This is a genomic window from Streptomyces sp. NPDC014006 (assembly GCF_043088925.1).
Lineage (GTDB): Bacteria > Actinomycetota > Actinomycetes > Streptomycetales > Streptomycetaceae > Streptomyces.
In genome coordinates this window covers 42570-98113 of the sequence record NZ_JBICAJ010000015.1, presented here as the reverse complement: position 1 = coordinate 98113, position 55544 = coordinate 42570, and the positions used below count along the sequence as shown (strand labels likewise).

Genomic DNA, 55544 nt, shown 5'->3' with positions numbered 1-55544 from the left:
CAGATCGGCGACCCGGCGGCCGTCCACGGACAGGCGGGCCGTGCCGCGCCCGGCCACCGCCTCGGCCTTCGTACCGGCCGGCGAGAGGCGGAAGCGGCGGAGTATCAGCCGTACGTCCCACGTGCCACCGGTGCGGGGCTGCACCTCGACGCCCACCTCGGGCGCGTGTTTTGCGCCGATCTCGCGATAGTGCCGCCCCTCCTCGTCCGTGTCGTCGAGGACCTTGCCCACCGGCCGGGTGGTGTCCCCCGTGCCCTGTTTCTCCCGGCTCCGAGCCTCACCCGAGCCGCAGCCCGCCGATGCGAGAAACAGCAGGACAGTGACCACGAGCGCGGCGAGAAGCCCACGCCTCCATGCCATGTCCGGGAGCGTAGAACAGCCGTCCGGCCCGCCGGATCCCCCTGAGGTCGGGTTCCGGCCGTAGTCCTCCGGTAGGGCCGGTATCCCTCTTGCGCCCGCGAAACCGCAATCCTACGGTGATACATAGGATTCCGGCCGCCGGAATCCGACGATGCAAGAGCAGCGCACACAAGAACAGCGCAAGGGAGCGATATGAGCGGGGACGCGCGCAAGATTGCCGAGGGGCTGACCTACCTGTCGGGATTCGGCAACGAGCACAGCTCGGAGGCCGTTCCGGGCGCCCTGCCCGTCGGCCGCAACTCGCCCCAGCGCGCCCCCCTCGGGCTGTACGCGGAGCAGCTGAGCGGGACGGCGTTCACCGAGCCGAGGGCGCACAACCGCCGCTCGTGGCTGTACCGCATCCACCCCTCGGCCGCCCACCCGGCGTTCACCCGTACCGGAAACGGCGCGCTGCGCACGGCCCCGTTCACCCAGACCGCGCCCGACCCGAACCGGCTGCGCTGGAACCCGCTGCCCGAGCCGGGGCCCGAGACGGACTTCCTGGCCGGCCTGTGGACGCTCGGCGGCAACGGTGACGCCACCGAGCGCACCGGCATGGCCGTGCACCTGTACCACGCCAACGCCTCCATGGACCGCGTCTTCAGCAACGCGGACGGTGAGCTGCTGATCGTGCCGGAGCGCGGCGGGCTGCTGCTGCACACGGAGTTCGGCATGCTGCACGCCGAGCCCGGCCATGTGGCGCTGATCCCGCGCGGGGTGCGCTTCCGTGTCGAGCTCCTCGACACTGTGTCCGATGGCGGACCGGCCGCCCGCGGTTACGTCTGCGAGAACTACGGCGCACCCTTCCGCCTGCCCGACCTCGGCCCGATCGGCGCCAACGGCCTGGCCAACGCCCGGGACTTCCAGGCGCCGGTCGCCGCGTACGAGGACGTCGAGGGGCCGGTGGAGGTGGTGAACAAGTTCTGCGGCAACCTGTGGCACGCGACGTACGACCACTCGCCGCTGGACGTCGTCGCCTGGCACGGCAATCTCGTCCCGTACGTCTACGACCTGCGCCGTTTCAACGTCATCGGGACGATCTCCTACGACCACCCGGACCCGTCGATCTTCACGGTGCTGACCTCGCCCAGCGACACCCCGGGGCTGGCCGGTGTCGACTTCGTCGTCTTCGCGCCGCGCTGGCTGGTCGGCGAGGACACGTTCCGGCCGCCGTACTTCCACCGGAACGTGATGAGCGAGTACATGGGCCTGATCGAGGGCGCCTACGACGCGAAGGCGGAAGGCTTCGTACCGGGCGGTGGCTCGCTGCACAACATGATGTCGGCGCACGGGCCGGACCGGGACACGTTCGAAAAGGCGAGTGCGGCCGAGCTGAAGCCGCAGAAGCTCGACGACGGCCTCGCGTTCATGTTCGAGACCCGCTGGCCGGTGACGCTCACCCCGCACGCGGCGCGCGCGGACCACCTCCAGCAGCGCTACGACGACGTCTGGCAGGGCCTGGAGCGTCACTTCCGGACACCTTCGTGATCCGGTTGCAGTGACCCCGCCCCGACCGGTACGGATGGCCCGTGACCTCCTTCGCCCCGGATTCCATCGTCCTGAACCGCAAGCTGCCGCTGTGGTACCAGGTGTCGCAGTCGCTGCGTGCCTCGATACTCGGCCGCTCGCCCCAGGACCCGCTGCGCCTGCCCACCGAGGAACAGCTGGCCGGGCACTACGGCGTCAGCGTGCTGACCATGCGGCAGGCGCTGAAGGAGCTGGAGGAGGAGGGGCTGATCACCCGGCACCGGCGGCGCGGCACGTTCATCGAGCCCGCCGCCCAGCGGGGCGCCCCGGTGCGGCTGCTGGGCTCGGTGGACGCGATCGTGGCCCAGCAGTCCGGCATGGTGACCGAGCTGCTGGAGCACGGCCGCGGTCCCGTGCCGGCCGAACTCGCCGGTTTCTTCCCGGGGCTGACCGAGGCGGCGACGTACCACCGGCTGCGCAGCGACGAGAAGACAGGTGAGCCGACCAACCACGCCCGCAACTGGGTGCGGCCCGAACTGGCCACCCGTATCGACCCCGAGGACCTGACCCGCTGGCCGATGACGAAGGTGCTGCGGGACGTCGTGGGCGCGGACATCAGCCGGATCACGGACACCGTGGAGGCCCGGCTGGCCGACCCGGAGACGTCCCGCCTGCTCCAGGTGCCGCTGCTGAGCCCGATCCTGCACTACACCGGCATCACCTACGACCAGCAGGGGCGGGTGCTGGACGTGGTGGTCATCCACTACCGCGGCGACCGGTTCTCCTTCACGGTCACCCTCGAGGCCCACTGAGCGCGTCGTACGATGCCCGGCGTGACGTACGACGACGTTCCGTTGCTGGCGGACCTCATGCCGTGGTCCGTCGCACCGCCGCGACTGGGGCGCAGCTGGCCGGCGGGCCCCGACGCCGCGTCCCTGAAGGCCCGCTGGGACGCCCTGCTGAAGGCCGCCGTCCCCGACCGCGAGGCGCTGTTCGGGCCGACGCGGGCGCGCACCCTGCACTCGGCGGTCGGGCAGCTGCCCGGGCAGCGGGCCGGTACGCAGAGACTCGCGCGGGCGTCGGGGCCGTGCCCGGAGCCGGTGCGGGCGCTTGCCGCACCGTTCGACGAGCAGTGGCTGATCCCCGACCACCGGCTGATCGACGCGGCCCGGCCGGAGCTGTGGCGGGTGGCGGACGAGCGGCAGGTGTTCGCAGTCGAGCTGCCGGACGCGCTGCTGGCCACGTCGCGCTTCCCGCTGCTGCGGGGCGCCCGGGTGCGCCCGCTGTACCGCCGCCCGGGCGGCACGGAACCCAATCTCGCGCCCGGTCTGGCGGCCCATCTCGCCGCGCGCCTGGGCCACCCGGTCACCGCGCCGGACGTCCTGGCCTGGACGCTCACGGCCGTCCGGCCCGACCGGAGCGTCCCCCTCACCGACGACCCCGAGCTGTGGGCGCGCGGCGTGGAGCTGGGCCGGCGGGCGCTGTGGCTGATGCGGCGCGACGGTGAGCGGCCCAGGCTGCCCGGCGGCCGCCGGCCGTACGTCCGCGCCCCGCTGCCGTCCCGTCCGCTCACGCTGGACTACGACCGCGACGAGGAGGCCCTGCACCTGGGGGACGGCCGTATCGCGCCGGTGCCGACGGCGGCCTGGGACTACTCGGTGGACGGCGTCCGGGTCCTGGAGCAGTGGTTCGCGGCGCGGGTCGCGGAGGGCGAGCCCGGCACCCTGGCCGCGATCCGCCCGGCGACATGGCCGCAGGCGTGGACGTCGGAGCTGCTGGAGCTGATCACCGTCCTCGCGCTCCTGGCGGACGTCCGCTCCCAGCAGGAGGAGTGGGAGATCTCCTCGCCCGTGACAGCCTCAGAGCTGCGCGCCGCGGGCGTCCTGCCGGTGCCGGCGTCGGCGCGCCGCCCGGCCTCCGTCCTGGACCACCAGGAGGAGGGCCCGGAGGGCCAGTTCGCGCTGCTCTGACTAGTCGGGGGGCTCGAACGCGTCCAGCACCCGCCCCAGCGCCCGCTCGAACACCGCCTCCAGGTCGATCGGCCCGGCGTCCTCCATGAACGCGGCCGCCATCCGCGGGTACGCGCCGCTCGCGACCTGGGCGCCCAGGTAGGCGATCCGTACGGCGGTCTCCTCCTCCGGGGACCAGGGCAGGGCCCGGGTGCGCTCGGCGGTGGCCAGTTCGTTCGCCGTGTAGGTCGTCACCACGCCGTTCAGCATGGCGATGAGCTCCATCTTGGTGCCGTACGGCGCCGGCAGCGGGTCCAGGCAAACCAGGCAGTGCTCCAGGTAGCGCAGGGCGTTCGGGCTGAAGCCGTAGACCGGCGACATCAGGCGCGGCACCCAGGGGTGGCGGTGCATCAGCGCGCGGGTCTGGTGGGCGACCCGGAGCATGTCGGCGCGCCAGTCGCCGCTCGGCTCCCACAGCTCGTGCTCGGCGCTGACCGCGTCCACCATCAGCTCGTACAGGTCCTCCTTACGGGGGACGTAGTTGTAGAGCGACATGGTGCCGCAGCCCAATTCGGCGGCGACCCGCCGCATCGACACCGCGTCCAGCCCCTCGGCGTCGGCGACGCGCACCGCGGCCTCGGCGATGCCGGCCCGGGTGTACGCCGGTCTGGGACCGCGTCCGGTGCGCTCGGGGCGCGCCCAGATCACTTCGGGTACGGCCGCTCGGCCCGCCATCGATCATCACCTCGCCCCCCATCGTAGTTACGTACACCGTACGTAGTGCGCTATGGTCGTGCCATGACTTCTACGTACGCTGTACTCAGTGAAGGTCTGGAGAAGCGCTTCGGGGAGGTGCGGGCGCTGCGCGGGCTCGATCTCGCGGTGCCCGCGGGCACGGTGTGCGGCCTGCTGGGGCCGAACGGGGCGGGCAAGACGACGGCGGTGCGGCTGCTGACCACGCTGCTGCGCCCCGACGCCGGCTCCGCCCGGATCGCCGGGCACGACCTGGTCCGCGAGGCGGAGGCGGTGCGCCGCCGGATCGGCGTCACCGGGCAGTACGCGTCGGTCGACGGGGACCTGACCGGGCGCGAGAACCTGCGGCTGTTCGCCCGGCTGCACCGGGTGCGCGGGCCGGCCGCGCGGGCCGGCGAGCTGCTGGAGCGCTTCGGGCTCGCCGAGGCCGCCGACCGCCCGGCGTCCACCTACTCGGGCGGCATGCGACGCCGCCTGGACCTCGCGGCGAGCCTGGTGTGCCGCCCCGACGTGCTGTTCCTGGACGAACCCACGACGGGCCTGGACCCGGCCAGCCGCAGCCGGATCTGGGACGCCGTGCGGGAGCTGAAGACGCAGGGCACGAGCGTGCTGCTGACGACGCAGTACCTGGAAGAGGCCGACCAGCTCGCCGACGACATCGCCCTGGTCGACCGCGGCCGGGTCGCGCACACCGGCAGCCCGGCCGAGCTGAAGGCGCTCATCGGCGCCCAGGCCGAGGTCGTCGTCGCAGACCCGGACGCGCTGATGCGGGCGGCGGCCGTGCTCGACGGGCTGACCGGCGCCGAGCCGACCTTCGACCACGACCGGCAGGCCGTGGCGGCGGTCACCCGGGACGCCACCCTCACCCTGCCGCGCCTGGTGCGCGCACTCGACGCGGCCGGCGTGCCGCTGCTCGACGCGAGCATCCGGCCCCCCACCCTCGACGACGTGTTCCTCAGGCTCACCGACCGGACGGAGGTCGCGGCATGACCGCACTGGTGTACGACGGAAGCGCGATGGTGGGCCGGCAGTTGCGCCGGCTGCGCAACAACCCGGGCCTGCTGGTCCTCACCCAGACCATGCCGGTCACGATGCTGCTGTTCTTCGGGTACGTCTTCGGCAGCGCGCTGGCGATGCCCGGAGCGCAGTACCGCTCCTTCCTGGTGCCGGGGCTGCTGGTGGCAACGGCCGCGAACGGGCTGATGACCGGCATGTTCCAGGCCGCGCAGGACGTCCACCGGGGTGTGACGGACCGCCTGCGCACCCTGCCGGTGAGCCGGGCCGCCGTACCGCTCGGCCAGGCGGCCGCCGACCTCGCCGTCACGGCCGCCGGGACGGTGCCCTTCCTGCTCGTCGGGCTGCTGGTGGGGTGGCGGATCGAGGGATCGCCGCTGCAGGCGGCGGGCGCGCTCGGACTGCTGCTGCTCTTCCGGTTCGCCTGTTCCTGGGCGGGCATCTTCCTCGGGCTGCTGAGCCGCAGCGAGGAGGCTGCCGGGCAGCTGGGCAGCGCGACCTTCATGCTGCCGCTGCTGTCCAACGCCTACATTCCCGTCGACGGCATGCCCGGCTGGCTGCGCACGCTCGCCGAGTGGAACCCGATCAGCGCGGTGACGACGGCCCTGCGGGACCTGTTCGGCAACGCGCCCGTGCCCGAGGGCGCCGCCTGGCCGGTGGCGCACCCGGTGGCCGGCTCGCTGGCCTGGTGCGCGGTGCTGCTCGCGCTGTTCGCCCCGCTCGCGGTGCGCCGGTACGCGCGCGGGGAGAGCTGAATCACTGCTGACAAAGCAGGGGCGGCGGGTCATGATCCGGTCCATGGACCACTTCCCGCCGCCCCTCGAGGGCATCACCGTCGTCGCCGTCGAGCAGGCCGTCGCGGCCCCGTTCGCCACCCGTCAGCTCGCCGATCTCGGCGCCCGGGTGATCAAGGTCGAGCGGATCGACGGCGGTGACTTCGCGCGCGGCTACGACACCGCCGCGCGCGGTATGGCCTCGCACTTCGTGTGGTGCAACCGCGGCAAGGAGTCCATCGCGCTGGACCTGAAGGACCCGCGCGGCCTCGCCGTCGTGAGGCGACTGGTGGCCCAGGCGGACGTGTTCGTGCAGAACCTCGCGCAGGGCGCCGCGGCCCGGCTCGGCCTGGACGCCGCCACGCTGTGCGCGCTCCACCCGCGGCTGATCGCCGTGGACATCTCGGGATACGGCGCGAGCGGCCCGTACGCCGACAAGCGGGCGTACGACATGCTCGTGCAGTGCGAGGCGGGGCTGGTGTCGGTGACCGGTACGCCGGAGCAGCCGGTGAAGGCGGGCATCCCGGCGGCGGACATCGCGGCCGGGATGTACGCGTTCTCGGGCGTGCTGGCGGCGCTGGTGCGGCGCGGGACGACCGGGCGGGGCGGCCCGGTGGAGGTGTCGATGCTGGAGGCGCTCGCCGAGTGGATGGGCCACCCGCTGCACCACGTCCTGCACGGTGGTACTCCCCCGGCCCGCACCGGTCTGGCGCACGCCGTCATCGCCCCGTACGACGCCTACCAGACGGGTGACGGGGGGCGGGTGCTTCTGTCGGTGCAGAACGACCGGGAGTGGCGGCGACTGGCCGAACAGGTTCTGCAGCGGCCCGAGTTGGGGTCGGATCCGCAGTTCGCGACGAACGCCGCGCGGGTCGCCCGCCGGGAGCGGACGGACGAACTGGTCGGCGCGGCACTGGCGAAGCTGGACACCGACGAGGCGCTGGCGCGGCTCGAGGCCGCGGGCATCGCCTGCGCGCGGTTGCGGGACCTCGCGGAACTGGCGGAGCATCCACAGCTGGCGGCCCGTCAGCGGTGGCGTGAGGTGGGTTCGCCGGTCGGGCCGCTGCGGGCGCTGCTGCCCCCGATCACGCTGCCGGGCGGGGCGGAGCCGCGGATGGGGGACGTGCCCGCGCTCGGCGAGCACACCGGGGCGGTGCTGCGCGCCGTGGGGATGACGGACGACGAGATCGCAGCGCTGCGCCGGGACGGTGTGGCCGCCTGAGCGCGAACCTCAGTGCCGGTTGCCGCCGAACAGTGAACGGCGCAGCCGGCGCAGCGGGGCGAACAGCGAGACGCCGCTCACCCGCGACCGCCTGCCGGTACCGCTGCGGGCGGTGTCACGTGTCGTCAGTTCGCGCATGAGCAAGGTCGCCTCAGCCGTCTCGCGTTGCGGTACGGCGGGGCCGCCGAGCACCGAGAGGTGGCGGTCCAGGCGCGAACTGGTCGCGCTGCTCCCGCAGGTGATCGCAGGGACCCTGGCCCTGCTGCGCACTGTTATCTGATCCATGTCACTCCCCACCCGTACGAGTCCACCCGGCCCGGGCAGGCTAACCCTATCGCCCCGATGAGGCACTCGTGTATCGCGGCCACAGGATTCACCTTCCCCGTAAGGGGGTTGACGATGCCATCGCGATTACTCTCCGAATCCGAGCGAATCCAGGGCGAGTTGGACAACCGGCTGACTGGTGGGCTGCGCCGAACCGCCGTCCGGTTCGACGGTCACAGCGAGTGATGTCGACGGCCGGGTGAGGCCGGACGCGACCAAGGGCGTGTCGCCGTCGATCAGCCCGAGGGAGCGGGGCTGTGCGCCGGGGCGCATGAGCCACAGCTGCCGGACGCGTCCGGCGGGCGGGGTTCCGTATCCGCGGAGCGTGATCACCGCCCGCCGCTCGGATACGGAAGCGATCACTCCGATCGTGCGGCCGTGCGCGTCCCGCCCGGTCGCCGACCGCGCGTCCGGCGCGGCCAGAACGTGGGCGATCTCACGCGAGCGGTCCCGCTCGGCGGCCAGCCGGTCCCCGGTCCGCTCGGCCTGGACGGCGAACAGCGAGGCGACGACGAGCGCCGCGGCGGCGGTCGCGGTGGCCAGGGGCACCAGCAGGGGGCGCGGCCGGGGCGCACGGGAGCGCGCCGGAGGCGGCTGCGTCCCCCACACGTGCGGGGGCAGCCGGGGCGCGTGGGCAGGGGCCGGTGCCGGTTCCTGCGGGGTGGCGCGTACGGCGGCCAGCACCCGTTCGCGCAGCGCGGGCGGCGCCGGGGCGGCCGCGGACCAGGCGAGCCGGACGGCGTCCTCGGCGAGGTCGCGCACCTCGGCGGCGCAGCGGGGACAGCGTGCCAGGTGCTTCTCGAAGCGGACGCGCTCGGCCGGTTCGAGGGCGTCGAGCGCATAGGGAGCGGCGAGCGAGTGGGGAGCGTCCCGCCCCGCGAGGCGTCCGAACAGACTCACAGGGCACCCTCCGGGAGGGAGACGATCCGTACGCGGTGGGTCATGCCGTCCCCCCGAGGCACTCGCGCAGCCGGGTCAGGCCGTCGCGCATGCGGGTCTTGACCGTGCCGAGCGGCAGCGACAGCCGGTCGGCGACCTCGCGGTAGGTGTAGCCGTCGTAATAGGCGAGGGTGACCGACTGACGCTGAAGGGCCGTCAGGCGGTCCAGGCAGCGGCGCACCCACTCGCGTTCGAGACCGGCCTCGACCTCCTCGGTGACCTGGTCGAAGTCCGCCCGGGCGGCCCGCAGGGCCTCGCGCCGCTCGCGTTCCCCGGATGCGCGGGCGCTGCGCACCCGGTCCACGGCCCGGCGGTGGGCGACGGTGAGCACCCAGGCCAGGGCGCTGCCCCGCCGGGGGTCGAACCGGGCGGCGGACCGCCACAGTTCGATCAGCACCTCCTGCGCCACCTCCTCCGCCTGCGCCGCGTCGCGTACCACTCGCTGCACCAGCCCGAACACCGGCCCGGAGACCAGGACGTACAGCTCCTCGAAGGCCCGTTCGTCACCCCCGGCCACGCGCAGCAGCAGCTCGTCCGCCGCCACCCGGTCCCCCTCTCGCCGGCCGCACCGGCCCCGTCCCCGCACACCAGGCATTCGCACCGAACGCACCTCCGGACGGAAGGTACGGATCACGGGGACGAAAACGCGGGTCGGGCGGGTGCCGAAAGAAATCCGCCGCCGGACCAATCCGGTGGCGCCGGCGCTGCGAATGGAGAACGTCAGGCAAGTCGGCACACAGGACGGACGGTATGGCACCCATCTCCAGCAGTGGCCGGACGCGCGGCCCTCTCGCGGCGCTGATGTGCGCGGCGCTCGCGGCCGCCGGGCTCGCGGCAGCAGGCACCAGCGCGCTGGCGCCGCACGCGGCGTACGCCTCGAGCCACCGCGAGGCCCCGCTGATCTCGGGCACCCCGCAGTACGACAACACGGACCTGTACGCGTTCGTCAGCCCGGACCGGCCGGACACGACGACGATCGTCGCCAACTGGATCCCCTTCGAGGAACCGGCGGGCGGCCCGAACTTCTACCCCTTCGCGGAGGACGCCCAGTACGACCTGCACATCGACAACGACGGTGACGCGCAGGACGAGTTGCTCTTCCGCTACACGTTCACCACGCACACCAAGAACAAGGACACGTTCCTGTACAACACCGGTCCGGTCGACAGCCTCGACGACCCGGACCTGAACGTGACGCAGACGTACGACGTCGACCTGATCCGGCTCAAGCACCAGCACATGGCGTCGAAGACGAAGATCGCCGACGATGTGCCGGTGGCTCCGTCCGACGTCGGCAAGGCGTCCATGCCCCACTACGGCACACTGCGCGACCAGGCCGTGCACAAGCTGCCCAATGGAGCCGTGACGTTCGCCGGGCAGGCGGACGACCCGTTCTTCCTGGATCTGCGCGTCTTCGACCTGCTGTACGGCGGGAACCTGTCCGAGGTCGGCAACGACACGCTCAAGGGCTACAACGTCAACTCCATCGCCCTGCAGGTCCCCACCGCCATGATCACCGAGTCGGCCCATCAGCCGGTCGTCGGCATCTGGTCCACCACGCAGCGCAAGAACGCGCGCGGCCACTGGGCGCAGGTCTCACGGCTGGGCAACCCGCTGGTCAACGAGGTGGTCAACCCGCAGAAGGACAAGGACACGTTCAACGCTTCCTCGCCGTGGGAGGACGCGCAGTTCCTGAAGAACGTCACCCACCCCGAGCTGCCCAGGCTCATCGAGGGGATCTACAAGATCAAGGCACCGGCCGAGCCGCGCAACGACCTGGTCGACGTGTTCCTCAAGGGCGTCCAGGGCCTCAACCAGCCGCCGCACGTCACGCCCGCCGAGGAGCTGCGCCTGAACACCTCCGTGAAGCCCTCCATGCACCCCAAGCGGCTCGGCGTCCTCGACGGGGACAACGCGGGCTTCCCCAACGGCCGCCGGCTGACCGACGACGTGATCGACGCCGCGCTCCAGGTCGTCGAGGGCGAGCTGGTGGGCTCCAAGAACGACCTGGGCGACGCGGTCGACGCCAACGACAAGGAGTTCGGCCACTCCTTCCCGTACCTGGCCGAGCCGACCGAGGGGTCACGCGGACCGGTCGCCCAGGGCACGAGCGGCGGTGCGGACGTGCGCAGCCAGCTGGGCGACGCGCTCCAGCCCGCCGGGAGCGGACGGAACACCACCCTGATCGCCGCGTCCGCCGCTTCGGGCGCCGCCGGGGTCCTGCTGATCGGCACCGCTGCGGCTTGGTGGCGCCGGCGCGTGCGGCGGCCGTACTGATGTGCGGACTTGGACGGAGAGGACCTCGCCGCTGATGGACGACAAGAGGACCGGCAGGCCGAGGCTGCGCTGGATCGCCGGGTGCGCGGCGCTGCTGGCCGTGGCACTGACCGGGGGGAGCGTCGCGCTGGGCGGCGCACGGGACGGCACGGGGGTGAGCGCCGCCGCCGCGCCCGGCGCCGCGACCTCGCCGGCCCTGCTGCGCGGCGGCGACCTGGACGGAAGCGTCAAGGCGCTGCAGGCCGGGCTGCGCGCCCAGCCCCGGGACTTCACCGGCTGGGCGACCCTGGGGCTGGCGTACGTCGAGCAGGCGCGGACCACGGCCGACCCCTCCCGCTACCCGGAGGCGGCACAGGCGCTGCGCCGCTCACTGGCCCTGCGCCCGGGCAACGACGCCGCCCTCGCGGGCCGTGCCGCCCTGGCCGCGGCCCGGCACGACTTCGCCGGCGCCCTCGCCGACGCCGACCGCGCCCTCACCGGGAACCCGTACAGCGAGCGCGCCCTGTGCAGCCGCATCGACGCACTCGTCGAACTCGGCCGGTACGACGAGGCGGCGCGGGCCGCCGACACGGCGGACGCGCGGCGGCCGGGAGTGCCGGTGTTCACCCGGTACGCGTACGTGCGGGAGCTGCGGGGCGACGTGGCCACGGCCCGGCGGGTCCTGGAGCAGGCCCTCGCCGCCGCGACCGCGCCCGGCGACGTCGCCTACGTCGCCACCCAGCTCGGCCAGCTGGCCTGGAACCAGGGCGACCACGCCGGCGCGCTGCGGCACTACGCCCGCGCACTGACCGCCGACGACGGCTACCTTCCGGCCCTGGAGGGCCGTGCCCGTGCCCAGGCCGCCCTCGGCGACGGCGCCGCCGCGATCCGTGGTCTGGAGCAGGTCGTCGCCCGGGCCCCGTTGCCGGGTCCGCTCGTCGCGCTCGGCGAGCTGTACGAGGACCGCGGCGACCGGGCGCGGGCGCGCGCGCAGTACGCCCTGGTCGACGCCTGGACCAAGCTGGCCCGCGCCAACGGGGTCGACGCCGACCTCGACACCGCGCTCGCGGCCGCCGACCACGGTGACCGGGCGGCGGCCCTGCGCGCCGCACGCGCGGAGTGGGCCCGTCGCCGCACGGTGCACACCGAGGACGCGCTCGCCTGGGCGCTGCATGTCAACGGGCGGGACGCCGAGGCCCTGCCGCACGCGCGGCGGGCCCTCACCACGGGCTACCGCAACGCCGTGTTCCTGTACCACCTCGGGATGATCGAGCGCGCCGCCGGGCACCGGGCCGAGGGGGACGCCCACCTGCGGGCAGCCCTGAGGCTGAACTCCGGTTTCTCGCCGCTGGGTGCGCGTGCGGCGCGTGCGGAGGTGACCCGGTGAGGCGCCTGATGTACGGCGTGGTGAAGCGCCCGGTGTCCGGCACGGTACGGCGCCTGCTCCTGCCCGGCGCGGCCGTGCTGCTCACCGCCGGCGCCCTCACCCTGCTGACCGCCCCGGACGCCGGCGCCCATCCCCTGGGCAACTTCACCGTCAACCGCTACGACGGCCTGGTCGCCGCCCCGGGCGAGCTGCGCGTCGACCACGTCGAGGACCTGGCCGAGATCCCGGCGACCCAGGCCGGACCGGAGATCGAACGGCTGGGCCTGAGCGGCTGGGCCCGGGCCCGGTGCGCCGCGGCGGCACACGGCAGCGGCGTCACCGTGGACGGCCGCCGTCTCGCCCTCGCCGTCGGACGCGGCGTGGCCCGGGAGCGGCCGGGGCAGGCGGGCCTGCGGACGCTGCGGGTGGAGTGCCGGTTCACTGCTCCCCTGCCCCATGACCGGGCCGTGGCCGTCGCGTTCCGCAGCGCCGGTCCCTCCTCCGGGCCGGGCTGGCGGGAGATCACCGCGCGAGGGGACGGGATGACGCTCACCGCGTCCGACGTACCGCAGGAGTCCTCCTCGCACGGGCTGACGCGCTACCCGCGGGAGTTGCTCTCCTCGCCGGCCGACACGACGACCGCGGCCCTGCGGGTGCGGCCCGGCGGTCCCGCCCTCGCCGCGACCGGGCAGACGGGGGACGCACCCGCCGCCTCCGTACTGCCGCGGGGCGCCGACCGCTTCACGCGCGCGCTGGACGGCCTGGTCGCCCGCCATGACCTGACCGTGGGCTTCGCCGCCCTCGCCCTGCTCGTCGCGGTCGGTCTGGGCGCGCTGCACGCGCTCGCGCCGGGCCACGGCAAGACGGTGATGGCGGCGACGGCGACCGCCCGCGGCGGCCGGGCCCGGCTGCGGGACGTCCTGCCGCTCGCCGCGTCCGTCACCGTGACCCACACACTCGGCGTGGTCGTCCTGGGCCTCCTCGTCGCCGCGGGCTCCGCGGCGGCGCCCTCGGTGATCGCCTGGCTGGGCGTCGCAAGCGGCGCCCTGGTGACCGCCGCGGGCGTCACCCTCGTACGACGGGCCTGGCACGACCGCGGGCACGGCCACGATCACGCTCACCCCCACCATCACGATCACGGTCACCACCACCACGACCACCAACACGGTGAGCACGATCACCCACGCCCCGGCCTGCGCGGCACGCTGCTGCTCGGCTTCGCCGGGGGGCTCGTGCCCAGCCCGTCGGCCGTGGTCGTACTGGTCGGCGCGGCGGCCCTGGGCCGGGCGTGGTTCGGACTGCTGCTGGTCGTGGCGTACGGCGCCGGCCTCGCGCTGACGCTGACCGCGGCCGGGGTGGCCGTGGTCCGGCTGGGCGGCACGGCGGCGCGCGTGCTGGGCCGGCGTCCGCGCTGGGCCGGCGGCGCGACGGCGGCGCTGGTACGCCGGGCGGCTCCGCTGGGTTCGGCGTCCGTCGTCGTGGCGCTGGGTGCCGGATTGGTGCTCAAAGGGGCGGCAACGGCCCTCGGGTGAGTTACTTTCATGAAGGAGCAGGGATGTCCGCCCGGATACGAATGGGGGCGCCCGTGTCCGGAGAGCCGGGCCGTGAACGGCTGATCGCGGGTCGCTACCGTCTGCTGTCCCCGCTCGGCCAGGGCGGCATGGGCACGGTGTGGCGGGCCCGCGACGAGCTGCTGCACCGCGAGGTCGCCGTCAAGGAGGTGCGCGCCCCCGCCGGGCTGCCGGCCTCCGACGTGGAGCGGATGTACGCCCGCCTGGAGCGTGAGGCGTGGGCGGCGGCCCGGGTGACCAGCCGGAACGTGGTCACGGTGTACGACGTGGCCACCGAGGACGGCCGCCCGTGGATCGTGATGGAGCTGGTCCGCGGCATCTCGCTGGCCGAGCTGCTGGACGCCGAGGGACCGCTGGCCCCGCGGCGGGCCGCGCACATCGGCGCCGAGGTGCTGGCCGCGCTGCGGGCCGCGCACGACGTCGGGGTGCTGCACCGGGACGTGAAGCCGGCGAACGTGCTGCTGTCCAACGACGGCCGGGTGGTGCTGACCGACTTCGGCATCGCGCTGGTCGAGGGCAGCTCGGCGCTGACGATGACCGGGGAGGTCATCGGCTCCCCCGAGTTCCTCGCACCCGAGCGGGCGCTGGGCCGCCGGCCGGGCCCGGAGTCGGACCTGTGGGCGCTCGGCGTACTGCTGTACGCGGCGGTCGAGGGCCACTCCCCGTTCCGCCACGACACCCCGCTGAGCACACTGCGCGCGATCGTCGACGACGAGCTGCCGCCGCCGCACCGCGCCGGTCCGCTCGCCCCGGTGATCGCCGGGCTGCTGCGCAAGGACCCGGCCGAGCGACTGCCGGCGGACGCGGCCGAGCGGGACCTCAGGGTGATCGGGGCGGGCGGTGACCCGGGCGCACCGGCCATGCCGGTCGGGCCGTACGCCCCGACGACGGCCCCGACGACGATCGCCCACCACGGGGAACCGGCACCGACACCCCCGCTGCCCGTGCCCGCACCCGCACCGCAGGAGGAGGCGGAGCCCGAGCCGGACCGTCGCCGCCGGCGTGCCGCGATGCTGGTCGCGGGCCTGGCCGCGCTCGCGCTGGCGGCCGGCGGGCTGACGTACGCGCTGCTGCACGGCGGCGGCGGCCACCAGGGCGGCAGCGCCGCGGCCACCACCGCAGGGCAGACCCTGCCGCCGACGCCCGGTGAGCGGCACACCCGGCGGCAGGAGACACCGACCCCCACGCCCAGCCACAGCAGCGCGCCGCCGACGTCCTCGGCGCCACCGCAGTCCGTCACGGTGACGGTGACGGGGACCCACACGGACTACACCGGGAGTTGCCCGCCGCCGGGCGCACGGACGCCGTCGTTCACGGCGACGTTCACGGTGGGACGGCTGCCCGCGCAGGTGGAGTACCGGTGGGTGGCGCGGGACGGTGAGGTCACGGACACCGGCTGGAAGACGCTGTCGTTCCCCGAGGGCGGGGAGCGCACACGGCAGGACCGGGTCAGCGTGACGACGTACGACGCGAGCGGCACGTACCGCAACGCGCTCGGGGTGGAGGTGCGCGCCCCGGTGCGGGCCACGTCGGACACGGTGCCGTTCTCGGTGACGTGCGTGGAGGAGACCCCGACGGGCGGGACCTCCCCCACGCCTTCGGCCTCCGAATCCCCGTGAGGAGTGGGGACTCGGCCGGCCGGCCTCAGGAGTTGGTCAGGACCGGCAGGTAGCCGCCCGACTGACCGGCGGCGGTGGGGTGGTAGGACTCGCCGATGCTGAGCCAGTTGACGCTGTGCAGCCAGGAGCTGCCGGAGCAGATCTCGTGGCCGGTGAACGTGGTGCGGACGTCGCCGAAGGTGAAGCCGTGTGCGGCGGCGCGGCGGGCGATGGCGGCGTCGATGTAGTCGGAGGCGCCGTTGATGGCGGAGCGCTTGGTCTCGGACAGGCCGAGGCAGCTGGTGCCGAGCTTGTAGAAGCGGGGGTAGCCGAGGACGACGACGTGGGCGTTGGGGGCCTTGGAGCTGATCGCCGAGTAGACGGTGTCGAGCTTGCCGGGGAGCGTGGAGTCGACGTACGCCTCGGCGGTGTCGATGCGGGCGAGGCACTCGCTGTCGGACTGGAGCACACACGTCGTCATGACGTCGGCGAATCCCGCGTCGTTGCCGCCGATGGTGATCGAGACCAGTCCGGTGGAGGTGCTGAGCGAGCCGATCTGGTTCGCCATGACTTCATCCGTTCGGGCGCCCGAGCAGGCGACGAACGCGAACGACGAGGGTGCGTGGGCGGCGTTCCACAGGTAGGGGTACGCCTTCGTGCTGCGGTCGCAGTCACCGCTGGAACTGATGTAGCTGCCGGCGCCCACACCGGAGGAGTAGGAGTCACCGAGGGCCACATAGCCGGTGGCCGCGGCGGTTTCGGAGGCCTGTGCCGCACCGGCTCCGGTGAGGGCGGCGCCGGCGGCGAGGAGGAGTGAGCTGACGAATACGACAAGTCGGGAACGTCTCATGGAACCTCCCTTTAGCAGGATCTCTGCTGTAACCGTGGTAGCAACTACGCGTGTTGACGGGAAGTGTCCATGTCAATAATTTCCGGAAGCCTTCACAACCGGGCGCCGGCGCTCCCCGGACGGCCATACGTCGTTCAGCTCCGAACGAATAACGCCTTCGGCCGGTAGGCGCCTTGACGCCCCCTCAGGGCCGCATGAAGTGAAGTCCCTGACGAAGACCGGGCGCCGCGGCGCTCTTTCGTGCGTGAGGGACCCCGCTGCCCAGGCGCGGGTGGTCCGCCGGCGGGTCCCGCACGCGGGGCCACGCCGGCCGGGCTGCCCTCGTCGGCACTGAACTGCGTGTGGGTGAAGCCCCGGCCCGCGTCCGGCGCCGGACGTCCGCCCGGGCTCACGGGCGTGCCGTGCACCTTGTCGCCGTCGGGTGTCGTGCCGGCCGTGCCGCCACGGCCCGGGAGCGCAGCGGTAAGGGTGGCCGCAACGGGTGGAAACCACGTCCAGCCGACCTCCTGCGGAGATTCCGGGAGGAAACCGGGTGCACGGCGGGTTCCCGTGCCGGATCATGGGCGCCATGCCTGCACAGCCGCACGACGCCCTGCCGATCCGGCTCACCGTCGACGACTCCGACTCCCCCTCCGACGTCGTCGACGCGCTGTTCCTCGGCCGCTTCGCGACGGGCGAGCAGCCGTTCGCGCACGCCTCGAACCTCGACCGGGTCCGCTCGGGCGTGACGCTGCTGCCGCCGGGTGCGCGGGTGCTGCGCGTGGCCCGCGACGACGACCGCAGCGCCACCCTCGCCGAGGGCGACGGCTGGACGCTGCTGGTCTCCCGCTGGAGCCGCGGCGCCGACGTGACGGTGACCGCGACCAGCGCCGAACTCGCGCAGAAGGTCCTCGACCAGGCCACGGACGGCGCGGCGGACGAGCCCGAGCCGCAGCCGGAGAACGTGACGATGGGCTTTTGGTACGTCTCGCCGCGCCGCGGCCCGTACCGCACGACCCGGCAGATCTCCGCGGGCACTTGGGAGGAGGTGCGGGCGAACTACACCGCACCGGTCGCCGAGGCGATGGGCCGCCTGATGAAGACGACGCCCGAGGACATCGCCGGGCGGCTGCTGTTGCTGCACGGCCCGCCCGGCACCGGCAAGACGTCCGCGCTGCGCACGCTGGCCCGCTCGTGGCGGGACTGGTGCCAGGTGGACTGCGTACTGGACCCCGAGCGGCTGTTCTCCGACGTCGGCTATCTGATGGACATCGCGATCGGCGAGGAGGACGCGGCGGGCAAGGGCCGCTGGCGGCTGCTGCTCCTGGAGGACTGCGACGAGCTGATCCGCGGCGAGGCCAAGCACACGGCGGGCCAGGCGCTGTCCCGGCTGCTGAACCTGACGGACGGGCTGCTCGGGCAGGGCCGCAACGTCCTGGTCGGCGTCACCACCAACGAGGACCTGGAGCGGCTGCACCCGGCGGTGGTGCGCCCGGGCCGCTGCCTGGCCCGGATCGAGGTCGGCCGGCTCACCCGGGCGGAGGCGGTGGCCTGGCTGGGCAGCGAGGCCCACAGCCGGGAGGAGGAGATCGGCCGGGACGGTGCGACGCTGGCGGAGCTGTACGCGCTGCGCCGGGGCACCTCCCCCACGGCGGTACCGGAGCCGCGGGGCGGAGCCGACGCGGGGCTGTACCTGTGATGCCGTGATCGGGGTGCTTTGATGAGGGTATGACCCTCTTCGTCGGTACGTCGGGCTGGCAGTACCGGGACTGGCGGGGCGTGCTGTACCCGGCCGGCCTGCCGCAGCGGCTGTGGCTCGAGGAGTACACGGGCGCCTTCGCCACGGTCGAGGTGAACAACGCCTTCTACCGGCTGCCCGCGCGGGAGACGTTCGAGGCGTGGGCCGCGCGGGTGCCGGCGGACTTCGTGGTCGCGGTCAAGGCGAGCCGGTACCTGACCCACATCAAGCGGCTGAAGGAGCCCGAGGAGCCGGTCGACCGGCTGATGAGCCGTGCGGCGGGTCTCGGCGACCGGCTGGGCCCGGTGCTGCTCCAGCTCCCGCCCACCCTGCGCTGCGACCCGGCACTGCTGGACGCCTGCCTGGCCTGCTTCCCCGCGGGCACCCGGGTCGCGGTGGAGCCGCGGCACGAGTCGTGGTGGACGCCGGAGGTGCGCGCGGTCCTGGAGTCGCGGGGCGCGGCGCTGTGCTGGGCGGACGTCCTGGCCCGCCCGGTCACGCCGCTGTGGCGCACCACCGGCTGGGGGTACGTCCGCTTCCACCAGGGGCGTGCGGCGGCCTGGCCGCACTACGGCCGCCGCTCCCTGGAGACCTGGGTGGACCGCATCGCGACGACCTGGACGGACGACCAGGACATGTACGCGTACTTCAACAACGACCCGAACGCGGCGGCGGTGGGGGACGCGGAGGTCTTCGCCAGGGCGGCCCGCAAGGCGGGGCTGACGGTGACACGCACACCGGGACTCGTCCTGGGCCGGTGACCCCGCCCACCCTGGTCCCCTTGCGCCGCCGCAGGGCATTCCGCCAGGCCCCCACGCCGCCCGCAGGCATCCCGCTAGGCGCCGTAAGCCGCCCGCAGGGCATCCCGTACGGCCGCCAGCGCCGCGTCCTGTGTGAGGCCGAGCCGCCGGGCGCGCTCCCCGTACGCCTGCGCGGCGGCGGCGAGTTCCCGCTCGGCAGCGGAGCCGACGGCGGCCACGTACGTGCCGTGCCGGCCGCGCGTCTCGATCACGCCGTCGGCCTCCAGCGCCCGGTAGGCCTTGGCCACGGTGTTGACGGCCAGCCCCAGCGACTCGGCGAGGCCGCGCACGGTCGGCAGCCGGTACCCGACCGGCAGCGCGCCCGACCGCGCCTGTTCGGAGATCTGCGCCCGCACCTGTTCGTACGGCGGCGCGCTGTCATCGATGCGGATCTTCAGGCTCACGGGCCGATTGTCCCGCACCCGCCGGAAAATGAGAGGCATCCGCCCCGTCCCGCCCCGTAGCGTGCGCCCCCATGACAGTGATCGTTCGTGACCTGCGCCCCGACGTCCTGGCGGACCTCGAAGGGTTCGCCCGGGTCCGCCACGCCGCCCTGCCCTACATCCTGTTCACCGCCGACGCGGTACGGCACAACCTGGCCCACATGCCGGCGGCCGCCCGCTTCCGGTCACTGGTCGCCGAGGAGGACGGCGAGGTGATCGGCACCGCCCAGGTGGGACTGGCCCATGAGAGCGCGGAGCCGGGCCAGGGCTTCGTCAACGTCTATGTGCATCCCGACCACGTCCGCCGCGGCGCGGGCCGTCTGCTGGTCCGCGCGGCGGAGGAATACCTGGCAGGCCTGGGCGCCGTCAGGCTGTACGCGTGGGTGCTGGACGAGCCGGCCAACCGCGCCTTCGCCGAACGGCACGGTTACCGCAGCAGCCGGTCCGCGCACTTCCTGCGCCGTGACCTGGTGGACCCCGTGCTGCCGCCGGTGCCCCCGGTGCCGCCGGGCGTGGAACTGCGCACGGCCGCCGACTTCGCCGACGATCCGCGCCCGGTGTTCGAGCTGGACGCGGAGACCATGGCGGACGAACCGAGCGACGTCGACTCCTCGGTGTCGGAGTACGCGAACTGGATCGACCAGTACTGGAAGCATCCGCTCCTGGACAAGGACCTGACCGTCGTCGCGGTCGCCGAGGGCCGCCCCGTGGCCTTCAGCGTGGCGTACACCGACGGCCGGGGCGGCTACTGCACGGCGATGACCGGCACCGCGCGCGCCTTCCGCGGCCGGGGCCTGGCCACGCTGGCGAAGACCGCGTCCCTGCACCGCGCCCGGGCGGCCGGCTGCACACAGGCCTTCACCGGCAACGACACCGGGAACGAACCGATGCTCGCGATCAACAAGCGGCTCGGGTACGACATCTGCGCGACGGAGGTCAGGTATGTCCGCGAACTCGGCTGACGGCACCGCCCCGGTGGACGTGGTCCTCGTCAAGGCGGGCCGCACGAAGATCCGTTACCCGGCGCAGTTGCTCGCCGACGACGGCACCCGGATCGCCGTACGGGCGCCGTGGGCGGGTGACGCCGTCCGCGACTTCGGCTTCGTGCGCTTCGAGGCGGGGGACGTGTTCACGGAGTACTACTGGCGGGACCGCTGGTACTCGGTGAAGGAGGTCCGCGATGCGGCGGGCGAGGTGAAGGGCTGGTACTGCGACATCGCCCGCCCCGCCACCCTCAGCGGTACGGAACTCGTCGTGGAGGACCTCGACCTGGACCTGTGGCGGTCCGCCGACGGCCGCGACGTACGCCGGCTGGACGAGGACGAGTTCGCGGCGAGCGGCCTGACCGAGTCGGACCCCGAGGCGGCGGCCGCCGCGGTGGCCGCCCTCGACACACTCGAGACCCTGGCCCACGGCGACCACTTCACGGACCTGCTCGCCTAGGGCCTCTCGTTTGGATCATGCCGGGCTCGCCTGACCCTAGCCGCATCCGCCCGGCCACGCTGCCGGGATCAGACCAGGGCCACCACGGCGTACCGCTCGTCGTCCACCGCGCGCCCCCACAGCAGCGGATCCTCCGACAGTCGCTCCAGGCGCACCTCGGCGGCGAGCGGGGCGAGCAGGGAGGTGAGCAGGTCCGCGGGTATGCCGACCGGATCGAGCGTGCCCCACACGCCCTCCACCAGGACCAGCCGGCCGCCGGGGCGCAGCAGCTGCCCCCAGTGCGCCAGCACCCGCGCGGGCTCGGGCAGCGTCCAGAGCACATGCCGGACCAGCACCACGTCGTACGCCCGCTCCCCCACGGGCGGTGCCGCGGCGTCACCGAGCAGGAACTGCGCGTCACGGCCGGCGAGCTTGGCTCGGGCGCGCTCCAGCATGGCGGGCGCGCTGTCGACGCCGGTCACCCGATGTCCCTGTTCGGCGGCGAGGAGTGACAGGCTGCCGGTGCCGCATCCGAGATCCAGGACATCGGACGGGCGCGGCGGCAGCCACGAGCGCAGCCGGTCCGCCCAGGCCGCCCGCACCTCCGGGCTGCGCAGCCCGTGATCGGGTTCTTCATCGAATTCGGCCGCCTGCGCATTCCAGTAGGCAGATGGGGGAATCACAGGATCACTCGTGTTTGCCATGACGCCGACAATGACACCCCCCACTGACATCCCGGATCGTGACGGCCGCCACTGACAGGGCGGCGTCGATGAGGAACTCTCACCGAACGGGTCTACCTCCGTGAGAACGCGGAACCCGGTGGATCCTGAAGGAGGCAGCCATGCGCCGTATGACCGTGCAGAAGCCCCTGAAGAAGACGGACACCCGCCGGGTCCGTGAGGAGACCGACGAGCGCCCCGCCGGCCGCCCCGAGGTGCGAAAGGACATCGCGCGCACCTGGTGGCCCGACGGGTGAGAGGGCCGCGCCCGGCGCAGGCCCCTCAGCCGAGCCGCTTGCGGTAGTGGATGCGGTCGTAGGGCCCGTCCACCCGCCGCTCCACGACCTCGTAGCCGTACTTGGGATAGATCTTCTGGTTCTCCCACATCAGCGCGTTGGTGTAGAGCCTGACCTCGGGCAGGCCGAGCGCACGCGCGTGTGCGTCGACGAAGTGCAGCAGCAGCCGCCCCACGCCTCTTCCGTGCGCGTCGGGGTGGACGGCGATGCTGTCCAGGCAGAGAAGGCCGGCGCATGGCTCGACCACGACCAGCCCGACCACCGGATCCCCCGTCACGAACACCTTCCCGGCCGCCACCTCGGCCGCGTGGTCGGCCTCCATGGGCTGCGGCACCACGCCGATGCGCTCGATGTAGTGGTGGTAGGCGGCGTCGGTCACGGCCTTCACCGCGGGCACGTCGGCGGCGACCGCGGGCCGGATCTCCTTGTCGATCATGGAGCCACGGTAGCTACCTGATCGCAGACTGAGCACTCCCTTAACGCGACCATAAGGATCTCCTCCAGCCGTTCTCAGCGGCGATTTCGCGCAGCGCCGGGGCTAGCTTCGGATCACCCCCCACGGGTTCCCGGTCCAAGTCCCCGGCTCTTTCGAGGAGTTCCTCCATGCGTGCTCGCCGCACGGCCGCCACCGCCGCAGCCCTCGGCCTGGTCCCGCTCGCCCTGACCGCCCTTGCGGCCGCGCCCGCCGCCGCGCACGGCACGATGGGCGACCCGGTCAGCCGGGTGTCGCAGTGCTACGCGGAGGGCCCCGAGAGCCCGAAGTCGGACGCGTGCAAGGCGGCGGTGGCGGCCGGCGGCACACAGGCGCTGTACGACTGGAACGGCATCCGCGTCGGCGACGCCGCCGGCCGCCACCGGCAGCTGATCCCGGACGGCAAGCTGTGCAGCGCGAACAACGAGGAGTTCAAGGGCCTGGACCTGGCCCGCGCCGACTGGCCCGCGACGGGCGTGCACAGCGGTGCGTACACCTTCAGGTACCGGGTGACGGCCCCGCACAAGGGCACCTTCACCGTGTACCTCACCAAGCCCGGCTACGACCCCGCGCACCCTTTGGCCTGGGACGACCTGGATCTGGAGCACCCCGTGGCGACGGCCACCGACCCGGTCGCCGCGGGCGGCTTCTACACGTTCACCGGCACCCTGCCCGAGCGTACGGGCCGTCAGCTGCTCTACGCCGTCTGGCAGCGCTCGGACAGCCCGGAGGCGTTCTACTCCTGTTCGGACGTCACGTACGGCGGCGCCGCGTCCGGTGGCACGGCATCAAGCGGTACGGCATCAAGCGGTACGGGCTCCCCCGTCGCGGTCCCGGCACCGAGCGCCTCGGTGCCGTCCGAGGAGCAGATCGCGGCCGGTGCCGAAAAGTCGACCATCGAGCACCACGGCCACGGGGACGCGGACGCGCGGACGTCGGCCGAGCCCACGCCGGCGCCGAAGGCCGCACGGCCGAACCAGCCGCAGGCGGCGGGCGGCGGCGAGCACCTCGCCGAGACCGGTGGCGACAGCAGCACCCCGTACGTCGCGGTCGGCGGCGCGGCGGCGCTGGCGCTCGGCTCGGCGGCCCTGTTCGTGTCGGTGCGCCGCAGGGCCACGGTCCGCAAGTGAGCGTGAGGGGGCCCGACCGGCGGCTCAGGCCGGTCGGGCCCCTTCCGGTGCGCCGGGCGTCAGCCGACGGCGGACGCGCAGGTGGTCGCGGTGGCGTGGGCCGGGTCGAGGGCGTTGGCCACCTCGTGGAAGGTGATCCGGTCGGTCAGCCCGACGAGGACGTGCTCGGACAGGTCGAGCGGGCACAGGTCCTGCAGCAGCACGTTCTTCACGTCGGGCCCGCTGAGGTACTGGCTGCGATAGGGCGTGACGACCTCGTCGTACCGGGTGGCGAGGACCGTGTAGCGGACGCCGGGTACGGTGTCTCCGCCCGCGTTCAGCCTGGTCAGCAGGTCGGAGCCGACGACCTGCTGGGCGAGCGCGGGGGTGGCCGCGTTCAGCAGGTCCGCGGCGCCGGGGAAGTACGGCAGCAGCTGGGTGAGTCCGCTCAGGGTGGTGCCGTGGTTGCTGGGCGCGATGCCGACGAGCGCGTTCACCCGGGCGGCCCCGTCGAGGAACTTGAGGTAGTAGCGGGGCATCATGCCGCCCTGGGAGTGGCCGACGAGGTCGGCCTTGGCGGCGCCGGTGGCGGTGAGCACCCGGTCCACGTACTCCTTCAGCTGCTGCGCCGACCGGTCGATCGGGCCGAGGCCGTGGAAGAGGGGGACGCCCGGCAGTTGGCCGTAGTCCAGGGAGAAGACGCAGTAGCCGCGGTGCTCCAGGTAGGGCGCGAGGCCGAGCCAGTTGTCGACGGAGTTGCCGAGGGTGCCGTGCACGAGGACGACGGGGCGCGGATGGGCGGCGGACGGCTTGCAGGAGTAGTCGTTCCAGCCGGTGCTCGGTGCGGTGGCGTGGGCGGCGGTGGCCGGGACGGTGACGGCGGCGGCGGTCAGCAGCAGCGCGGCCAGTGGTCTGAGCAGGCGCTTGAAGGGCAGCATCGGGTGATCTCCTTGCGGCTCAAGGGAGTACGACGGCATGACGCCCTGTGACCCGGATCACGAGGATGCTGTTCATTCGTCAAGTTACGGACGAGTAGCTGAAGTGTGAAGTTACGCGTCGGTAAAAACTTCCACTGATAGCCACAACGACGGCGATCTCCTGATAGAGCTCCCGCTACGGCTCCTGACAGGACCTCACCAAGCGGGCCGGATGGGCCCCTCGACGGGAAGCCGCCCCAACCGCTGGGCCAGCAGCCGCACCTCGGACTCGCCCAGCACGTCGGCCCACGCCCGCACGACCTCCGCCGCGGCCTCCTCCGCCGCCCGGGTGCAGGCCCACCCACGCTCGGTGAGCACGATCAGCCGGGCCCGCGCGTCGCCCGGATGCGGCCGCCGCTCGGCGTACCCCTTGCGCACGATCTCGTCCACCAGCTGGCTCGCCGCCTGCTTGGTGACCCCCAGGTGCGCGGCCAGATCGGTGACCGTCGCCCCACTCGGGGCGAGCCGCGCGAAGGCGAACCCGTGGGCGGGCCGCACGTCGCCGAAACCGCGGGCCACGACGCCCTCATGGATGCGCTGCGTGAGGTCGCCGGCGGCAGCGAGCAGGGTGGCGGTCAGGGCGAGGGCGTCGGAGTTGTGCACGGAGGCATTGAAACACCCTTGCCAAAGTGGTCAAGCTGCTTGACTATGTAGTCAAGCAGCTTGACCATCCTGAATCGGAGTTCCCCATGCCCGTCGTCCGCTCGACGCACGCCCGCACCCATGAGATCCACGGCGCCCGCTTCGTCTCCTACGCCACCCCGCTGACCGGCAGCAAGGAGCTGTGCGCCTGGCGCGGCGAGATCCCCGCCGGGACCAGGGCGCCCGCGCACACCGTCAACCGGGAGGAGATCTTCCACCTCCTCGTCGGCGAACTGCTGATCACCCTCGACGGCCACACCGACCGCATCACGGCGGGCGACACGGTGATCGTCAACCCGGGCGCGACCCTGGCCGTCGAGAACCCGACCGACCACACGGCCATCTCCTGGGTCACCACCTCGATCGGCCTGGAAGCCGAACTGGCCGACGGCACCCGCATCACGCCCCCGTGGGCGAACTGAACGCCCCCTGACCGAGCACCCCCCGGACCGGGGCTAGGCGGCCAGCGCCCCCGGCATCACCGCCCGTGCTCCGAACCTCGCTCGCGCGCGGTCCGCGACCTCCTCGATGCGGCGGACCCGGTCGTCCACGGGGTCGAAGGTGAGCTGATGGGAGGCCGCTTCGGCCGGCCCGAGTCCCTCCGCGCGCAGGACGATCGCCCGCACCCGGGCGCGTTGCAGCCCCAGCGCCTCGTACATGCCGTACGCCGTCCGGGTCAGCGCCGGCGAGTGCGCGGTGGACTCCGGCAGGGTGCGGGTGCGGGTGGTCGCCGACCTGTCGGCGTAGCGGACGGTCAGGGTCAGGGTGCGGCACACCTTCTCCACGGCGCGCAGCCGGGCGCCTATCTCGTCGGCGGCCGACAGCAGGGCTCGGCGGTGCATGCCGGGGTCCAGTTCGTCGCGGTCGAAGGCGCGTTCCGTCGCCAGCGACCGGGACACCGCGTTGGGCACCACGCGGCCGCGGTCGACGCCGTTCGCCTTCTCGTGCAGCTCGCGCCCGGCCCTCGCGCCGAGCAGCCGCTGGAGGGTGGACAGCGGCGCCGCGGCGACCCGGCCGAGGGTGTCCAGGCCGTACTCGCACAGGGTGCGTGCGGTCGCCGCGCCCACGCCGGGCAGCGCGGCGACGGGCCGGCCGGCGAGGAAGTCCAGGGCCTGCGCCTCGGAGACCGCGCACGTCACCCCGGGCCGGGCCTCGCGCAGCGCCATGCGGGCGAGCATCGGGCCCGGCCCGGCACCGATCACACAGTCGACGCCGTACCGGGCGAGGGCGCGCACCCGGATCACCGCGGCCAGCTCCACGGCGCTGCGCCCGAAGTACCGCTCGGCGCCCCGCAGATCGGCGAGCGCCCCGTCCGGCGGCAGCGCCTCGACGACCGGGGTGAACTCCTCCAGCAACCCGAGCAGCCCCGGCAGGGCCGCCTCGTACATCGGCGGCAGCTGGAAACGTACGCAGAGGATGGTCATCCCGCACTCCCCGGACTCTGGTGCCACAACTTCCGTACGGCAGAGGGCCCTTGTGAGGCCGCCTCCTGCCCCGCGGGCCGCAGGTCGGCCCACGGATGCATCTCGTAGCCGGTGGACAGCCTGATGCGCCGCCCACCCGTCGGATCACCGCTCCCGTCGCCCTCGGCCGACGGCGCCGCCAGCCGGGCCGCGACCTCCTCGAGACCGCCCTCGGCGCGCAGTTCGACGAGTTCGGCGAGGTTCCAGGCGGCGGACCCCACCACACTCAGGCTGCGCGGCCCGCGCCGCTGCACCACGCCCCGCACCAGCAGCAGCCAGGAGTGGAAGACGGTGTGGGCGCAGGCGTCGTGCGAGTCGTCGAAGAAGGCGAGGTCGACCAGGCCCGTGCCGTCGTCCAGCGTGGAGAAGATGACCCGTTTGCCGGACCGGATCGGCGGCGTCTGGGTGGCCGCCTTGGCGCCCGCGACGAGCACGGTCTCCCCGTGCCGCGCCTCGCGCAGCCGCCGCGCCGACACCACGCCCAGCTCCTTGAGGAACTCCCGGTGGTCGTCCATCAGATTGCGTGAGGCGTCCATCGACAGCACGCCCAGTTCGGCGCTGAGCCGCTCGGCGTCGGACAGGTCGGGCAGGCCCGCAGCGGCGGTCTTCCGCCCTCCGGCGAGGGGAAGTTGGGCCCCGCCGGCACCCCGGGCCGACCGGTGCAGCTCGGTCAGATGCAGTTGCAGATCACGCCGGTTGGCGCCGAAGGCGTCCAGCGCGCCGACCTGGGCGAGCCGCTGGGCGATCGGCCGGCTGGGCCGGGCCCGCTCCCAGAAGTCCACCAGCGAGGCGTACGGCTGTCCGTCGGCGATCCGCGCCGCCTCGGCCTCGCTGATGCCGTGCACATCGGACAGGGCCAGCCGCAGCCCCCACACCTCGGACCCTTGATCAGACACCAGTTCGATTCGATGGGCGGCCCCGGACGCGTTCACATCCAACGGCAGGATCGGCACCCCGCGCCGCCGCGCGTCCGCCAGCAGCAGCCGCTTCGGGTACATGCCCGGGTCGTGGGTGAGCAGCCCGGCGTAGAAGGCGGCCGGGTGATGCGCCTTCAGCCAGGCCGACTGATAGGTGGGCACCGCGAAGGCGACGGCATGCGCCTTGCAGAAGCCGTACGACCCGAAGGCCTCGACGATCTCCCAGGTGCGCCGGATGGTCTCGGCGTCGTACCCGCCCGCCGCCGCGCGCTGCGCGAACCACACCTTGATCCGCCCCTGCGACTCCGGGTCGGACAGCCCGCGCCGCACCCGGTCGGCCTCACCGCGCCCGCACCGGGTCATGATGTCGACGATGTCGATGATCTGCTCGTGGAAGACGACGACGCCGTACGTCTCCTTCAACGGCCCTTCCAGGTCGGGATGCGGATAACGCACCGGCGCGCGCCCGTGCCGGGCCTCGATGAACGGCCGCACCATGTCGGCGGCGACGGGACCGGGCCGGAACAGCGAGATGTCGACCACCAGATCCTGGAACGTGGAGGGCTGCAGCCGCCCCACCAGATCCCGCTGCCCCGGCGACTCGATCTGGAAGCACCCCAGGGTCTCGGTGGACCGGATGAGCTGATACGTGGCCGGGTCGCCCTCCGGCGCCGCGTCGAGGTCGACCCTCTCCCCGGTCACCCTCGCGACCTCGGCTACCGCGTGCGCCATCGCCGACTGCATCCGCACGCCGAGCACATCCAGCTTGAGCAGCCCGAGCTCCTCCACGTCGTCCTTGTCGAACTGCGACATCGGGAAGCCCTCGCCGCTGGTGGGCATCACCGGCGTACGCGCGAGCAGGGAGGCGTCGGACAGCAGCACCCCGCACGGGTGCATGGCCACCCCGCGCGGCAGGGCGTCCAGCGCCTCGACCAGCTCCCACAGCTTGCCGTACTTCTCCCGCTCCGCCGCGAGCGAGCGCAGCTCGGGCAGCTCGTCGAGGGCCGCTCGGGCGTCCCGTGCCCGGATGTGCGGAAAGGACTTGGCGATCCGGTCGATCTCGGCGGGGTCCATGGACAGCGCGGCCCCCACGTCCCGGATCGCGTGCCGCACCCGGTACGTCTCGGGCATGGCGACCGTGGCGACCCGCTCGGTGCCGAACCGGTCGATGATCGCGCGGTAGACCTCCAGCCGGCGCGCGGACTCCACGTCGATGTCGATGTCGGGCAGGACGACCCGCTCCCTGGACAGGAAGCGTTCCATCAGCAGCCGGTGCTCGACCGGATCGGCATGGGCGATCCCCAGCAGATGGTTGACGAGGGACCCCGCGCCCGACCCGCGGGCGGCCACGCGGATCCCCATCCGCCGTACGTCGTCCACGACCTGAGCGACCGTCAGGAAGTAGGAGGCGAAACCGTGATGAGCGATGATGTCCAGCTCGTCGTGCATCCGCTCCCAGTACGCGGACCGCCCCGCATACCCCATCCGCAGCATGCCGGCGACGGCCCGCGAGGCGAGCGCCCGCTGCGCGCTGCGCCGCCCGGCACCCACCAGATGGGCCTCGGGGAACCGCACCGTCCCGATGCCCAGATCGTCCTCGGGGTCGACGCGGCACTCGGCGGCCGTGGCCAGGGTCTGCTCCAGCAGCCGATGAGCGGTGTCCCGCCGGTAGCCGGCGGCCTCGACCACCCGCTCGGCGACCCCCAGCATCTCCCCCGCGCCCTTCAGCCAGGCCTCACCGGAATCCAGCTCCCCGGCGATGGGCACCAGCCGCCGCGCGGCGTCCAGCACGTCGGCGACCGGGCCCATCCCCGGATCGGCGTACCGGACGGCGTTGCTGAGCACGGGCCGCACGCCCTGTTCCGCGGCGAACCCGACCGTGCGGGCGGCGAGCCGCAGCGACCCCGGACCCGTCCCCTCCCGTCCGTGCCAGACGGCCTCCAGCCGCAGTGCGTCCCCATAGACCTCACGCCAGGGCCCCAGCAGCCGCGCGGCCCGGTCCGGCCGCCCCGCGGCGAGCGCCCGCCCCACATCGGAGTCGGGCCCGAGCAGCACGACGAGCCCGTCCCCCCGGTTGTCGTCCCAGCTCAGCAGCGGTGTGTCGGCCTTCCCCGCGTGCGCCGCCGTCACGATCCGGCACAGGTCGGCCCACCCACGGGCCCCGTCCCCGGCGAGAAAAGTGACCCGGGGAGCCGACTCGTCCACGAACGCCCCGCCCCGGACGGGGGTACGGCGCCTGCCCTCCCCGGGGCCGCCCTCGCGCACCCGCACGGCGAGATCCGCCCCGAACAGCGGACGGACCCCTGCCTTGGCGCAGGCCTTGGCGAAGCGCACGGTCCCGGCGACGGTGTCACGGTCGGTGAGCGCGAGGGTGTCCATGCCCCGTTCGGAGGCGCGCTCGGCCAGGCGCTCCGGGTGCGAGGCCCCGTACCGCAGGGAGAACCCGGAGACGGTGTGCAGATGCGCAAAGCCCGGCACACACACCTCCTCGAACATCAGTTCCCAACAACACCACCATACCCTCATCCCCGAACACTTGTACGACATACGTTCGGCCGCGTCCCACCTGCACAAACACCGCCCCACCGAAACGGTGGAACCATGACGCAGACCACCGACGCCGACACCCCGCGTAGCCCCTCCGGAGCCTCCTTTCTCAGCGAGGTGAAGGATGCCGTCACTCCCCGGGCCACCCTGTTGGTGATCGCCGTGCTCGCCCTCCAGCTCCTCTTCATCGCCTCCTATGTGGGCGCCCTGCACAACCCCAATCCAAGGGACGTCCCCTTCGGCGTGGTCGCACCCCCCGCGGTGGCCGGCCAGGCGGTGACCCGTCTCGACCACCTCCCCGGTTCCCCCCTGGACCCCCGGGCACTGCCCGACGCGGCGACGGCCCGCCACCAGATCGAGAACCGGGACATCGACGGCGCCCTGGTGATCGACCCGGCAGGCCGCACCGACACCCTCCTGGTCGCCTCCGGCGGCGGCAGGGTTCTCGCCACGGTGCTGGAGAACCTGACGACGGCCCTGGAAGCGTCACAGCAGCGCGCGATCCGCACGGTCGACGTGGCCCCGGCATCCCGCACGGACTTCAACGGTCTGACGTCCTTCTACCTGGTCGTCGGCTGGTGCGTCGGCGGCTACCTGTGCGCCTCGATCCTCGCCATCAGCACCGGCGCCCGCCCCGCGAACCCGCGCCGCGCGGTGATCCGCCTGGGCGCCCTGGCCCTGGTCGCCGTCGTCGGCGGCCTCGGCGGCGCGATCATCGTCGGCCCGATCCTGGACGCCCTGCCCGGCAGCGTGCCGGCCCTGTGGGGTCTCGGCGCCCTGATCACCTTCGCGGTGGGTGCCGCGACGCTCGCCCTCCAGGAGCTCTTCGGCATCGTCGGCATCGGCCTGGCGATCCTGCTGGTGGTGATCGCCGGCAACCCGAGCGCGGGCGGCGCGTTCCCGCTGCCGCTCCTGCCCCCGTTCTGGCAGGTGATCGGCCCCGCCCTGCCACCGGGCGCCGGCACATGGGCGGCCCGCTCGATCGCGTACTTCAACTCCAACGACATGACCACGGCCCTCCTGACCCTGGGCGCGTGGGCGCTGGCCGGCATCGTGATCACACTCGTCGCTTCCCGAGTACGCCATGGACAACCGACGAAGGCACCCGGCGTCTGACCGCGCGCCACGGCGTTGGCGCACCCGCCACCCCGGCCCCGACCCACAACGAACCGCGGGCGCGACACCAGCTCACCAGGCACCGCAACGGGCCGCCGCAGACACAAAAGGGACGCGGGGAACGGCGCGACCCAGCCACAACGAACGCCGCAGACGAAAACTGCCGAAGCGCCGCCGGCCCCCGTGCACAACCACGCACGGGGGCCGGCACTTCACACATGCACGCAAGCGCGAGCGCCTCAGTACACGTGCACTCCATACGCACTGAGCGCCTCGGTCACCGGCTGGAAGAACGTCGTCCCACCGGAGGTGCAGTCACCGCTGCCCCCGGAGGTCAGCCCGTACGCCACCCCACTGGTGGAGTACAGCGGCCCGCCGGAGTCACCGGGCTCCGCGCAGACGGTGGTCTGGATGAGGCCGTAGACGATGTCGCCGCCGCCGTAGTTGACGGTCGCGTTGAGCGCGGTGACCCGCCCGCTGTGCGTGCCGGTGGTCGAACCGCGCCGGTAGACGGTCGTGCCGACCGACGGCGTGGCCGCGCTCTTGATGTCCACGCTGCCCACGGTGCCCGACTTGGTCACCGAGGAGTTCGTGTAGCGCACGATGCCGTAGTCGTTGCCGGGGAACGACGAACCGGCGGTGGAGCCGAGCGTGGTCGAGTGGGAGGAGTTCGACCACCAGGTGCCCGCGCCGTCGGTGCAGTGACCGGCGGTCAGGAAGTAGTAGTTGCCGCTGGAGTCCTGGACGTTGAAGCCCAGCGAGCAACGCCAGCTGCTCGCGTAGATGGCGTCGCCGCCGGAGATCAGCTTGTTGAACTTGCCCGCGGTGCGCTTGATGGTGAGCGCGCCGGAGTTGGCCCCGGCCTGCTCCTTGATCTTGGCTATCTCGGCCTGCGTCACCGTGCTGTCGGCGGTGACGACCACACGGCCGCTCTTGCTGTCGACGGCCCAGGCGGTGCCCGGGATGTCGGCCTTCAGCACCGAGTCGCTCGCCTTGGTCAGCTGCGCGGCGCTGAAGGTGGTCGGGGCGTCGGACGCGTTCGCGCTGGGGATCGCGATCGCGGCGGCGGCCACGAGTCCGGTGGAGACGGCGATCAGCCGTGTCCGTCTCGACAGGCCGCTGCGGGTGGTGCGCTTGATCCTCACGTGTCGTTCCCTCCATGGGAAGTCGGGGGCCCGCGTGGGGTCGGGGCCCGTGAGGCGCAGCCAGGGCCAGGACGCCCGGGATACCGGGCTTTCACATGCCCCTGACAAGCGCTGAGGGGGAGTATTCGGCCGAACGGCCGGTTGGCGCAAGGGTGCCTTTCGGCCGTCGCGTTTTGAACCACCTTTACCCGACGACCGGCTCCACCGGGAGTCGAACCAGGCTCAACCGCCCGGCGGTCAGGCGGGGTTCGGACCGCGCGCCACGTTCCGCTCCCCCGCCTCCACCTCGACCCCGAGCGTGTTCCCCGGCGGCGGGAACGGGCAGAGGAAGTGGTCCGCGAAGGCGCACGGCGGCAGCTGGGACCGGTTGAAGTCCACGACGGTCCGCCCCTGCGCGTCGGGCGCCGCCGCATACAGGAACCGGAAGCGGAAGCTGCTCACCCCGCTGGTGGCGTCGGCGAACACCGCCCACAGGCCCCCGTCGTCCTGCACCGACACCCTCAGCGTCAGCTCCCGCCCGTCGAGGGCGAAGGCCAGCTCACCTCCCAACCCGAGCCCCCGCTCACGCCCGTCGGCGTTCTCGACCCGCACGGTGCGGCTCTCGCCGTACGCCGTGAAGCGCGCCGGTACGACGAAGCGCGGATCGTGGGGCGTGGCGTCGATGCCGCGGAACCGCCGGCGCGCCTCGGCACCGGGGTCGAAGTCCCGCACCCCCCAGGCCCCTTCCCGCACCAGCACCACCAGCCGCCGCTCGCCGTACCCGACCCGCGCGCCCGCGACCGCCCCCACCTCGGCACCGAGCCGCGCCTTTCCGCTGAACGGCTCCCCGTCCAGCGTCAGCCCGTCCCCGGCGCCGGCGGTGACCACGACCCCGCCGTCCCGCACGGCCCAGCGCCCGGGGATGTCCGGAAGTCGCCCCTCCGGATGGTCTTCCAGCCAGTTGGTGCCGACGAGCGCCAGCGGCCCGTAGGGGCCCGACACCGCCTCGACACGGCGCTCGTGCCACCGCTTCCACTCGACCACCGCGACCGGCGACCCCAGATCCACCGCGACGGGCGGCACTTGATCCGTCATGTCCTCATCCCTTTCCTGCCGGGGCGCCGAGCCCCAGATGCGAGCGCAGCGTCGCGCCCTCGTATGCCGTCCGGAACGCGCCGCGCTCCTGCAGCAGCGGCACGACCCGGTCCACGAACTCCTCGAGGCCGCCGCTCCCGAGGAGGAACCCGTCGGCGGCGCCCTCCCGCACGAATGCCTCCAGTTCGGCGGCCGATCGCCGCGCCCCCGTGGCCGTACCGTCGGACACGCCCCCGGCCGGCCCGGCGTCGGCGAGGATCCTCAGCTCCCCCGGCTGGCGCCCGTACCGCGCCAACCGCCGCTTGACGTCGGCGTACACGGCGCGACCGGTCTCCACCGGGCCGTAGGACGTGACGAGCACGTCGGCGCGGGCGGCGGCGCATTCCCGCTGTTCCTCGGACTCCCCCGTCACGATCAGGACGGGCCGCCCCTGCGGGGTGGACGGCACCGCGACGTCCGTCTCCGACACCTCCCGCACCGTGTCCGCGTACGACGTCCCGCCGGACACCGGGTGCCAGCCGGCCCGTCCTCCGCTGAGCCCGTCCAGGGTGGCGAGGCGGCGGACCAGCTGGAAGGGCTCGACGCCGGACACGTCAACGGTCGCGGCCAGCCCCGTGTGCGCGGTGACGGCCGCGAGCGCGTCGAGCAGGGTCACCGGCTCAGGGACCGGCGAACGCCGGCCCCTCACCAGGACGAAGTCGAACAGCCCCCGCTCGGCGGTCCGCGCCGGCCGCTCCAGCGCCGGGAACCCCCCGGGGCCGCCGGCACCGTCCACCCGCACCGCCAGATGCAGCCGCCGGTTCATCCCACGCTCCCGGCGTAACTGACGGCCACCGGCAGCGCGAGCCCGAGGTGCTCGCGCAGCGTCGCGCCCGGATAGAACGTGCGGAACAGCCCCCGGTGCTGCAGCACCGCCACCGTGCCGTTGACCAGCCGCTCCAGATCCCGGCGCGGCTCGACGGGCACGAAGTGGAAGCCGTCGACGGCCCCTTCCGCATGCCATACGGCGATCAGCTCGGCGAGGTCGACCGGCCCGCCCCGGTACAGCGGGCCCTGTGGGGTGGGCCGGGGTCCACCGCCCCCGTGGCCGGGCTCGGCGGCGCGCTCACCGTCGCCGAGATCGATCCGCAGGCTCGCCAGCACCCTCAGGTCGCGTGGATCACGGCCGTGTTCCGCGGCGAGCGCGGCCAGTTGACCGCGCAGCTCGGCGGCCTGTGCCGCGCTCACCGCCCGCACCAGGGCCACGTCGGCGTACCGGGCGGCCGCGACCCGGGCCGGACGGCCGGTGGCGTCGACGAGGACCACGGGATGCCCCGCCGCACGACCCCCGAGGACCGCGTCGGCGGCGAGCACACCGGCCCGCCCTCCGCTGACCCAGTCGAGGACCGTGACGGCGTCCGCCTCGCGGGCCGGGACGGTCAGCGCCGGTACCAGGCCGATCCGGCCGGTCTCGGGGGCCAGACGGGCCAGCACGCCCGCCGTGTCGAGGCCGGGTCCGGCGAAGCCGCCGTCCACGCTCACGAAGTCCAGCCCGCCGCGTTCGGCGAGGCGCGCCAGCTCGGCGTAGGCACCGGCGTCGTACACCCCCGGCTGGTCGATCGCGGCGCCGAGGTGCAAAAGAGCGCCCATGCCGGAACTCCCCCGCACCCGCCTCACAGCACCTTCGACAGGAACGCCCGCGTGCGCTCGTGCCGTGGGGCGTCCAGCACCTCACCGGGCGGGCCCTGTTCGACGATGCGGCCGTCGGCCATGAAGACGACGGTGTCGGCGACCTCGCGGGCGAAGCCGATCTCGTGGGTGACGACGATCATCGTGGTGCCCTGGTGGGCCAGGTCCTTGATGACGTCGAGGACCTCGCCGACCAGCTCGGGGTCGAGGGCGGAGGTCGGCTCGTCGAACAGCAGCAGCCGCGGCTCCAGGGCGAGGGCGCGGGCGATGGCGACGCGCTGCTGCTGGCCGCCGGAGAGCTGGCGGGGGTAGGCGTCGGCCTTGTCGGCGAGCCCGACCCGGTCGAGCAGCCGGCGGGCCGTCTCCTCGGCCTCCTGCCGGGGGCGCTTGAGCGCGGCGACCGGCGCCTCGGTGATGTTCTCCAGGACGGTCAGGTGCGGGAAGAGGTTGAAGGTCTGGAAGACGAAGCCGATCCGGGTGCGCTGTTTGAGGATCTCGCGCTCGGGCAGCTCGTGCAGCCGGTCGCCGGAGCGGCGGTAGCCGACCAGCGCGCCGTCGACGCTGATCGCGCCCCGGTCGACCTTCTCCAGGTGGTTGACGGTGCGCAGCAGTGTGGACTTGCCGGAGCCGGAGGGGCCGAGAACGACGGTGACCACGCCGGTGCGCACCTGCAGGTCGATGCCGTCGAGCACCTTCAGGGGGCCGAAGCTCTTGTGGACGGCCTGGATGTCGACCATGACGCTCATGGGGATTCCTTCAGTGTCGGAAAAGTCGAAAAAGCCGGAAGGGCCGGAAAGGGTCAGGCGGCCACGCGCTCGGCGAGGGACCGCAGGAAGGCCAGCGCGGAGCGTGCGGTGGCGTCGTTCTGCCGGAACGCCGGCCCGCCGGTGCGGGGCCGGGTGAACGCGCCGGAGGAGCGGGCGTCGGTGTGGGGGCCGAGCGCGAAGCGGCGCGGGTGGGGCCGCCCGGCGCGGTCGAGGATCCGCCCGTCGGCGGGGTCGACGCGCAGCAGCCCGTCCGGGGTCTCGGCGGCCCCGTCGGCGTGCAGTTCGCGCAGCAGTGGATCGCGGCTGCGGCCGACGGTCGGTGCGGGCAGCCGTGCCTCGACCAGGGCCCGCGCCTCGATCCGCAGTCCGGGCACGGTGGGGCTGGATGCGCGGAACACCCCGTCCTCGGCGGCCACCGCCATGTCGGCGCCGGCGAACCGGACGATCCCTGCGCGGGACAGCGCGAGCAACTGCCGCAGCCGGGGCCCCGGCGGGCCGGAGGCGAGGTGGCTGAAGAAGCCGTGCCACCAGGGCCCGACGTCGCCGAGCCGCACGAGCTGCCCGTACACCGAGAGCAGGGCGTAGAAGACGGCCAGGTCCGGGCTGTGCGCCGGGTCGTGCCGGCGCCGGAGGTCCTCCTCCACGTACGCCCGCAGCCCTTCCTGGAGAGCCTCGTGCGAGGCGTACCGCACACCGTCCAACGGCCGGTCGAGGGCGGCGAGGTCGAGCCGGTCGCGTACGTCGGGCACGGCCGCGGTGACGAGGGCGTCCAGGTCGGCGCCGTCGGCCGCGGCGTACTTCTCCTCGAAGACGGCCCAGGACACGGCGGTGCGCTCCGGATGGGCCGTGAACAGGCGGTGGTAGTGGGCGAATCCGAGTTCCTTCGCCACCAGGGGCCATACGTCGCGCCGGAAGTCGTGGCCGCCCGGCCGGGCCCGCAGCTCGTCGATCTGCGCGGGCCCGAGGAAGCGCGGCAGCGGCGGCCGCTCGCCGGTGAGGTCGTAGCCGATCTTCGCGTGGTACGGAACTCCGCGCCGCGACCCGGCGTACAGCACCGGCTCGCGCCCGGACGGGACGTAGGTGTCGCCGTCGTAGCGGCCGCCGCGACCCTCGGTGAGCAGCACCATCAGGTCGACGAAGGCGAGCCCGAAGCCGCGCACCAGGACGTTCTCGCCGGGCGCGAGCGCGGACAGGTCGCTGTCGGTGGTGTAGTCCGGCGGTAGGTGCACCAGGCCGTGCTTGCGGGCGTAGACGGTCAACGCGCGCTGCTCGTCGTCGGGTTCGGCGTCGAGATGGCCGACGGTGAGTACCACCAGATCGGCGAGGAGAGGCCGGGGGCGGCCTTCGAGCCACACCTGCTGGCGGCCCTCGCGGGGGCCGCTGACGCGCAGGGCGCGGCGGCGGTGGTGATGAACGGTGATCTCGGGGGGCAGCGCGGCCAGGACCTGCTGGTGCACCCAGCTCAGGTAGGCGCCCTGCAGCTGCCGGTCGGCGAAGGTGCGGCCGTCGATGCCGGCCCATTCGTGCAGGGTGGGGCCGGGGCGCACCGGGCCGGCCATGTCGACGGTGTCGTCGGTGAACATGGTGATGTCCGCGGCGTGCGAGTTCATCCACAGCAGGGGCGACTGGGCGGTGCGCCAGACGCGTCCGGCGCCCGGCGGGTGCGGGTCGACGAGGTGGATGTCCAGGCCCGAACCGGCGTACAGCTCGGGGGCGTTGGCGGCGATCCGTTCGACGATGCCGGTCCCCCGCGGACCCGCGCCGACGACGACCAGGGCGGGCCTCATCGCCGCGGCTCCGTTCCGCGCGCGTAACGCTTCTCGACGAAGGTCTGGCCGATGCCGAGGAGCGAGGTGACGACGGTGTACCAGAGGGTGGCGACCATCAGCAGCGGGATCACCTGGTAGGTGCGGTGGTAGATCAACTGGGTGGCGAACAGCAGGTCGTTGACGGCGATGACGCTGACGATGGAGGTGCCTTTGAGAGTGCCGATCAGCATGTTCCCGGCCGGCGGCACGATGGAGCGCATCGCCTGCGGCAGCACGATCCGCCACCAGCGGCGCCGGCGGCTCAGGCCGAGGGCCTGGGCGGCCTCGATCTGGCCGCTGTCGACGGCGAGGATGCCTCCGCGCACCACCTCGGCGGCGTACGCGGCCTCGTGCAGGGTCAGGCCGATGACGGCGACGGCGACCGGGCTGAGCAGGTCGACCGTCCGCACGCCGAGGATCTGCGGGTACAGCGCCCCGATGTTGAACCACAGCAGCAGCTGCACCAGGATCGGGATGGACCGGAACAGCCAGACGTATCCCCAGCTCACCGCGCGCAGCACGGGGTTGGCGGACAGCCGGGCGGCGGCTAGCAGGGTGCCGAGCGCGAACCCGAGCACCATCACGGCGGCGGTCAGCCACAGGGTGAGCCACAGTCCGCGCAGCACGGACGCGGTGGTGAAGTACTCGGCGACGACGTCCCATTGGAAGGCGTCGTTGCGGGCGACGGAGGTGAGCGCGAGGGCGAGCAGGGCCAGGACGACGACGGCGGCCGCCCACTGGCCGTAGCGGCGGCGGGGCACGATCCGGGGGATGGCGGCCGCTTCCGGTATGCCGGGTGCCGCGGGCAGTTTGGCGAGGGTGCCAGAAGACATGCGAAGGCTCCGTGACCAGACAGGTCGAACACGGGTGGCGCCTTCACACGGGACGCGCCGAGCGGCGCGGTACGGCCGAGCCCCTCAGCAGGGCCGTCGCACGACTGTACGGGGCTGTTTCCCCTCGCTGTCAAGGGTGTCCAGAGTATGAGCCGTACGTCTCAAGCCGGTTGACGCACAACCGGGGAGCTGTTCCACTTGGCCCATGCATCCGCAGTGGCTGGTCTCGCGCTCCCACATCGACTTCGGTCGCGTGTGGTCCTCTTCCTGTTGAGCTGACCCCCTGCGCGTCCCGCTGCCCTGATCCGGCGGGCGCTCTTTCGTGTTTCTCCCCGCGCTTCTCTTCGCGTCTCGTTCCGCATGCCTTCACACGCGCACCCCTCCCCTCGCGTCTTTTCACGTCCCTTCTGCTGCTCACAGGAGACCGCACACCATGCGTACGTCCACGCGTACCCGCTTGAGGCATTTCGCCCCGTTCGCCCTGATCACCTCGGCCGCTCTGCTCCTCAGCGCGTGCGGTTCCGGCTCCGCCGGCTCGGCGAACGCGGCCGGCGCGGCGGCGGCCGACACGATCCCCACCACGGATGTCGTCTCCGGTGTCACCGAGGATCCGTCCGTGGCGAAGCTGCTGCCCGCGGACGTCACCCGGCTCACGGTGGCCTTCAGCGTCAGCGGCAGACCGCCCGGCACCACCTTCCTGGACGACGGCAAGACGCTGACCGGCCAGGACGTCGACTTCACTCGAGCCGTCGCCCGGGTGCTGGGCCTCGAACTGAAGGTCGAGCAGGCCGGGTTCGAGGCGATCCTGCCCGCGCTGGACAGCGGCAAGTACGACGTCGGCGCGAGCAACTTCGGCGTCACCGACGAGCGCCGCAGGACCATCGACTTCGTCACCTACATCAACGACGGGCAGGGCTTCGCCGCCCGCAAGGACAGCGGCCTGCCGAAGATCACCGATCTGACGCAGCTGTGCGGCCTGAACGTCGCGACCGGCGCGGGCACGACGTTCGAGGCCACGCTCGAAAAGAACAAGCAGCGGTGCACCGAGGCCGGCAAGAAGCCCTACCGGGTGCAGACCTACAGCGAGGACAGCGCGCTGTGGTCGTCGGTGCAGCAGGGCCGCAGTGATGCCGTGATGTCCACCATCAACGGCCTGCGCTACGACGTCGCCCACCAGAGCGGACTGAAGTTCCTGGGCGAGTTCCACCGTCTCGACGTCGGCTTCGCTTTCAAGAAGGGCACGAAGCTGGCGCCCGCCTTCCGGGCGGCGGTCGACAAACTGATCGCGGACGGCACGTACGAGGCGATCCTGAAGAAGTGGGGCACGACAGGCTCGGCGATCAAGGCGTCACAGATCTCGCCGCCCGAGCTGAAGAACTGACGGTCCGGCAACCCCTCAGCAGTCACACCCGCAGTCACAGCAGTCGCACCCGTCCCCGCAGCAGCTGCAGCAGTCACAGCAGCCGCTGCAATCCCCGCAGTCGCTGCAGTCGCACTGCGAGCACAGCCCGTCCCTGCGCTCCCGGCTCCAGGGATCCTCGAACGTTCCGCAGCACATCTGGCACGTGCAGGCCAGCCCCATCCACACCGCGCAGCCCGCGAGCAGTCCGCGCCGGTCGCGGCGCGGCGGCCCGGGCGGCAGCGGTGCGCCCGGGCCGCCGGGTGGCGCGTACGGCCCTGCGGCCTGCGGGGTGTGGGCGCAGCCGGCGGTGCCGAAGGCGCGGTCGACGGAGGCGCGCAGCTCATGCACGAGCAGCCGGTGCGCGAGAGCGGCGTCGCTGAACTCCACATCGCGCAGCGCGAGCCGGATGCCGTGCACGGCGTCGTCGGCGAGCCGGCGGGCATCGGCGAGGGAGGTGCCGGTGACCGTCAGCGGGTTCCAGGCGCCGGACTGCGCGTCGGCGTCCTGGTCCTCGACCGCGTCCAGCAGGTGGGCGAGCCGTCCGAAGAACCGGCCGGCCTCGGCGAGCGGTGCCGCGTTGCCCGGGCGGCCGGCCAGCACGGCGGTGTGCGCGAAGGCGGCCGCGGTGGCCGTCTCGGTGGGTTCGGTGACGGCCAGGATCGGTGTGCCGGGACCGGCCAGCACTTCCAGGCCGGCCTGCCGGTCGACGGCGTCGACGAGGACGGCGGTGTCGAAACCGACGGCGGCGCCGCCGCGTTCCCCGGCCCGCGCCCACCCTGCGGCGACCCGGCGGGCGGCGAGCGCCACCGGCCGCCGGGCCAGCAGCCCGTCACGGTCGGCGACATGGTCGTGCACCTTGGCGGCGGCGAGCACCAGCGACACGGCGGCGGCCAGCCGCGCGCCCTCACCCTGAGCGACGGAGGCGGTCCGCATGCCGCGCAGCGGACACGGTCCGGCCGTACGCCACCCACCTGCGGCCCTCCCGGCCTGAGCTTCCGTCAGAACCGATATGAGCAGCCCGTCATAGTTCGTCACGATACGGGCGAACTGTCCGTGGTCCTTGCGCAGCGCGAGACACAGCCCGCACAGATGGGCCGCCCACTGGACACCCAGCGCCTCACCGAGCCGATGCCGGCAGGGCCTGACGATTCCGAACACCACGCGCCCCCGTTCACCCATACGCCCCGCCCGTCACCCGGACGCCGGGGAGAATCATATTTCACTCACAGTCAGCAGCCGTTTGGGGCGCGCCCCTTGGGAAACACGGGTTCTCGACGGATCGGCTGTGCACCAGTACCGTCACAAACCCCCCGCACGGCGTCTATCCACTTGGCGCGACATCCGCATCATGGACGACCATGGGGAATGCGGACGGCAAGACAAGGCCGCTGTGAGAGGAGGCGTCCATGGGATCGGTGCGCAAGGCGAGTGCGTGGCTCGGCCTCGTCGACGACAACGATGACGAGCGCTACTACGACGACGACTACACCGAGGGGACCGAGTCCGGGGACGCCTGGGTCACCGACCCCCGGGTGAAGGTGGCAACGGACACGGCCGAGGACAAGGGCCGCCGGATCGGCACGGTGACCCCGGACAGCTTCCGGGACGCCCGCGCGATCGGCGAGCTGTTCCGTGAGGGAGTCCCGGTCATCATGAACCTCACGGCCATGGAGCCCACCGACGCCAAGCGCGTGGTGGACTTCGCGGCGGGGCTCATCTTCGGGCTGCGCGGCTCGATCGACCGGATCTCCACGCGCGTGTTCCTGCTGTCCCCGGCCGACACGGAGATCATCTGCGGCGAGCCGGCCGCACACCGTTCGGACGGTTTCTTCAACCAGAGCTGAGGCGGGGCCGCTCACCGGCCCCGCCCTGCTCGGGGTCCCTCACCGGAACGCGTCGAGTCCGGTGAGCGCCTTGCCCAGCACCAGCTGGTGCATCTCGACGGTGCCCTCGTAGGTGAGCACCGATTCCAGGTTCGTCGCGTGCCGCATCACGGGGTACTCCAGCGAAATCCCGTTCGCACCGAGGATGGTGCGCGCGGTACGGCAGATCTCGATCGCTTCCCGTACGTTGTTGAGCTTGCCGAAGCTGACCTGCTCGGGACGCAGGCGGCCGGCGTCCATGCGCCGCCCGAGGTGATGGGCGAGCAGAATCCCCTTGTGCAGCTCGACCGCCATGTCGGCGAGCTTGGCCTGCGTGAGCTGGAAGCCGCCGATGGGCCGGCCGAACTGCTCGCGCGTCTTCGCGTACTCCAGTGCGGCCTCGAACGAGGACCGGGCCGCGCCCATGGCCCCCCAGACGATCCCGTAACGGGCGTGGGAAAGACAGCTCAGCGGTCCGCGCAGCCCGGTGACGTCCGGCAGCACCGCGTCGGCCGGCAGCCGTACGTCGTCCAGCACCAGCTCGCTGGTGACACTCGCCCGCAGCGACCACTTGTGCTTGATCTCGGGGGCGGAGAAGCCGGGGGTGTCGGTGGGAACGACGAACCCGCGGATGCCGTCCTCGGTCTGCGCCCATACGACGGCCACACCGGCGACCGAGCCGTTGGTGATCCACATCTTGCGGCCGTTGAGCACCCAGTCCGTGCCGTCGCGCTTGGCGTGCGTCCGCATGGAGGCGGGGTCGGAGCCGTGGTCGGGCTCGGTCAGCCCGAAGCAGCCGATGACCTCACCGGCGGCCATGCGCGGCAGCCAGGCCTGCTTCTGCTCCTCGCTGCCGAAGCGGTGGATGGCGTACATCGCGAGCGAGCCCTGCACCGAGACCAGGGACCGGATGCCGGAGTCGGCGGCCTCCAGCTCCAGGCAGGCGAGGCCGTACTGCACGGCGGAGGCGCCGGCGCAGCCGTAGCCCTCCAGGGACATGCCGAGCGCGCCGATCCCGCCGAGTTCCCTCGCCAGCTCGCGGATGCCGGGCAGCTCCCCCTTCTCGTACCACTCGGCGATGTGGGGCAGCACACGGTCCGCCGCCCAGCTGCGGACGGTGTCCCTGATGGCCAGGTCCTCAGGCTGAAGAAGGTCGTCGATCCCCAGGGGATCGGTGGGGTCAAAGGACATGGCACATCCTCCGGCGAACGCGAAAACTAGCACCGCTAGTTACGATTGGTGCCGCTGACGTTACGACGCGGTGTTCCGTACGTCCAGTCCCAGGGTGCGTCCGCGTGCGGTGTCACGCCGAGACGCGCGATCTCTGCGCCTCGCGGGGCGCCGGCAGCTCCACCGGCTCCGGCTCGCCGCACTGCATCACGCGCGGCAGCCGCAGCGCCATCACCGCGCCCAGCAGCAACAGGCCCGCGCTCACCAGCAGCGTCACGTGCAGCCCGTGGACGAAGGACGCCCGCGCCGCAGCGCGCAGCGCGTCCCCGGCCGTCCCGCCGAGCCGGCCGGCGACCTCGTAGGCCTCCCCGAGCGAGTGCCCGGCCGCCGCCGAGGCCGGCGTCGGCACGCCCGGCACGTCCGCGAGCCCGGGCGTGTACGCGGCGTTCATCACACTGCCCAGCAGCGCGATGCCGATCCCGGCCCCCAGCTGGTACGACGTCTCACCGATCGCCGCCGCGCCGCCCGACTGCTCGGCCGGCGCCTCGCTCAGCATCGACTCGTACGCCCCGAAGAGCGTCGTCTCCAGTCCGAAGCCGAGCAGGACGAAGCCCGCCAGCAGCAGGGGCACGTTGTCGGTCGCGCCCATCGCCGTGAGCGCCACCACCGCGGCCGCGGTCAGGCAGAACCCGGCGCACACCATCCGGCGCGGACCGAACCGGCGCAGCATCCGCGCTCCGAGCAGCCCGGCCGCCATCGCCGCGAAGGTCAGCGGCAGCAGCCGCAGCCCTGTCTGCAGCGGCGACAGACCGAGCACCAGCTGCAGATACTGCGCCGCGATCAGCTCGAGGCCGACCAGGGCGAGCATCGCCAGCACGATGCATCCGACGGAGGTGCTGAACGCGGGCCGGGCGAACATCCCGAGGTCCACCAGCGGATGCCGGCGCCGCCTCTGCCGTCGTACGAAGAGGACCAGCAGGACCGCGCCGACGACCAGGGGCAGCACGGTGAGCGCGCTGCCCGCCGGCTCCCCGCCGCCCAGCCGCTTGACGCCGAACACCGCGCCGAAGAGGCCGGCCGCGGCCATCAGGGCGCCGACGACGTCCCAGGGGCCGTCGTCCCCTCCGGTCGACTCGGGCAGCAGCAGCCGGCCCACCGGCAGGCTGATCAGCATCAGCGGGATGTTGACGAGGAAGACCGATCCCCACCAGAAGTGCTCCAGCAGGAAGCCGCCGAGCAGCGGGCCGACGGCCGCGCCGACCGCGGCGACCGCGCTCCACACGCCGATCGCGAGGGCCCGCTCGCGCCGGTCGGGGAAGACCTGCCGCAGGATCGACAGCGTCGCGGGCATGATCATCGCGCCGCCCACGCCGAGGAGGGCCCGCGCCAGGATCAGCACCTGCGCGTTCGGAGCGAAGGCCGCGAGCGCCGAGGCCACCCCGAAGAGGGCGTAGCCGAGCAGTAGGACACGTCTGCGGCCGACCTTGTCGCCGAGCGTGCCGAACAGGATCAGCAGCGAGGCGCAGACGAGGGGGTAGGTGTCGACGATCCAGAGCAGCTCGATGGCGCCGGGCCTCAGGTCCTCGGTGACGGCGGGCACCGCCACGTGCAGCACGGTGGCGTCGACGGCGACGAGCAGCAGGCTGGCGCACAGGACGACGAGAACGACCCAGCGGTTGGCACCGGCCCCGGCCGCCCGACGGCGCAGCGCGGCGGCCGTGGTCGTCCCGGACATGTACGTACCTCCCAGATGAACCTCACGCCCGGCGGGCTCGTGGGGGTGGGGACTCCCCCGCGACTCGGCCGGAGAGAAGCGGTCGTCTCCGGCCCGCGCAGCGAACGCGAGTGACACGTCAGCGTACGCGCATTCGCTCGCCGCTCGCGTGGCGGACGTCTCACCGGTTCCGGTGAACCCATGTGGCGTACGCCACTCCCTCCGCGGGCTCGCCGGCCGGCCGCCACCCGGCCGCGATCACGCTGCGACGCGAGCAGGCGGCGAAATCCGGGCGGTCGCGCGGTGAACGCATTCGGACAGACCATAAAACCCGCTCCGGAATGATCAAAGGAATTGCAGGGCGCGACGTTGCCCGATTACGGATTCGCAGGAATTGGACCCGCTGTTGAGAGGAATCCCACATCACATCGTCATCACAAAGCCGTGGATTCGCAGGAGTTGACAGCTCACTCGCTGTAACGTCGATTGGGTGCGTATCGAACCGAACCTCACCCGTCTGGACCGGGTGTTCACCAGACTGGACCGGGAGCCGGAACGACCGGCCCACATCGACGTACCGCGGATGACGCGGCACAGGGTCGTGCTGTTCGGCTCGACCCTGGCCTTCTACGCGGCGATCGTGTGGCTGGTGGTGACCACTTCGTGGCTGGTCCGGCTGGACTGGCAGGTCATGTTCTTCCGGCCCTACCAGCAGTGGGCGCAGATCCACTGGTTCGTCGACTACTACGTGGTGCTCGGCCAGCGTGGCCCCACCGCCGTGATGGTCGCCGCCTGGCTGGGCTGGCGCTCCTGGCGGCAGCACACGGTGCGCCCCCTGCTGACGCTGGGGGCGTCTCTGCTGTTGCTGAACATCACGGTGGGCGCGGCGAAGATCGGCATGGGCCGGCTCGGCCCGCACTACGCGACCGTCATCGGATCGAACGAGATGGGTCTCGGCGGCGATATATTTCCCAGCGGCCATACCGCCAACGCCGTCGTGACCTGGGGAATCCTGGCCTATCTGGCCTCCACCCCGAGGGCCAGGCGCTGGCTGTCCGCGCTGTCGGCCCTGACCGCGCTGGGCGTGGGCCTGTCCACGGTCTACCTCGGTACGCACTGGCTGAGCGATGTGCTCCTCGGCTGGGCGGCGGGCCTGCTGGTCCTGCTCGCGCTGCCGTGGTGCGAGCCGCTGATCGCCCGCGCGGAGACCGGGATCTTCGACCTGCGCGACCGCTGGCGCGACCGCCGCACCGGTACGGCGCCGGCCCCGGCCGCCCCGGTCACGGCGCCGGTGCTGGTCCCCTCGCTCCCCTCGACGCAGGACGAGACCCCCGCGGGCCGTGCGGCGGCCACCGCGGGCCGCGCCCCGAGAGCGCCCGTCTATCTGGCCCCGGGCCCGCACACCACCCGCGCGGAACGCACCCCGGTCACCCCGGCCGGCAGCCGCCGCCCGCCGCACCCGGACCGCGTCGCGCGCGGCACGAGCCCCGCGGCCCGCCCCGCGGGCAGCTGAACGCCACGCGGCGGGCCGGTACGCACACACACCCCGCCGCGCACGTCGAAGGCCCCGGTTCCGGACAGGAACCGGGGCCTTCGTCGTCTCCCGGACGGCTCAGCCCTTCCAGGCGCGGGCCACCCGGCCGTCCCTGACCTCGAAGTTCAGCCGGCCCACGCGGTACTCCATGGTGATGACGGCCCCGGGCGGCAGAGAGCGCACCGTCGACCAGCCGCGCTCGCGCGCGAGGCGCTCGGCCCGCTCGGCGTCGAGGCCGACGTAACCCTCGGGACTGTCCTGGGGCTCCCCCGAGGGGGAGGGAATGGGTGCCATACCGCCACGCTAGGCGGTGTCACGCTTCTGTCACAAGATCACACCGTTCTGTTTGATCGCGTCCAGTCATGCCGGGGGGCGGTTCCGGCGGCCTTCATTACGCCTTCCGGGTGCATTCCAGCGCCATTCGCGTGAGTCGAACCGGCCCTTTCGGACACCTGCCGGAAAATGCCCCGGTCCAGCCCTGCGGGCCGCACTTTCCGTACCGATTTCCCGAATGCCGTACACATCGGCGTCCCATGGGAAATCCACGGTTCCCCCACACAATCTCCCTACGCCCCCTGTCGGAGCGCACCGCGGCGTGCGCATCATGGCCTCGGCCCGCGCGCAGCTTGCGCCGCGGGCTTGCAGCGGACCCGGGACGCGACAAGCGAAGGGGCGAGCGGACGATGGGACTGCAGACCGTACGGGCGGCGGCACGGCCCAGGCGGAGCGAGCGGCGCGGCCGGGTGGTCGTGGACTGGCTGACCACCACCGACCACAAGAAGATCGGCCACCTCTATCTGATCACGTCGTTCGTGTTCTTCCTCATCGGCGGGATCATGGCGCTGCTGATGCGCGCGGAGCTGGCCCGGCCCGGCCTGCAGATCGTCGACAACCACCAGTTCAACCAGCTCTTCACGCTGCACGGCACGATCATGCTGCTGCTCTTCGCCACCCCCAGCTTCGCGGGGTTCGCCAACGAGCTGATGCCGCTGCAGATCGGCTCGCCCGACGTGGCCTTCCCGCGGCTGAACATGCTCTCGTACTGGCTGTTCCTGTTCGGCGGGCTCATCGTGCTCAGCTCGCTGGTGGTGCCGGACGGACCGGCCGCGTTCGGCTGGTTCGCCTACGCGCCGCTCAACGACGCGGTGCACTCCCCCGGCCTCGGACCCGACCTGTGGATCATGGGGCTCGCGCTGTCCGGCTTCGGCACGATCCTCGGCGCGGTCAACTTCATCACCACCATCGTCGGGATGCGCGCCCCGGGCATGACGATGTTCCGGATGCCGATCTTCACCTGGAACACCCTGCTGACGTCCGTCCTGATCCTGATGGCGTTCCCGGTGCTGGCGGCCGCGCTGCTGGTGCTGGAGGCGGACCGGCGCTTCGGCAGCCATGTCTTCGACGCGGCCAACGGCGGCGCGCTGCTGTGGCAGCACCTGTTCTGGTTCTTCGGCCATCCCGAGGTGTACATCATCGCGCTGCCGTTCTTCGGCATCATCACCGAGATCATCCCGGTCTTCAGCCGTAAACCGATCTTCGGTTATCTCACGCTGGTCGGTGCGACGATCTCGATCACCGGGCTTTCGGTGGTGGTGTGGGCGCACCACATGTTCGCCACGGGCGCGGTGCTGCTGCCGTTCTTCTCCTTCATGTCGTTCCTGATCGCGGTGCCGACGGGGGTGAAGTTCTTCAACTGGACCGGCACCATGATCAAGGGCTCACTGTCCTTCGAGACGCCCATGCTGTGGGCGACCGGCTTTCTGGTGACGTTCCTGTTCGGCGGACTGACCGGGGTGATCCTGGCCTCCCCGCCGATGGACTTCCACGTCACGGACTCCTACTTCGTCGTCGCGCACTTCCATTACGTCGTCTTCGGCACGGTCGTCTTCGCGATCTTCGGCGGGCTGTACTTCTGGTGGCCGAAGTTCACCGGCAAGATGCTCGACGAACGTCTCGGCAAGATCCAGTTCTGGACGCTCTTCACCGGCTTCCACACCACGTTTCTGGTGCAGCACTGGCTGGGCGCGGAGGGTATGCCGCGCCGCTACCCGGACTATCTGGCCGCCGACGGTTTCACCGCGCTGAACACCGTCTCCACGATCGGCGCGTTCGTGCTCGGCCTGTCCACGCTGCCGTTCCTGTACAACGTCTGGAAGACCGCCAAGTACGGCGAGAAGGTCGACGTCGACGACCCCTGGGGCTACGGCCGCTCGCTGGAGTGGGCGACCTCCTGCCCGCCCCCGCGGCACAACTTCACCGCGCTGCCGCGGATCCGCTCGGAGTCCCCGGCGTTCGACCTGCACCATCCTCAGTTCGCGGCGCTGACCCCGCAGCCCGAGCCAGAGCGGCATCAAGCCGGTCCCGAGCCGTCCTGATCGCGTCCACCAGCTCGGCCGGCTCGATAACCTCGAAGGGGAAGCCGAGCATCATCACGTGGATCACCATCACGTCCAAACTCCCGGCACCGGTGCGCAGCACGCAGGCGCCGGGGCCGTCCGGCTCGAGCGTTCCGGCGGACGGTGAGACGCGCTCGGCGGCCTCGGCGAGGGGCACCAGCAGCCGGACGGTGGCGTGGGTGGCGTACGCGCGCGTGGAGACGCCCTTCGAGACGTACGCGCCGAGGTCGTCGGCGGGCGGGGTGCGCGGCGTGAAGCGCGGGCCGTGCGGCGGCTTGGGGGTGATGCGGTCGACGCGGAAGGTGCGCCAGTCGGCGCGCTCCACGTCCCAGGCGACCAGGTACCAGCGGCGCTCGGTGCACACCAGGCGGTGCGGTTCGACGGTACGGCGGCTGGTGGCGCCGTCGTGTGTGCGGTACTCGAAGCGCAGCCGCTCGCTGTCCCGGCACAGGTGGGCCAGCTCCGTGAGCAGGGCCGGGTCGAGGGGGGCCGTCGGCGGGCCGGGACGCAGCATCGGCACCGTGAAGGCGTTCAGCGCGCTCACCCGGTGGCGCAGCCGGCCCGGCAGCACCTGCTCCAGCTTGGCCAGGGCCCGTACCGAGGTCTCGCCGATGCCCTCGATGCCCTGCCCGGCGGCGGTGCGCAGACCGACCGCGACGGCGACCGCCTCGTCGTCGTCCAGCAGCAGCGGCGGCAGTTCGGCGCCGGCGCCCAGCTGGTAGCCGGTGCCGGGGCTGGCGTTGACGGGATAGCCCAGCTCGCGCAGCCGGTCGACGTCCCGGCGCACGGTTCGCGGGCTGACGCCGAGCCGTTCGGCGAGGTCCGGGCCGGACCACTCGCGGTGGGCCTGGAGCAGGGACAGCAGGCGCAGCAGTCGTGCGGAGGTCTCCAGCATGGCGCCGAGTCTGCCAGGGCTTGCGGACAGGTCGTGTCCGCGAAGACCCGGCCGCAGGGGGTCAGGGTGTGTAGGGAAGCTGCGGCACCACGAAGCAGGTGCGGTTCATGTCGCCCTGGGTCACCCAGCCCTTGCCGTCCTGCCAGCGGGCCACCGACAGACAGGTGCGGCGGTCCTTCGGCGGCTGCGGCAGCCGCGCGAACTCGACGGGGAGCAGCAGACCGCGGGCGGTGTACCCGTTGCCGTGACGGTTCATCCAGGCGTCCACGCACGCGCGCGTGACGCCCTGTCGCGCGCAGGAGCGGGCGGCGTCGGTGAACCACATGGCCGCCGCCCAGCCCTCCAGCTGCCACTGGGAGTGCGCCGGGAGTCCCTCGGTGGCGTCCCGGAACTCCCGTACCGCGCTGTTGCCGGTGTCCTGGTGGTTGCGGCTGGCGCCGGTCGCCCACAGGGCGTTGCGGCAGCGCGGGGCGTCCTTGTAGTCCTGCGGGACGGTGGAGGTCCAGTTCTGCACGTTGGTCACCTTGGCGGTGACGTGCGCGCCGACCTCGTCCATCGCCCGGCACAGCTGGGCGTTGCCGTGTGTGTCGATCGCGTCGAAGACCAGGTCGGTGCCCTGCTGTTTCAGGTCGGCGGCGACGGCGCGGAAGTTGGGCAGCGCGAAGTCGACCTCCTCGCTGACCACCCGGTACCCCTCGGCTTTCAGCCCGCGCTCCAGGAGCCGCGCGTAGGCGGCGGACGCCGACTGGTTGTACGACACGACGGCGGCCGTGCGGGCGCCGTGCTCGCGCTTGAAGTACCGGTAGACCTCCGTGCCGCCGTACAGCTTCCCGCCCCAGCCCGGTGTGCCGTCGCGTGGCGCGAGGCTGCCGTAGATGCCGTACAGGTGCGGCCAGGTGTCGTAGGCGGCGCCGATGGGCTGTCCGCCGATGTCGGACACGCCCGCGTGGGAGACGCGCGGGGCGCCCGCGTAGTCGAGTGCGGTGGTGGCGACCAGGGCGACGACCTTGTCCTCGTCGATGAGCTGGTGCACGCACGCGTTGTTGCCGATGCCGCTGCCGCCGTCGTCGCACAGGCGCACCTCGACGCGCCGGCCGGCGATGCCGCCGCGCGCGTCGAGCCGGTCGAAGTAGGCCTTGGCACCGTCGCGCGGCCCGGTGAAGGTGCTCCCGCCGACCGGGCTGGTGGCACTGGTGATGATGCCGACCCGGATCGGCGCACCCGCGCTCGGCGCGGGCGTGGACGCGCGCGTGCCCTGCTCGAAGTCGCGCTCCGGCAGCCGGCTGCCACACGCCGCGCACAGGATGAGCAGCAGCACAGCGGCGGCCGCCCCGGCCGTGCGGCCGGCGGGACCAGGCCCTGTCGTTCGGATCATCCCTGCGTAGCGGGGGCCTAGCACCCCGGGATCGCCGGCGCGGACGCATTGCCGCTCAGCTTGACGAGCGCGCACAGCGTGCTGTCGGAGACCTTCCACTTTCCGTCCTGCTGGACCGAGATGCCGGCCGCGTTAGGCAGGGCGGTGGCGCCCTGGACGACGAGGTCGTACGTGACGGCCGCCCTGGTCGGCGAGGTGAACGTCACCTTCGTCACCTTCGCCTGCACCTGCCGGCCGCGCTGGTCGCTGCTGAAGGCCTGCAGGACGGGGGCCATGCGGTCACCGTTCTCCAGGACGGCCTGCTTGTCCTTGAGCGGTGTCGTCGGCGCGAAGAACGTCTGCCAGTTCTGCTTGATCTCCTGCTGTGCCGCGGCCGGGTCCGCGGGTGCCATGGGTGCGGCGCTGGTCGTCCGCTGCGCCGAGGGCGTGGCGCTCCCGCCTCCGCCGTTGTTGTCACTGCACGCCGCGAGGGCCGGGGCGAGAATGAGAACGAGAGCGGCCGCCACTGCCGTACTCCGTCCCGTCGCCCCTGGGCCGCGCCCCTTGTCTGCCGTCCCCCGCCTGAGGTCGCTTCCCAGAACCATCTGGCTCACCACCGGGTGTCGGTCCGGGCGATGGGCGCCCGGTGCTTTCAGGGTCGGTGCACAACAGACATAGTGCAAGCCATCAGCCGGCAGGGGCATACCGGGCAAGTGGGCCGGGCCGGCGGCTGCGTGACGTGTGGGAGCCAGCGATGCGGACAGCGCGACTGCGGACCGTGCACCCCGTCCTGTGGGCCGGCTGGGCGGCGCTGGCCGCGGGCGCGGTGCTGTGCGTCATCGGCTGGTACGGCGTCTCCGGCGAGCGGTTCGCCGAGCGGCAGCTGCCCTACCTGGCCTCCTGCACGGTGCCGGGCGCCGCACTGATCGTCGCCGGGGCGGTGCTGCTGAGCCACGGCCGGGACGCCCGGGCGGCCGCGCGCCTGGAGGAGCTGTACGGGCTGCTGGTGGCGGCCGGGGCCGACGGGGACGACACGGCCGGCGCGGGCAGGTCGACCGCCGCCCCGGTCGCGGTCGGCGGGCGGACGCTGATGGTTCCGGGCGGCACGCTGTGGCACCGCGCGGACTGCCCGCTCGTCGCGGGCAAGGCGCAGGCGCTGCCGGTGGACGGCCGGCTGCTCGCGGAAGGGTCGCTGGCCCCCTGCCCGATCTGCGAGCCGGACGCCGCGGAGGACTGATGTCCTCCCTCACCTACGACCTCACGCTCGCCGGGCTGTCGGTCGGCAGCGCCGCCGCGCTCACCGGGATCGGCCTCATCGTCACCTACCGGGCGACCGGCGTGCTCAACTTCGCGCACGGGGCGATCGCGATGGTCTGCGCGTACGCGCTGCGCCAGTGCGTGGTGGTGTGGGGCTGGCCGCTGTGGCTGGGCGCCGTGGTGACGCTGCTGGTGCTGGCGCCGGGGATCGGCGTGCTGCTGGAACGGTTCGTCTTCCGGCCGCTCGCGGTGCTCGGCGGCGACCCGGCGCGCACCCTGGTCGCCTCCATCGGGGTGTTCGTGCTGCTGGTCGGCGGCGCGGTGCTGCTGTGGGGGCAGGGAGCGCGGGACGACGCGCCGCAGCTGATGTCGGCCGACCCGTGGGGGCAGCTGGCGGTGGCGCTGCTGCTGGCGGGCGGGGTGTCGGCCGTCATCCGCTGGACACGGTTCGGGCGGGAGCTGCGGGCCGTGGTGGACGACCGGCAGCTGGCCGTGCTCGGCGGCATCGACGCCGACCGGGTGGCCGCTGCGGGCTGGGCGTTCGGGGCGTTCACGGCCGGTCTGACGGGGGCGCTGCTGGCGCCGTACGTGCGAGTCGACCCGTACGGGCTGCCGCTGCTGGTGATGGAGGTGGTCGCGGTCGCGGTGGCCGCGCGGATGCGCAGCCTGCCCGTCGCGGTGGTGGTCGCGCTCGGGATCGGGGTGGCGCAGAGCCAGCTGACGCGGCTGCACCCGGCCGGCTGGGCGCAGCCGCTGCTCCAGGCGGTCGGCGCGAACCTGTTCGTGGTGGCGCTGCTGGTGGCGTCGCTGGTCCTGCCCGGCATCGGCCGCCGTGGCGCGCTCCCCCACCCGGTGGCCGCGCGCCCCCCGGCCGCACCGCACGGTGCGTGGATCGTCGCCGTCGTGCTGTTCCTGCTGCCGCTGGGGCTGGCCGGTTCGGACCTGCGTACGGCGGTGCAGGTGCCGGCGCTGGCCATCGTGCTGCTGTCCCTGGTGGTCGTCACCGGGCGGGGCGGCCAGATCTCCCTCGGTCAGGCGGCGTACGCGGGCCTGGGCTCGCTGTTCACGGCGCTGCTCGCGGCCGGCCGCTTCCCCGTCCTGCCTCGGCTGCCGGAGCTGACGGCGCTCGCGGTCGCCGTCGTGCTGGTGGCGCCGCTCGGGCTGCTCACCGGCTGGCCCGCGATCGGCCGCCGGGGCCTCGCCCTGGCCCTCGCGACCTTCGCGGTCGGGGTCGGCGTGAGCCGCTTCGTCTTCGCCCAGCCGTACGCCACGGCCGGGCTCCTTCTGGACCGGCCGGCCGGTTTCGCCGGCGACCGCGCCTACTACGGCCTGGAACTGGCCCTGCTCGCGGCCGCGCTGCTGGCGACGCGGCTGCTGCGCCGGGGCCGTACCGGGCGGGCGCTCGCGGCCATGCGGGACCACGAGGAGGGCGCGTCGGCAGCCGGAGTCCAGGTGCCCTCGCTGAAGCTGCTCGCCTTCGTGTGCGGTGCGGCGCTGGCCGCCCTCGGCGGCGGCCTGCTCGGCATGGGGCTGCGCGCCTTCGACCCCGGCACGTACGACCCGGTGCGCAGCCTGCTGTGGTTCGCCGCGGTGGTCGTGCTGGGCGCCGACAGCACCCTGGGCGCGCTCGTCGCTGCGGCACTCCTGGTCGGCCTGGACGCGGGCGCGCGCGGCGGGGTGGCGGCGGCCCTGGTCGGCGTCCTGGCCGCGTTCGCCGGCCGCTTCCCGGGCGGCCCGTACGAGGCGCTGCGCTCGGCGGCCGAGCGCCTGCGGTTCGAGGGCGGGGCTCACCTGACGGCAGTGGGCGCACGGGCACGGACACGGCTGCACCCGGCCCGGGAACGGGCCCCGGGGCGCGCGGGTCTGACGGGAGCCACGGCGGTGTCGGCGGCGAGCGGTGACGGCGCGGAGGCCGCACTGCCGGACCGGGGCGCCGGCGGCGTGGCTCACCCGGAGGACACACCCCCGCCGGTCCTCACCGCTCCGGCGGCCGGCACACCCAGGGCCCGCCCAGGCCCCGCCGGCGCGCCCGCCCCCGTACTCACCGCCCGCGGTCTGCGGGTCCGTTACGGCGGGTTCACCGCGCTGGACGGGGTCGATCTGGAGGTCGCCCGCGGCCGGGTCACGGCGGTCGTCGGGCCCAACGGGGCCGGGAAGAGCACGCTGTTCCACTGCCTGGCCGGGACCGTGCGGCCGGTGCGCGGGCAGGTGCTGTTCGGGCAACGGGACGTCACCCGGCTCCCGGCGTACGCCCGCACCCGGCTGGGGATCGGGCGGACCTTCCAGCAACTGGCCGTCTTCCCGTCCCTCACCGTCGCCGAGAACGTCCGCGTCGGCGCCGAACAGGGCCCGCTCACCGATCCGGCGGCGGTGGAGCGGGCACTGCGGCTGTTCGGACTGGACGGCCCCGTCCGGGCGCTGCCGGCCGCCGGGCTGCCCACCGGCGCCCTGCGGCGCGTGGAGCTGGCCCGGGCGCTCGCGGGCGGCCCGCGCGTGCTGCTGCTGGACGAACCCGCCGCCGGGCTGGACACCGCCGAGGTCGCCGCGATGGCCCGGGTGCTGCGCGCGCTGGCCGCGGACGGCACCGCCCTGCTCGTCGTCGAGCACGACCTGGACCTGGTCGCCGATCTCGCCGACGTCGTGCATGTGATGAGCGCCGGCCGGGTCGTCGCCTCCGGGCCGCCCGGCCGCGTCCTGGACGCCTTCGCCGCCCGGGCCGGACAGGAGGCGGGCACGTGACCCTCGTCCTGCGCCACGCGCGCGTGCGGTACGGCCCCTTCGAGGCTCTGCACGGCGTCACGCTGACCGCCCCCGGCCCGGGCCTGACGGTGCTGCTGGGCCGCAACGGCTCCGGCCGCAGCACCGCCCTGCGCGCGCTGGCCGGGACGGTGCCACTGGCCGCCGGGGCGGTGCTGTGGGACGGCGCGGACATCTCACGGCTGCCGGCGTACGAGCGGGCCCGGCGCGGCCTGTGCCTCGTCCCGGAGCGGCAGGCGGTGTTCGGCTCCCTCACCGTCCGCGAGAACCTCGCCCTCACGGCCGGCGCCCACGACGCCGCCCTCACCGCCTACCCGCAGCTGGAGGGCCTGCTCGCGCGTCGCGCCGGCACGCTCTCCGGCGGAGAGCAGCGCATGCTCGCGCTGGCCCGCGCGCTGTCGGCACGCGCGCGTGCGGTGCTCGTGGACGAGCCAACGCAGGGCATGGCGCCCGCGGTGGCCGCCCGCACCTACGAGTTGCTCGCCTCGCTCGACGCCTGCGTGATCCTCGCCGAGCAGCGGCTGCCGCCCGCGCTGCGCGGGCGCCGGACGGTGGTGGTGTACGAACTGGGGCGCGGCAGTGTCGTCTTCAGCGGCGAGGCGGCGGAGCTGGAACGGCTGGGATCCGCGAGGTGAGCGGCCCACGCAGGGGCGCCCTGGGGCCGGCACAGCCCTCGGGGCCCCCCCCCCCCCGCCCGGGGGGGGGCCCCCGGGGGGGGGGGGGGGTGGGCCGGCGCGGGTGGCCCGGCCCCCGCCCGACCGGGGGGGGGGGCGCCCCAGTGCCG

At 73.1% G+C, this 55544-nt stretch carries 51 protein-coding genes and 1 pseudogene (1 of these 52 only partly in view); 25 read left to right on the top strand and 27 right to left on the bottom strand.

Annotation, left to right across the window (positions count from 1 at the left end; translation table 11 throughout):
* A protein-coding gene (locus tag ACF1GV_RS36595) for a hypothetical protein (protein ID WP_391689988.1) crosses the window boundary here: on the bottom strand, positions 1 to 360 show its 5' portion. The gene continues 186 nt to the left of window position 1, outside the view; only the first 360 of its 546 coding nucleotides appear in the window; it begins with the start codon at positions 358 to 360; its stop codon lies off the left edge, out of view.
* Between the two features lie 192 nt (positions 361 to 552).
* On the opposite strand from ACF1GV_RS36595, the gene hmgA reads away from it, so the two are divergent.
* The 3 genes from hmgA to ACF1GV_RS36580 are packed head-to-tail and all read left to right on the top strand — an operon-like array spanning position 553 to position 3836.
* Complete coding sequence (gene hmgA / locus ACF1GV_RS36590; RefSeq protein WP_391689985.1) at positions 553 to 1887, top strand: homogentisate 1,2-dioxygenase; 1335 nt, start codon at positions 553 to 555, stop codon at positions 1885 to 1887.
* A gap of 41 nt (positions 1888 to 1928) precedes the next feature.
* Positions 1929 to 2678: a GntR family transcriptional regulator gene (locus ACF1GV_RS36585; RefSeq protein ID WP_391689982.1), complete on the top strand. Its 750-nt coding sequence runs from the start codon at positions 1929 to 1931 to the stop codon at positions 2676 to 2678.
* Between the two features lie 12 nt (positions 2679 to 2690).
* Complete coding sequence (locus ACF1GV_RS36580) at positions 2691 to 3836, top strand: type ISP restriction/modification enzyme (RefSeq protein ID WP_391689979.1); 1146 nt, start codon at positions 2691 to 2693, stop codon at positions 3834 to 3836.
* Here ACF1GV_RS36580 and ACF1GV_RS36575 read toward each other — a convergent pair whose 3' ends face one another.
* A complete protein-coding gene (locus ACF1GV_RS36575) occupies positions 3837 to 4550 on the bottom strand; it encodes a TetR/AcrR family transcriptional regulator (protein ID WP_391689976.1) in 714 nt (237 codons plus the stop codon).
* A 63-nt stretch (positions 4551 to 4613) separates the two neighbouring features.
* Between ACF1GV_RS36575 and ACF1GV_RS36570 the strand changes: the two genes are divergently transcribed.
* Genes ACF1GV_RS36570 through ACF1GV_RS36560 form a run of 3 tightly spaced genes read left to right on the top strand, consistent with a single transcriptional unit; the run spans position 4614 to position 7577 of the window.
* On the top strand, positions 4614 to 5558 hold the full coding sequence (locus ACF1GV_RS36570) for an ATP-binding cassette domain-containing protein (protein ID WP_391689973.1): 945 nt from the start codon (positions 4614 to 4616) through the stop codon (positions 5556 to 5558).
* Positions 5555 to 6337: an ABC transporter permease gene (locus tag ACF1GV_RS36565; protein WP_363266877.1), complete on the top strand. Its 783-nt coding sequence runs from the start codon at positions 5555 to 5557 to the stop codon at positions 6335 to 6337. The genes ACF1GV_RS36570 and ACF1GV_RS36565 overlap by 4 nt, the downstream gene beginning before the upstream one ends.
* 43 nt (positions 6338 to 6380) lie before the next feature.
* Positions 6381 to 7577 (top strand): CaiB/BaiF CoA transferase family protein, encoded by a 1197-nt coding sequence (locus ACF1GV_RS36560; RefSeq protein ID WP_391689969.1) that lies wholly within the window; start codon positions 6381 to 6383, stop codon positions 7575 to 7577.
* Between the two features lie 9 nt (positions 7578 to 7586).
* Here ACF1GV_RS36560 and ACF1GV_RS36555 read toward each other — a convergent pair whose 3' ends face one another.
* The 3 genes from ACF1GV_RS36555 to sigK form a co-directional block, all read right to left on the bottom strand.
* The gene (locus ACF1GV_RS36555; protein WP_391689966.1) at positions 7587 to 7862 is read right to left on the bottom strand and encodes a hypothetical protein; all 276 of its coding nucleotides are present in this window, start codon (positions 7860 to 7862) and stop codon (positions 7587 to 7589) included.
* Positions 7863 to 7988: 126 nt separating this feature from the next.
* On the bottom strand, positions 7989 to 8801 hold the full coding sequence (locus ACF1GV_RS36550; protein ID WP_391689963.1) for an anti-sigma factor domain-containing protein: 813 nt from the start codon (positions 8799 to 8801) through the stop codon (positions 7989 to 7991).
* A gap of 40 nt (positions 8802 to 8841) precedes the next feature.
* Entirely contained in the window at positions 8842 to 9384 is a 543-nt protein-coding gene (gene sigK / locus ACF1GV_RS36545; RefSeq protein ID WP_391689960.1) for an ECF RNA polymerase sigma factor SigK, read from the bottom strand.
* Positions 9385 to 9590: 206 nt separating this feature from the next.
* Here sigK and ACF1GV_RS36540 point away from each other — a divergent pair, with 206 nt between their 5' ends.
* The 4 genes from ACF1GV_RS36540 to ACF1GV_RS36525 are packed head-to-tail and all read left to right on the top strand — an operon-like array spanning position 9591 to position 15652.
* A complete protein-coding gene (locus tag ACF1GV_RS36540) occupies positions 9591 to 11117 on the top strand; it encodes a DUF4331 domain-containing protein (protein WP_391689957.1) in 1527 nt (508 codons plus the stop codon).
* A 34-nt stretch (positions 11118 to 11151) separates the two neighbouring features.
* The gene (locus tag ACF1GV_RS36535) at positions 11152 to 12483 is read left to right on the top strand and encodes a tetratricopeptide repeat protein (protein WP_391689953.1); all 1332 of its coding nucleotides are present in this window, start codon (positions 11152 to 11154) and stop codon (positions 12481 to 12483) included.
* Between the two features lie 8 nt (positions 12484 to 12491).
* Complete coding sequence (locus tag ACF1GV_RS36530; protein ID WP_391690151.1) at positions 12492 to 13994, top strand: sulfite exporter TauE/SafE family protein; 1503 nt, start codon at positions 12492 to 12494, stop codon at positions 13992 to 13994.
* Between the two features lie 41 nt (positions 13995 to 14035).
* Entirely contained in the window at positions 14036 to 15652 is a 1617-nt protein-coding gene (locus ACF1GV_RS36525; RefSeq protein ID WP_391690148.1) for a serine/threonine-protein kinase, read from the top strand.
* 25 nt (positions 15653 to 15677) lie between these two features.
* On the opposite strand, the gene ACF1GV_RS36520 is transcribed toward ACF1GV_RS36525, so the two are convergent.
* Positions 15678 to 16481: an SGNH/GDSL hydrolase family protein gene (locus ACF1GV_RS36520; protein WP_391689950.1), complete on the bottom strand. Its 804-nt coding sequence runs from the start codon at positions 16479 to 16481 to the stop codon at positions 15678 to 15680.
* A gap of 568 nt (positions 16482 to 17049) precedes the next feature.
* On the opposite strand from ACF1GV_RS36520, the gene ACF1GV_RS36515 reads away from it, so the two are divergent.
* Entirely contained in the window at positions 17050 to 18159 is a 1110-nt protein-coding gene (locus ACF1GV_RS36515; protein ID WP_391689948.1) for a DUF5925 domain-containing protein, read from the top strand.
* Between the two features lie 29 nt (positions 18160 to 18188).
* Positions 18189 to 18959 carry a DUF72 domain-containing protein gene (locus ACF1GV_RS36510; RefSeq protein WP_391689945.1) on the top strand — a complete coding sequence of 257 codons (771 nt, stop codon included), beginning with the start codon at positions 18189 to 18191 and terminating at the stop codon, positions 18957 to 18959.
* A gap of 74 nt (positions 18960 to 19033) precedes the next feature.
* On the opposite strand, the gene ACF1GV_RS36505 is transcribed toward ACF1GV_RS36510, so the two are convergent.
* Entirely contained in the window at positions 19034 to 19402 is a 369-nt protein-coding gene (locus ACF1GV_RS36505) for a GntR family transcriptional regulator (RefSeq protein WP_391689942.1), read from the bottom strand.
* A gap of 71 nt (positions 19403 to 19473) precedes the next feature.
* Here ACF1GV_RS36505 and ACF1GV_RS36500 point away from each other — a divergent pair, with 71 nt between their 5' ends.
* Both ACF1GV_RS36500 and ACF1GV_RS36495 read left to right on the top strand, forming a co-directional pair.
* The gene (locus tag ACF1GV_RS36500) at positions 19474 to 20403 is read left to right on the top strand and encodes a GNAT family N-acetyltransferase (RefSeq protein WP_391689939.1); all 930 of its coding nucleotides are present in this window, start codon (positions 19474 to 19476) and stop codon (positions 20401 to 20403) included.
* Complete coding sequence (locus ACF1GV_RS36495) at positions 20384 to 20884, top strand: DUF402 domain-containing protein (protein ID WP_391689937.1); 501 nt, start codon at positions 20384 to 20386, stop codon at positions 20882 to 20884. Before ACF1GV_RS36500 ends, ACF1GV_RS36495 begins: the two co-directional genes overlap by 20 nt.
* A gap of 68 nt (positions 20885 to 20952) precedes the next feature.
* Here the strand turns inward: ACF1GV_RS36495 and ACF1GV_RS36490 are convergent, their stop codons facing one another.
* Positions 20953 to 21567, bottom strand: a complete 615-nt coding sequence (locus ACF1GV_RS36490) for a class I SAM-dependent methyltransferase (protein ID WP_391689934.1) — start codon at positions 21565 to 21567, stop codon at positions 20953 to 20955.
* Between the two features lie 140 nt (positions 21568 to 21707).
* Between ACF1GV_RS36490 and ACF1GV_RS36485 the strand changes: the two genes are divergently transcribed.
* Entirely contained in the window at positions 21708 to 21842 is a 135-nt protein-coding gene (locus ACF1GV_RS36485) for a hypothetical protein (protein ID WP_361625759.1), read from the top strand.
* Positions 21843 to 21867: 25 nt separating this feature from the next.
* Here the strand turns inward: ACF1GV_RS36485 and ACF1GV_RS36480 are convergent, their stop codons facing one another.
* Positions 21868 to 22317 carry a GNAT family N-acetyltransferase gene (locus ACF1GV_RS36480; RefSeq protein ID WP_391689930.1) on the bottom strand — a complete coding sequence of 150 codons (450 nt, stop codon included), beginning with the start codon at positions 22315 to 22317 and terminating at the stop codon, positions 21868 to 21870.
* A 167-nt stretch (positions 22318 to 22484) separates the two neighbouring features.
* On the opposite strand from ACF1GV_RS36480, the gene ACF1GV_RS36475 reads away from it, so the two are divergent.
* A complete protein-coding gene (locus ACF1GV_RS36475; RefSeq protein ID WP_391689927.1) occupies positions 22485 to 23483 on the top strand; it encodes a lytic polysaccharide monooxygenase in 999 nt (332 codons plus the stop codon).
* Positions 23484 to 23542: 59 nt separating this feature from the next.
* On the opposite strand, the gene ACF1GV_RS36470 is transcribed toward ACF1GV_RS36475, so the two are convergent.
* Together ACF1GV_RS36470 and ACF1GV_RS36465 are read right to left on the bottom strand one after the other, a co-directional pair.
* Positions 23543 to 24400: an esterase/lipase family protein gene (locus tag ACF1GV_RS36470; RefSeq protein WP_391689924.1), complete on the bottom strand. Its 858-nt coding sequence runs from the start codon at positions 24398 to 24400 to the stop codon at positions 23543 to 23545.
* A 195-nt stretch (positions 24401 to 24595) separates the two neighbouring features.
* Positions 24596 to 25042: a MarR family winged helix-turn-helix transcriptional regulator gene (locus ACF1GV_RS36465; protein WP_391689921.1), complete on the bottom strand. Its 447-nt coding sequence runs from the start codon at positions 25040 to 25042 to the stop codon at positions 24596 to 24598.
* Between the two features lie 86 nt (positions 25043 to 25128).
* On the opposite strand from ACF1GV_RS36465, the gene ACF1GV_RS36460 reads away from it, so the two are divergent.
* Positions 25129 to 25503: a cupin domain-containing protein gene (locus ACF1GV_RS36460; RefSeq protein WP_391689918.1), complete on the top strand. Its 375-nt coding sequence runs from the start codon at positions 25129 to 25131 to the stop codon at positions 25501 to 25503.
* A 33-nt stretch (positions 25504 to 25536) separates the two neighbouring features.
* Here the strand turns inward: ACF1GV_RS36460 and ACF1GV_RS36455 are convergent, their stop codons facing one another.
* Positions 25537 to 26505 carry a hypothetical protein gene (locus ACF1GV_RS36455; RefSeq protein WP_391689915.1) on the bottom strand — a complete coding sequence of 323 codons (969 nt, stop codon included), beginning with the start codon at positions 26503 to 26505 and terminating at the stop codon, positions 25537 to 25539.
* Positions 26502 to 29939: a DNA polymerase III subunit alpha gene (locus ACF1GV_RS36450; protein WP_391689912.1), complete on the bottom strand. Its 3438-nt coding sequence runs from the start codon at positions 29937 to 29939 to the stop codon at positions 26502 to 26504. The genes ACF1GV_RS36455 and ACF1GV_RS36450 overlap by 4 nt, the downstream gene beginning before the upstream one ends.
* A gap of 123 nt (positions 29940 to 30062) precedes the next feature.
* On the opposite strand from ACF1GV_RS36450, the gene ACF1GV_RS36445 reads away from it, so the two are divergent.
* Positions 30063 to 31124, top strand: a complete 1062-nt coding sequence (locus ACF1GV_RS36445; RefSeq protein WP_391689909.1) for a DUF3533 domain-containing protein — start codon at positions 30063 to 30065, stop codon at positions 31122 to 31124.
* A 239-nt stretch (positions 31125 to 31363) separates the two neighbouring features.
* Here the strand turns inward: ACF1GV_RS36445 and ACF1GV_RS36440 are convergent, their stop codons facing one another.
* The 7 genes from ACF1GV_RS36440 to ACF1GV_RS36410 form a co-directional block, all read right to left on the bottom strand.
* Positions 31364 to 32269, bottom strand: coding sequence for a S1 family peptidase (locus ACF1GV_RS36440; protein ID WP_391689906.1), 906 nt, complete (start codon positions 32267 to 32269; stop codon positions 31364 to 31366).
* 237 nt (positions 32270 to 32506) lie between these two features.
* Positions 32507 to 33343: a DUF1684 domain-containing protein gene (locus ACF1GV_RS36435; RefSeq protein ID WP_391689903.1), complete on the bottom strand. Its 837-nt coding sequence runs from the start codon at positions 33341 to 33343 to the stop codon at positions 32507 to 32509.
* Positions 33344 to 33347: 4 nt separating this feature from the next.
* Entirely contained in the window at positions 33348 to 34148 is an 801-nt protein-coding gene (locus ACF1GV_RS36430) for an LLM class flavin-dependent oxidoreductase (RefSeq protein WP_391689900.1), read from the bottom strand.
* Positions 34145 to 34972 (bottom strand): FMNH2-dependent monooxygenase, encoded by an 828-nt coding sequence (locus ACF1GV_RS36425; protein WP_391689898.1) that lies wholly within the window; start codon positions 34970 to 34972, stop codon positions 34145 to 34147. Before ACF1GV_RS36425 ends, ACF1GV_RS36430 begins: the two co-directional genes overlap by 4 nt.
* A 23-nt stretch (positions 34973 to 34995) precedes the next feature.
* Positions 34996 to 35757, bottom strand: coding sequence for an amino acid ABC transporter ATP-binding protein (locus tag ACF1GV_RS36420; RefSeq protein ID WP_391689895.1), 762 nt, complete (start codon positions 35755 to 35757; stop codon positions 34996 to 34998).
* A gap of 53 nt (positions 35758 to 35810) precedes the next feature.
* Positions 35811 to 37565: an FAD/NAD(P)-binding protein gene (locus tag ACF1GV_RS36415; RefSeq protein WP_391689892.1), complete on the bottom strand. Its 1755-nt coding sequence runs from the start codon at positions 37563 to 37565 to the stop codon at positions 35811 to 35813.
* Positions 37562 to 38419: an amino acid ABC transporter permease gene (locus tag ACF1GV_RS36410; protein WP_391689889.1), complete on the bottom strand. Its 858-nt coding sequence runs from the start codon at positions 38417 to 38419 to the stop codon at positions 37562 to 37564. Before ACF1GV_RS36410 ends, ACF1GV_RS36415 begins: the two co-directional genes overlap by 4 nt.
* A gap of 433 nt (positions 38420 to 38852) precedes the next feature.
* On the opposite strand from ACF1GV_RS36410, the gene ACF1GV_RS36405 reads away from it, so the two are divergent.
* Positions 38853 to 39800: an ABC transporter substrate-binding protein gene (locus ACF1GV_RS36405; RefSeq protein ID WP_391689886.1), complete on the top strand. Its 948-nt coding sequence runs from the start codon at positions 38853 to 38855 to the stop codon at positions 39798 to 39800.
* Positions 39801 to 39815: 15 nt separating this feature from the next.
* On the opposite strand, the gene ACF1GV_RS36400 is transcribed toward ACF1GV_RS36405, so the two are convergent.
* Positions 39816 to 40979, bottom strand: coding sequence for a DUF5685 family protein (locus tag ACF1GV_RS36400; protein ID WP_391690145.1), 1164 nt, complete (start codon positions 40977 to 40979; stop codon positions 39816 to 39818).
* Positions 40980 to 41227: 248 nt separating this feature from the next.
* Between ACF1GV_RS36400 and ACF1GV_RS36395 the strand changes: the two genes are divergently transcribed.
* Positions 41228 to 41665: a cell division protein SepF gene (locus ACF1GV_RS36395; RefSeq protein ID WP_363266909.1), complete on the top strand. Its 438-nt coding sequence runs from the start codon at positions 41228 to 41230 to the stop codon at positions 41663 to 41665.
* Between the two features lie 39 nt (positions 41666 to 41704).
* Here ACF1GV_RS36395 and ACF1GV_RS36390 read toward each other — a convergent pair whose 3' ends face one another.
* Entirely contained in the window at positions 41705 to 42874 is a 1170-nt protein-coding gene (locus ACF1GV_RS36390; RefSeq protein ID WP_391689882.1) for an acyl-CoA dehydrogenase family protein, read from the bottom strand.
* A gap of 112 nt (positions 42875 to 42986) precedes the next feature.
* Positions 42987 to 44588, bottom strand: coding sequence for an MFS transporter (locus ACF1GV_RS36385; RefSeq protein ID WP_391689879.1), 1602 nt, complete (start codon positions 44586 to 44588; stop codon positions 42987 to 42989).
* A gap of 469 nt (positions 44589 to 45057) precedes the next feature.
* On the opposite strand from ACF1GV_RS36385, the gene ACF1GV_RS36380 reads away from it, so the two are divergent.
* Complete coding sequence (locus ACF1GV_RS36380; protein ID WP_391689874.1) at positions 45058 to 46080, top strand: phosphatase PAP2 family protein; 1023 nt, start codon at positions 45058 to 45060, stop codon at positions 46078 to 46080.
* Positions 46081 to 46179: 99 nt separating this feature from the next.
* Here ACF1GV_RS36380 and ACF1GV_RS36375 read toward each other — a convergent pair whose 3' ends face one another.
* Positions 46180 to 46395, bottom strand: a complete 216-nt coding sequence (locus ACF1GV_RS36375) for an I78 family peptidase inhibitor (protein WP_363266913.1) — start codon at positions 46393 to 46395, stop codon at positions 46180 to 46182.
* Positions 46396 to 46463: 68 nt separating this feature from the next.
* Between ACF1GV_RS36375 and ctaD the strand changes: the two are divergent.
* A pseudogene (gene ctaD, locus ACF1GV_RS36370) lies at positions 46464 to 48311 on the top strand (cytochrome c oxidase subunit I); the annotation flags it as partial.
* Between the two features lie 43 nt (positions 48312 to 48354).
* Here ctaD and ACF1GV_RS36365 read toward each other — a convergent pair.
* The 3 genes from ACF1GV_RS36365 to ACF1GV_RS36355 all read right to left on the bottom strand — a co-directional run bounded on the left by ACF1GV_RS36365 (position 48355) and on the right by ACF1GV_RS36355 (position 51351).
* On the bottom strand, positions 48355 to 49392 hold the full coding sequence (locus tag ACF1GV_RS36365) for a helix-turn-helix transcriptional regulator (RefSeq protein ID WP_391689871.1): 1038 nt from the start codon (positions 49390 to 49392) through the stop codon (positions 48355 to 48357).
* 61 nt (positions 49393 to 49453) lie between these two features.
* Positions 49454 to 50767: an ABC transporter substrate-binding protein gene (locus tag ACF1GV_RS36360; protein ID WP_391689868.1), complete on the bottom strand. Its 1314-nt coding sequence runs from the start codon at positions 50765 to 50767 to the stop codon at positions 49454 to 49456.
* Between the two features lie 17 nt (positions 50768 to 50784).
* Complete coding sequence (locus ACF1GV_RS36355; protein ID WP_391689865.1) at positions 50785 to 51351, bottom strand: hypothetical protein; 567 nt, start codon at positions 51349 to 51351, stop codon at positions 50785 to 50787.
* A 149-nt stretch (positions 51352 to 51500) separates the two neighbouring features.
* On the opposite strand from ACF1GV_RS36355, the gene ACF1GV_RS36350 reads away from it, so the two are divergent.
* From ACF1GV_RS36350 to ACF1GV_RS36340, 3 genes are read left to right on the top strand one after another with little or no spacing between them, the layout of a single operon-like run.
* Positions 51501 to 51983 carry a hypothetical protein gene (locus tag ACF1GV_RS36350; RefSeq protein ID WP_391689863.1) on the top strand — a complete coding sequence of 161 codons (483 nt, stop codon included), beginning with the start codon at positions 51501 to 51503 and terminating at the stop codon, positions 51981 to 51983.
* Positions 51983 to 54742, top strand: coding sequence for an ATP-binding cassette domain-containing protein (locus ACF1GV_RS36345; RefSeq protein WP_391689860.1), 2760 nt, complete (start codon positions 51983 to 51985; stop codon positions 54740 to 54742). The genes ACF1GV_RS36350 and ACF1GV_RS36345 overlap by 1 nt, the downstream gene beginning before the upstream one ends.
* On the top strand, positions 54739 to 55395 hold the full coding sequence (locus ACF1GV_RS36340) for an ATP-binding cassette domain-containing protein (RefSeq protein ID WP_391689857.1): 657 nt from the start codon (positions 54739 to 54741) through the stop codon (positions 55393 to 55395). The genes ACF1GV_RS36345 and ACF1GV_RS36340 overlap by 4 nt, the downstream gene beginning before the upstream one ends.
* The last annotated feature ends 149 nt before the right edge of the window (positions 55396 to 55544 follow it).

Excerpts from the sequence above, each read along its gene's own strand:
- ACF1GV_RS36490 (WP_391689934.1), bottom strand. The coding sequence starts at position 21,567 with ATGGCAAACACGAGTGATCCTGTGATTCCCCCATCTGCCTACTGGAAT.
- ACF1GV_RS36355 (WP_391689865.1), bottom strand. The coding sequence starts at position 51,351 with ATGGTTCTGGGAAGCGACCTCAGGCGGGGGACGGCAGACAAGGGGCGC.
- ACF1GV_RS36555 (WP_391689966.1), bottom strand. The coding sequence starts at position 7,862 with ATGGATCAGATAACAGTGCGCAGCAGGGCCAGGGTCCCTGCGATCACC.
- ACF1GV_RS36560 (WP_391689969.1), top strand. The coding sequence starts at position 6,381 with ATGGACCACTTCCCGCCGCCCCTCGAGGGCATCACCGTCGTCGCCGTC.
- ACF1GV_RS36495 (WP_391689937.1), top strand. The coding sequence starts at position 20,384 with ATGTCCGCGAACTCGGCTGACGGCACCGCCCCGGTGGACGTGGTCCTC.
- ACF1GV_RS36425 (WP_391689898.1), bottom strand. The coding sequence starts at position 34,972 with ATGGGCGCTCTTTTGCACCTCGGCGCCGCGATCGACCAGCCGGGGGTG.
- ACF1GV_RS36475 (WP_391689927.1), top strand. The coding sequence starts at position 22,485 with ATGCGTGCTCGCCGCACGGCCGCCACCGCCGCAGCCCTCGGCCTGGTC.
- ACF1GV_RS36395 (WP_363266909.1), top strand. The coding sequence starts at position 41,228 with ATGGGATCGGTGCGCAAGGCGAGTGCGTGGCTCGGCCTCGTCGACGAC.
- ACF1GV_RS36530 (WP_391690151.1), top strand. The coding sequence starts at position 12,492 with ATGTACGGCGTGGTGAAGCGCCCGGTGTCCGGCACGGTACGGCGCCTG.
- ACF1GV_RS36365 (WP_391689871.1), bottom strand. The coding sequence starts at position 49,392 with ATGCTGGAGACCTCCGCACGACTGCTGCGCCTGCTGTCCCTGCTCCAG.
- ACF1GV_RS36535 (WP_391689953.1), top strand. The coding sequence starts at position 11,152 with ATGGACGACAAGAGGACCGGCAGGCCGAGGCTGCGCTGGATCGCCGGG.
- hmgA (WP_391689985.1), top strand. The coding sequence starts at position 553 with ATGAGCGGGGACGCGCGCAAGATTGCCGAGGGGCTGACCTACCTGTCG.
- ACF1GV_RS36460 (WP_391689918.1), top strand. The coding sequence starts at position 25,129 with ATGCCCGTCGTCCGCTCGACGCACGCCCGCACCCATGAGATCCACGGC.
- ACF1GV_RS36515 (WP_391689948.1), top strand. The coding sequence starts at position 17,050 with ATGCCTGCACAGCCGCACGACGCCCTGCCGATCCGGCTCACCGTCGAC.
- ACF1GV_RS36430 (WP_391689900.1), bottom strand. The coding sequence starts at position 34,148 with ATGAACCGGCGGCTGCATCTGGCGGTGCGGGTGGACGGTGCCGGCGGC.
- ACF1GV_RS36410 (WP_391689889.1), bottom strand. The coding sequence starts at position 38,419 with ATGTCTTCTGGCACCCTCGCCAAACTGCCCGCGGCACCCGGCATACCG.
- ACF1GV_RS36435 (WP_391689903.1), bottom strand. The coding sequence starts at position 33,343 with ATGACGGATCAAGTGCCGCCCGTCGCGGTGGATCTGGGGTCGCCGGTC.
- ACF1GV_RS36385 (WP_391689879.1), bottom strand. The coding sequence starts at position 44,588 with ATGTCCGGGACGACCACGGCCGCCGCGCTGCGCCGTCGGGCGGCCGGG.
- ACF1GV_RS36350 (WP_391689863.1), top strand. The coding sequence starts at position 51,501 with ATGCGGACAGCGCGACTGCGGACCGTGCACCCCGTCCTGTGGGCCGGC.
- ACF1GV_RS36375 (WP_363266913.1), bottom strand. The coding sequence starts at position 46,395 with ATGGCACCCATTCCCTCCCCCTCGGGGGAGCCCCAGGACAGTCCCGAG.
- ACF1GV_RS36565 (WP_363266877.1), top strand. The coding sequence starts at position 5,555 with ATGACCGCACTGGTGTACGACGGAAGCGCGATGGTGGGCCGGCAGTTG.
- ACF1GV_RS36525 (WP_391690148.1), top strand. The coding sequence starts at position 14,036 with ATGGGGGCGCCCGTGTCCGGAGAGCCGGGCCGTGAACGGCTGATCGCG.
- ACF1GV_RS36510 (WP_391689945.1), top strand. The coding sequence starts at position 18,189 with ATGACCCTCTTCGTCGGTACGTCGGGCTGGCAGTACCGGGACTGGCGG.
- ACF1GV_RS36455 (WP_391689915.1), bottom strand. The coding sequence starts at position 26,505 with ATGACCATCCTCTGCGTACGTTTCCAGCTGCCGCCGATGTACGAGGCG.
- ACF1GV_RS36345 (WP_391689860.1), top strand. The coding sequence starts at position 51,983 with ATGTCCTCCCTCACCTACGACCTCACGCTCGCCGGGCTGTCGGTCGGC.
- ACF1GV_RS36575 (WP_391689976.1), bottom strand. The coding sequence starts at position 4,550 with ATGGCGGGCCGAGCGGCCGTACCCGAAGTGATCTGGGCGCGCCCCGAG.
- ACF1GV_RS36480 (WP_391689930.1), bottom strand. The coding sequence starts at position 22,317 with ATGATCGACAAGGAGATCCGGCCCGCGGTCGCCGCCGACGTGCCCGCG.
- ACF1GV_RS36500 (WP_391689939.1), top strand. The coding sequence starts at position 19,474 with ATGACAGTGATCGTTCGTGACCTGCGCCCCGACGTCCTGGCGGACCTC.
- ACF1GV_RS36360 (WP_391689868.1), bottom strand. The coding sequence starts at position 50,767 with ATGATCCGAACGACAGGGCCTGGTCCCGCCGGCCGCACGGCCGGGGCG.
- ACF1GV_RS36570 (WP_391689973.1), top strand. The coding sequence starts at position 4,614 with ATGACTTCTACGTACGCTGTACTCAGTGAAGGTCTGGAGAAGCGCTTC.
- ACF1GV_RS36485 (WP_361625759.1), top strand. The coding sequence starts at position 21,708 with ATGCGCCGTATGACCGTGCAGAAGCCCCTGAAGAAGACGGACACCCGC.
- ACF1GV_RS36415 (WP_391689892.1), bottom strand. The coding sequence starts at position 37,565 with ATGAGGCCCGCCCTGGTCGTCGTCGGCGCGGGTCCGCGGGGGACCGGC.
- ACF1GV_RS36390 (WP_391689882.1), bottom strand. The coding sequence starts at position 42,874 with ATGTCCTTTGACCCCACCGATCCCCTGGGGATCGACGACCTTCTTCAG.
- ACF1GV_RS36445 (WP_391689909.1), top strand. The coding sequence starts at position 30,063 with ATGACGCAGACCACCGACGCCGACACCCCGCGTAGCCCCTCCGGAGCC.
- ACF1GV_RS36405 (WP_391689886.1), top strand. The coding sequence starts at position 38,853 with ATGCGTACGTCCACGCGTACCCGCTTGAGGCATTTCGCCCCGTTCGCC.
- ACF1GV_RS36580 (WP_391689979.1), top strand. The coding sequence starts at position 2,691 with ATGCCCGGCGTGACGTACGACGACGTTCCGTTGCTGGCGGACCTCATG.
- ACF1GV_RS36520 (WP_391689950.1), bottom strand. The coding sequence starts at position 16,481 with ATGAGACGTTCCCGACTTGTCGTATTCGTCAGCTCACTCCTCCTCGCC.
- ACF1GV_RS36470 (WP_391689924.1), bottom strand. The coding sequence starts at position 24,400 with ATGCTGCCCTTCAAGCGCCTGCTCAGACCACTGGCCGCGCTGCTGCTG.
- ACF1GV_RS36420 (WP_391689895.1), bottom strand. The coding sequence starts at position 35,757 with ATGAGCGTCATGGTCGACATCCAGGCCGTCCACAAGAGCTTCGGCCCC.
- ACF1GV_RS36540 (WP_391689957.1), top strand. The coding sequence starts at position 9,591 with ATGGCACCCATCTCCAGCAGTGGCCGGACGCGCGGCCCTCTCGCGGCG.